The organism is Ruegeria sp. CE6, assembly GCF_056537485.1.
The window spans coordinates 901477-959147 of the sequence record NZ_JBQFRR010000001.1 but is presented as its reverse complement, the minus strand read 5'-3'; the positions used below and the strand labels follow the sequence as shown (position 1 = coordinate 959147).

Here is a 57671-nt window from a genome sequence, read left to right as displayed (position 1 = left end):
GTTGGACTGACGAGAAACTGAACCCAATCTAGGGCAGAGAAAAGCAATCATGCAGTTTTCAGCGCAGGAAGATATCGATGTCCCAATCGAGACGGTCTTCAACATGGTCTCGGATTTTGAACGCTTCGAACGCAAAGCCTTGCGGCGCGGGGTCGATGTGCGTCGGGTCACGGGGTCGGTTGTGCCGCAGGCCGGAATAACCTGGGAGACCGAATTCAAGATACGTGGCAAGCCACGTCATATCATTATCGAGATGACTGAATGCGACCGCCCGTCCTTGATGCGGTTCCAGTCCAGCAGCAAGGGAATGAACGGCGACACGGTGATCGAGCTTTTGGCGCTTTCCCAACGTCGGACACGGCTGCGCGTTGAAACATCGCTGGGTGCGAAAACGCTGCCCGCCCGCCTATTGCTTCAATCCCTGAAGTTAGGGCAATCCCGATTCAGGCGGCAGTTCCAGACCCGTCTCAGCGAATTCGCGCGCGATATGGAGGAACGACACCTCCATGGTGTCTGACAACCGAGAAGTAGATGAGCACTTTAACGAGACCGATCATACGCGACGCTGTCGAAGCCGATGCGGATGGCTTGTCCGGTGTGCTAACAGCGCTTGTAGCGGCTGGAAAGCGGACCAAGCCCGCCGACAGCGCCTTTGCACTGACGCATTACATCTGCGACCCTGAGCGGATTCAGTGTAGCCTTGCCGTTGCGCCGGACGGACAGATACTGGGTTTCCAGTCGTTGAAGCTTGCCAACCGAAACAACCCGTATGGCGTTGCGGTCGGGTGGGGCATCATTGGGACGCATATCAAACCGTCCGCTGCGCGATGTGGTATCGGTCGGGCGCTGTTCAAACGTTCTCTTCAAGCCGCTCGGCAGCAGGGATTGCCCGCTATCGATGCTACGATCGGGGCCAATAATTCCGACGGCCTTGGCTATTATGAGGCGATGGGATTCAGAGAGTACCGGCAGATGGATGGCGCGATATGCAAGGTCTTTCGCATGGGGACCGGAGTGACCAACCCGTAGTCCGCCGCACTTTCAGTATGTCGCACCGAAGGACTCTAATTACTGTTCTAGGGTGCAAGCGTAGCTGCCCCGCCTATCCAGGCCGTTCCTTTGAAGGGGCGAGCCGATTGCCTGCACTAACCACGAGGTTGCGCAGCCGGATAAACGCCGAGGACCTCTACGTTGGTGGTAAAATGCTCAAGCTCATCCATCGCCAGTTGCACATTTCGATCGCCTGGATGACCCACGATATCGGCATAGAACTGGGTCGCGGTGAAGGACCCGTCGACCATATAGCTTTCCAGCTTGGTCATGTTGATTCCGTTGGTTGCAAATCCGCCCATCGCTTTGTACAGCGCCGCCGGGATGTTACGCACCTGAAAGACAAAACTTGTGATCATGCCGTGATCACCACGGCGCGATTCGTCGGCCTCACGAGACATCACCAGAAAACGGGTCGTGTTGTCGCCCTGATCTTCAATGTGACGGGCCAAAACGTTGAGGCCGTAAATCTCACCTGCCAGCTCACTGGCTAACGCTGCGGAGTGTTTGTCGCCGATCTCGGCGACCTCGCGTGCGGCACGAGCATTATCCGGGCTGACCCTGCCACGAATTCCGTGTTGCTTCAGGAAACCTGCGCATTGTGGTAGCAAGACGAGGTGGGAATGCGCCTCAGTGATATCCTCCAGAGTCGCGCCCGGTACGCCCAACAGGTTGATGTGCACGCGCACAAATGCTTCGTCGATGATGTGCAGCCCGCTATGCGGAAGCAGGCGGTGAATATCGGCCACACGACCATAGGTGGTATTTTCCACCGGTAGCATGGCCAGATCAGCCTCACCTGAGCGCACTGATTCGATCACATCTTCGAAAGTGCGGCAGGGCAGGGCGTCCATATCCGGTCGCGCGTTCCGGCAGGCTTCGTGACTGTATGCGCCGGGTTCTCCCTGAAATGCTATGCGATTGGTCATTTGGTCGTTTCCGTGCAACAAGTTCTTGAATTGGGCGTTTAGTCGCGGTGTCTATACCTTGCGTCTTCTCAGGGGAAGCCTTAGACACCCCGCAGACAGCTGAAATGGACACGCGATCAAAATGTTCGACACGATGACAGTTACCAAAGCCGCAGCCGGCTTGTTTGGCACCTTCCTGGTGTTGCTTCTGGCAAAATGGGGGGCGGATGTCCTCTATAGCTCTGACAGCCATCTTGCCGAAGCTGCTTACATTATCGAAACCGAAAGCTCGGGCGAAAGCGCGGACGGCGAAGAAGTAGTCTTTGAAGATATGTTGGCTGCAGCCGATCCGGAAAAAGGCGCGCGCGTATTCCGCAAGTGCACCGCTTGCCACAAACTGGAAGACGGCGCCAATGGTACAGGTCCTTACCTTTACGGTGTCGTAGATCGCCCGGTTGCCTCAGCAAAAGGCTTCACCGGTTATTCGGCCTCGATGCAGGCGCATGGTGGCAACTGGACACCCGAAGCCCTGGACGCGTTCCTGGAACGCCCAAGCGCCTATATCTCGGGCACTTCGATGAGCTTTGCTGGCCTGAAAAAACCACAAGAACGCGCCGATCTGATTGCGTATCTGCAGACCATCGGCAACTGATCTGTTGATCAGATTTGCAGGATTTAAAGCCGCTGCCTTGCGCAGCGGCTTTATTTTTTGTCTGAGAAGAACTTCACAAAGCGTTCACGCATTCTAAACTTGCAACTGACAGTGCTGGACCTTTAGCTGGCGGGCACGACAATGAAGATGACAGAAATTCAGAGGACGAGCCTGATGAAACCCCTTCTGCCCCAGATGCGCTTTACCGGAATTCACGCTTGGGCTGCGGCTTTTGGGATTTCGGCGACACTGGTTCTGGGCAGCAGCGATCCTGCCCGTGCCAATGAAGAGGGCGTCACGCGTAGCCACGGGTATTCCTATTTCGGAAATCTGGATTATCCGGCCGACTATCCGTACTTGAACTACGTCAACCCAGACGCACCAAAGGGCGGAGAGCTGTCTTTATCGGGCTCAGGTACGTTTGATTCCCTGAACCCTTATTCGCGCAAGGGGCGGGCAGGCGCTTTGACTACGCTTCAATATGACCCGCTGATCGAAAGTACCGCGGACAGTGTCGGGCAGTATTATGGGGTTGTTGCGGAAAGTATGGAATATGACGAAGGGCGCAATTATGTGATCTTCAATCTGCGCCCCGAAGCTATGTTCTGGGATGGCACCCCGGTGACTGCCGAAGACGTCGTCTATAGTCATCGTTTGTTCATTGAGCAGGGTTTGCCGTCTTATGCGCAAGCCGTCGGGCGCATGGTTACAGGGGCTGAAGCTCTGGATGACCACACTGTAAAATTTACTTTTAGTCCGGATGTCACCCGGCGCGGGTTGATCGAAACCGTCGGGTCGACCCCGGTATTTTCAAAAGCCTGGTTCGAGGCCGATGAAAGCCGTCGTCTGGACGAACCGCGGCTGGAGGTCGCCGTTGGTTCAGGTCCTTACAAACTGGACAGCTATGACATCAACCGTCGTATAGTCTACAAGCGTCGCGACGATTATTGGGGCAAGGATCTGCCGATCAACATAGGCCGCAACAATTACGACACTATCCGGATCGAGTATTTCGCGGATCAAACCGCCGCCTTCGAAGGGTTCAAGGCGGGCGAATACACGATGCGTATCGAAAGTGACCCCAAGCTCTGGGCCTCTAGTTACGATTTCCCGAAACTCAGCGAAGGGTTTGTCGTGCAGGACGAGATCGTGGATGGTAGCCCACCGACGCCGTCGGGTTTCGTTTTCAATCTGGGCAAGCCTCAATTTGCCGACAAGAATGTGCGTAAAGCGCTGGCGCTGGCGTTCAATTTCGAATGGGCAAATGAATCGCTGATGTTCGGTCTGAACGCACCGCGCAGTTCATTTGTGCAGGGGACACATCTTGAAGCGACAGGCGTGCCGGAGGGTGCCGAACTGGCGTTTCTGGAAACGCTGGGTGACGTGGTTCCGGCCGAGGTGTTCAGCGAGCCTGCGCTTGTCGTCCACGAATCCAATCCAGCTCGGTTGAACGACCGTCGCAATTTGCGGCAAGCCTCGAAACTGCTGGACGAGGCTGGTTGGCCCGTCGGCGACGGCAATCTGCGCCGCAATGCCGATGGGCAGACGCTGAAGGTCAATATTCCGTATGCGTCGAGCATTCCAACCTCGACCGCCACCATGATCGAGACCTATGTGCAGAACCTGCAGTCGATCGGTGTGGATGCTTCGGCAGAGAAGGTAGATCCTTCTCAATTCACCCTGCGGCGGCGTGAGCGTGATTATGATATGGTATATTCGAACCGCTACGGCTCGTTCCTGTCGACCGGCGGGGGTCTCAGTCAGATGTACGGATCGGAGGAAGCCGCGTTCAGCTTGTTCAACCCTGCCGGTCTTGCCAGCCCGCTTGTTGACGCTGTGATCGAAGCGTCATTCGACACGACAAATCAGGCGGAACAGGATGCTGCGCTGATGGCGTTGGATCGTGTCTTGCGTTATGAGTTCTTCGTCATTCCCGATGGGTATGTGGCGGATTACTGGACGGCTTATTACGACATGTACGAATACCCTGAAAACCTGCCTCCATTCTCGCTTGGGTATCTCGATCTGTGGTGGATCAACCCCGAGAAAGAGGCTGACCTGAAAGCCAAAGGCGCGCTGCGATAACATGGGCGCCTATATCCTAAGACGCCTGTTGCTGGTCATTCCGACCCTTCTGGGCATCATGATCGTCAACTTCACGCTGGTGCAGTTCGTGCCCGGTGGTCCCATTGAACAGATCATCGCGCAGATCGAAGGGCAGGGCGACGTCTTTGCTGGGTTCGCTGGTGGTGGCGATGCCGGAGCCGGGGCCGAGCCCGCAGGTGGTGCCTTTGATGACAAATACGTCGGTGCGCGTGGCCTTCCGCCCGAATTCATCGCTGAACTGGAAAAAGAGTTTGGCTTCGACAAACCGCCACTGGAACGCTTTCTAGGCATGATGGGCAACTACCTGACGCTGGATTTTGGCGAGAGCTATTTCCGCTCGATCAGTGTGATTGATCTGGTGCTGGAAAAGATGCCGGTGTCTATTTCGCTGGGTCTGTGGTCGACGCTGATCGCCTATCTGGTCTCGATCCCGCTAGGTATCCGCAAGGCGATCAAAGACGGGTCGAACTTTGATACTTGGACCAGCGGTGCGATCATCGTGGCCTATGCTATCCCCGGTTTCCTGTTTGCCATTCTGCTGCTGGTGTTGTTCGCCGGTGGCTCTTACTGGCAGATTTTCCCGCTACGGGGTTTGACTTCGGACAACTGGGACAGCCTCAGCCTGTTTGGAAAGATTACTGACTATTTCTGGCACATCGCTTTGCCGATAATCGCGCTGACCATCTCGGCCTTTGCGACGCTGACGCTGCTGACCAAGAACTCGTTTCTGGATGAGATCAAGAAGCAGTACGTGATGACCGCTCGCGCCAAGGGTTTGAGTGAAAGCAAGGTGCTATATGGTCATGTCTTCCGCAACGCGATGCTGATCGTGATTGCAGGTTTCCCTGCTGTATTCATTGGTGTGTTCTTCGGTGGATCGATCATCATCGAGACCATTTTCTCGCTCGATGGTCTTGGGCGTCTGGGCTTTGAGGCCGCAGTGGCGCGCGACTATCCGGTGATTTTTGGTACGCTTTTCATATTTGGCCTGATGGGGCTGGTCGTCGGCATTATCAGCGATCTGATGTATGTGCTCGTTGACCCGCGTATCGATTTCGAAAAGCGGGAGGGGTAAATGGCACTCTCCCCTCTCAATCAGCGCCGTTGGCGCAACTTCCGGCGCAATGGCAGGGCGTTCTGGTCGCTGATCATCTTCTCGGTGTTGTTCGGCCTATCGCTGTTTGCCGAGTTCATCGCCAACGACAAACCGATCCTGGTAAAGTACCGGGGTGAAATCTACACGCCAGTCTTCAACTTTTACGCCGAGACTGAGTTCGGCGGTGATTTCCAGACCGAGGCGATCTATCGCGACCCCGAGGTCATGTGCCTGATCGATAGCGGCGGATTGGATCAGTGCTTCGACGACCCCGAAGGTATTATCGACGAAATCAAGGCGGGCACGTTCGAAGCGGATGGGTTTGAGCGAGGCTGGGCCATCTGGCCTCCAATCCCGTATTCCTTCAACACCAGCGTGGACCGCCCGGGCGCTGCACCGCTGCCGCCTAATGGCCAGAATCTGCTCGGCACTGACGACACCAAGCGAGATGTGTTAGCTCGTGTCATCTATGGCTTCCGCCTGTCGATCCTGTTCACTTTACTCGTCACCGGTGTGGCCAGTTTGATCGGCATTTTTGCTGGGGCCATTCAGGGGTTCTTTGGCGGTTGGCTGGATCTGATCTTCCAACGTATTATCGAGATCTGGTCGGCGACACCCTCGCTTTATGTCATTATCATCATGTTCGCGATTCTTGGGCGAAGTTTCTGGCTCTTGGTGATTCTGATGATCCTGTTCAGTTGGACCGGACTGGTGGGCGTCGTGCGCGCTGAATTCCTGCGGGCACGAAATTTGGAGTATGTCCGTGCCGCGCGGGCGCTGGGCGTGGGTAACATGACGATCATGTTTCGCCACATGCTGCCTAATGCGATGGTCGCCACGCTGACCTTCATGCCGTTCATCGTGACTGGAACCATCGGTGGGCTGGCTTCGCTGGACTTCCTTGGCTTCGGTTTGCCGTCTTCAGCCCCGTCGCTTGGAGAGTTGACTTTGCAGGCGAAACAGAACCTTCAGGCACCGTGGCTGGCCTTCACTGCCTTCTTCACCTTTGCCATCATGCTGTCGCTGTTGGTCTTCATTTTTGAAGGCGTCCGCGATGCGTTTGATCCCAGAAAGACCTTCTCATGAGCCTTTTGGATGTGAACAACCTCAAGGTCTCGTTCCGGCAGGACGGGCAGGTGAGTGCGGCAGTCAAAGGCGTGTCCTTTACCGTCGACCGGGGTGAAACGGTGGCTTTGGTGGGCGAATCCGGCTCGGGCAAATCCGTGACGGCGTTGAGCACTGTGTCGCTGCTGGGTGATAGCGCAATTGTCGAAGGCTCAGTCACCTATGGCGGTCAAGAGATGATTGGCGCGTCCGAAGACAGGTTGATGGACGTGCGCGGCAACGACATTAGTTTCATCTTTCAGGAGCCGATGACCTCGCTCAATCCATTGCACACGATCCAGAAACAGATGGCGGAATCGCTGGCTCTGCATCAGGGCGTTACCGGCGATGAGGCGCGGGAACGGATTGTAGAACTGCTGACCAAGGTCGGCATCCGAGACCCCGAGGAGCGGCTGGACAGCTATCCGCACCAGTTGTCCGGCGGGCAGCGTCAACGCGTGATGATCGCGATGGCGTTGGCGAACAAGCCGGACATTTTAATCGCGGATGAGCCGACAACGGCGCTGGACGTCACCATCCAGGCGCAGATTCTGGAGTTGCTGGCCGAACTGCAAAAGTCCGAGAACATGGGGATGTTGTTCATCACCCATGACCTTGGCATCGTCCGCCGCATCGCCGACCGGGTTTGCGTGATGAAGGACGGTGAAATTGTCGAAGCCGGAGTGACAACGGAGATTTTCGACAACCCGCAACACCCCTATACTCGCAAGCTTCTGGAGGCCGAGCCGTCCGGGCACCCCGACCCGGTGGCCCCGGATGCCGAAGAGGTAGCCCGCACCGATCACCTGAAAGTCTGGTTCCCGATCCAGCGCGGTTTCCTGAAACGGACCGTAGGCTATGTGAAGGCCGTCAACGACGCGACCCTCAGCGTCCGTGCCGGGGAAACGCTTGGGATCGTGGGGGAGAGCGGCTCGGGCAAGACGACGCTGGCGCTGGCGATCATGCGTCTGATCGCGTCCGAGGGCGGGATCACTTTCCGCGACCAGAATGTGCGCCGCTGGTCAACGCGCGAGTTGCGGCGGTTGCGCAAGGACATGCAGATCGTATTTCAGGATCCGTTCGGCAGCCTCAGCCCGCGGATGACCTGCATGCAGATCATCGCCGAGGGGCTGGCCATCCATAAGGTCGATCCTCATCGCGCCCCGCGCGATCTGGTGGCCGAAGTGATGAACGAGGTCGGATTGGACCCCTCTGCGATGGACCGCTATCCGCATGAGTTTTCCGGCGGGCAACGCCAGCGGATCGCCATCGCCCGCGCCATGGTGTTGCGGCCCAAGCTGCTGGTTCTGGACGAGCCTACAAGTGCGCTGGACATGACCGTGCAGGTGCAGATCGTTGACCTGCTGCGTGAGCTGCAAAGGAAATACGGGCTGGCCTATCTGTTCATCAGTCACGATCTGAAGGTCGTGCGCGCGATGTCCCACAACGTGATCGTCATGCGAAACGGCGATGTCGTCGAGATGGGCGCTGCCGAAGATTTGTTCGAACACGCCCAGACCGATTACACGCGCGAACTGATCGCGGCAGCGGGCTGATACGCAGCCCGCGCCTTTGATGTCAGGCTATTTCCTTGTTTTTGGCTGACGCGGGAACGGGGCCGCGTAGCTCTTCATAGTGATCGAATTGTAGTTTGACCCAACCGGTCCCGCGGGTAGCACTGGCAAGTGTGCGGTGCAGTTCATCCTCGGCCACGGCGGGGAGTGTCGCATTGAATATTTCCCAGCCTGAGGCGTTGGGGTTGCCTTCAAACCCAAGAACCTGCCCCTGCAGCGAGCTGATCGTCGGGACAAGATCGCCGACGAAGGTTGAGGGCAGATGGATTTCGGCGTTCAGGATAGGTTGCAGGACGACGGGTTTCGCCTCGGGTAGCGCTTCGCGCACGGCATTCTTGCCAGCAGTGCGGAAAGCATAATCGGAACTGTCCACGTTATGGTGTTTGCCGTCGCTGAGTGTCACCTTGACGTCCACAACTGGGAAGCCTTCAGGCCCTTCGATCAATGCGTCTTTGGCCCCGTGTTCAACCGAAGGAATGTAATTCCGGGGTACGGCCCCACCTTTCACCACTTCCTCGAACTGGAACCCCGAGCCGCGCGGCAGCGGAGCGATGGATATGACCACATCGGCAAACTGCCCCGCACCGCCGGATTGCTTGCGGTGGCGATGGCGATGATCGACCTTTGTGCGGATGGTCTCGCGATAGGCGGTTCCGGCGGCTTCGGCCTCAATCTCGATGCCAAAATCCTCGGCGAGTTTGGCGGTCACGCGGCGCATGTGCTGCGGGCCTTGTGAGCCCAGAATAGAATGACCGCTCAACTCGTCTTGCTCCAGGTGCAGGCCGGGGTCGATCTCAACCAGCCGGGTCAACGCATTCGACAGGCGCACGTCGTCTCGCTCATGCGCAGGTGATACGACCTGACGATGCGCGGCAGGATGGGATGAGGCCCATTCCGGCAATGGCGTTGCCGCCGCGCTGTCATAGATGAAGCCAGGATTAAGGTGGTCGGATTTGACAGCAAGGCCAATATGTCCGGCTTCAAGCGCGCTGATCTGGGTCTTGGCGTCCAAGGTTGTCAGATTTCCAACAGTTTCGCCACCAAGGGGTTCATGAGCTTTCACGCCGTCGCCCAGACCGCGCAATACGGTGATCTTGCCGATATGCTTCTTCACATCCGCAAAGCCAGCAATGGCGCGGGCGTTTTCTTCGGCCTCATCCCGGTCAGCTGCAATGTTGAATTCCGGCGCTTCATGGCGCAGTGCTTTCATCAAACGGGTCAGACCGTTGCCATGGCTCGCGGCACCTAGGCAGGCCGGGATAAGCTGATGGTTCTGCAAGACCTGTGCGGCCAGCTCGTAGACCTCGTCGCTTGGGGGCTGTTTGTCCTCAATCAGTTGCTCCAGCAGATTGTCATCGAAATCCGATAGGGTCTCCAACAACTCAGTGCGTGCTTCCTGTTCGCGGTCTTCCGCTGATTGCGGTAGCTCGATCAGGGCCGAGGGCTGCCCCTCCTGATACTTCCAGGCGCGCTCTGAGATCAGATCGACTGCGCCGATAATGGTGTCTCCGTCCCGGATCGGCACCTGCCGCAGAGCGATGTGGTGGGTGCAATAGGTCTGCAGTGCAGCAACGATGTCGCGGATGCGACCGTTGGGGCTGTCCATGCGGTTGATGAATAAAAAACAGGGAATGCCGGCCTCTTCGACCAACCTTAGATACGGGGCACACAGAACGGCGGCATCGGGGTCAGGTGGGACAACCACAACTGCTGCGTCCGAGATCGCCATGGCCGGGCCGACATAGGCCAGCGCATCGCCGCCTCCGTCTACGTCCACCGCGCACCACGGTTCGTTTAAATAAGAAAAACCGTGCAGATGCACGGTTCCGGCAACATCGAATGTGGTGGGCCGCCCGTCGAGGCGGCTGATCGCTTCGACCAAGGTGGATTTGCCCGATTGGCTGGGGCCGAGGACGGTGAAAACGCGCATGAGTGCTGTCCCTCTTTCAGGTTGCAGTATGGCTGCACGAAAAGGGCTGTCGAACGCATGCGCGTCGGCAAGAACTGTCTGCGTTTGCCTGCCTCAGGCTGTGAAGAGGTGGGTCTCTCCACCCCTTGAGTGTGGAGAAAACCGAAGGCATGCGTCAAGCCCCCGTGCCGGTTTGTAAGGGAAGGTCGCGAAAAACGACCTGCCGAAGAGTGTTCAGATCGCGGAACTATGCCCAGCCTTACTCAGATCATACGTGTCAAAGCTGCGCGCGATCATGCGGGTCAGCGCACGTGCTTCGGGCGGTATGAACAATCCGTTTTCATCCACGCGTAGCAACCCGTCGAAGGCCGCGTTTGCCGTTGCGTACATTTGCTGCAGTTCCGCAGTTGAAATGTCATAATCGCGCAGAATCTCGGCCGAGTTGATCTGAAAATCGCACATCAATGCTTCGATCAGACGAGACCGTAGAACATCCTGATCTTTGAACAAATGCCCGCGCGACGTCGAGAACCGCCCTTCGCGTATGGCCTTCGTATGAGCCGAGGTTGCCGGTGCGTTTTGCGCATATCCTTGCGGGAAGCGTGAGATCGAGCTTGCACCCAAGCCAATCAGAATAGGAGCTTGATCGTCTGTATAGCCCTGGAAATTCCGTTTCAATCGACCAGCGCGCAGCGCATGGGTCAGCCCATCGTCCTGCGTCGCGAAGTGGTCAATCCCGATCTCGGCATAATTGTCCCATAGGAACAGTCGCCGGGCGGTTTCAAAAAGTTCCAGTCGCTGTTCCGGTGTGGGCAGGGCATCTGATGGAATCAACTGCTGGCGCTTGGCCATCCACGGCACATGCGCGTAGCCATAGAGTGCGACCCGGTCAGGGTTCAGCGACAACAGCTTTTGCACACTTTCGGTCATGCGCGCCTTGGTCTGGTGGGGCAGGCCATAAAGGATGTCCGCATTCAGGCTGGATATACCACGCGCGCGGATCATCTCGGCAGCTTCGCGGGTGGTGTCATAGCTTTGAATGCGACCGATGGTTTTCTGGATTTCGTCGTCAAAATCCTGAACGCCGATCGATGCGCGATTCATCCCGGCTTCGGCCAGTGCATCCAGCCGGGCTTCGTCGATCTCATTCGGATCGATCTCGACGGAAAACTCGGCGTCTGGGCCTAAAGGCACAATCTCAAGGATTCGCGCGGCCAGATCCCGCATCAAGTCTGCATTCAACAGCGTCGGCGTACCGCCGCCCCAGTGTAGCCGCGACAGTTTAACACCCTCTGGCAGGCGTGCCGCCAGCAGGTCCAGCTCGGCCTTTAGCACGTCGACATAGGCAATGACCGGGTTATCAGTCTGGGTGCCTTGTGTCCGGCAGGCGCAAAACCAGCACAGCCGACGGCAGAAGGGTACGTGGATGTAAAGCGAGATTGAACTGCCCGGAGCAATCCCGGAAATCCAGTCGCTAAACAGATCGGCCCCAACGTCATTGCTGAAGTGGGGTGCGGTGGGATAGCTTGTGTAACGCGGTACTTTCGCGTCAAAAAGTCCAAGCCGTGCCAGTTGAGGTTTCAGTGTCATAAAGATATGACTATAGCTGGAGGGCCCAGGGTACTTTGACCGAAATCAAATGGAAGCGCGAATGACACTCAAGGCCCAATTCGACCACACCAATTGCGCAGAATGCCCGATCCGGCATCGTGCGGTGTGCGCGCATTGCGAAAAGGACGAGCTGGAAGAGCTTGAGAACATCAAGTACTACCGCAGCTTTGAGGCGGGGCAGACGATCATCTGGTCCGGCGATCCGATGAATTTTGTCGGCTCGGTCGTGTCGGGAATCGCGTCTTTGACACAGACGATGGAGGATGGGCGCAGGCAAATGGTCGGCCTGCTGCTGCCTAGTGATTTCGTGGGTCGCCCTGGACGAGACAACGCGCCTTATGACGTGGTTGCAACCACCGATCTGATGATGTGCTGTTTCCGCAAAAAGCCGTTCGAAGACATGATGATCACAACGCCGCACATCTCGCAGCGTCTGCTGGAAATGACGCTGGACGAATTGGATGCGGCCCGTGAGTGGATGCTGGTGCTTGGGCGCAAGACGGCGCGGGAAAAGATTGCCAGCCTGCTTTCGATCATCGCGCGCCGGGACGCATCGATTCATCAAGCCGGAATGGTAGCTCCGATTGTCTTTGACCTGCCACTGACGCGCGAGGCGATGGCCGACTATCTTGGGCTGACCCTGGAAACTGTCAGCCGGCAGATTTCCGCCTTGAAGAAAGATCAGGTCATTACTCTGGAAGGTAAACGCCATGTAACAATCCCCGATATGGGGCGCCTAATGGAAGAGGCGGGCGACGATACCGATGGCGGGTTTCTGGTCTGATGCCTCAGCCCGCCGCCCTCGAACAATTGGGAGTCCCTTATGGAATTTAGCGGTTTACTCGCCATGCTGTTCATCGGCGCAATAGCTGGCTGGCTGTCGGGAAAAATCATGGAAGGGCGTGGGTTCGGCCTGATCGGGAATATTATAGTCGGGATTGTCGGTGCGTTTCTGGCGGGCACGATCTTTCCCGCCCTGGGCTTTGCGGTTGGCGGAGGGCTCATCTCTTCGATCTTCTTTGCCACTATCGGCGCGGTGATCCTGCTGTTCCTGATCGGCCTGATCCGCAAGAAATAAAGCCGCACCAGAGACGGGCGGCTTTTGCGTTTGTTGGCGTCGTCAGTGAGCCAGAAACACGGGGATTTCTGATTGCTCCAGCATATTGCGGGTCGCACCGCCCAAAATGGCCTCGCGAAAGCGCGAATGGCCATAGGCCCCCATAACGATCATATCGGCCTCGGTATCGGCAGCGTGGCGATTGAGGATGTCTGAGACGCGCGTCATGGTCTTGCTGAGCACGTCGATTTCGCACTTCACCCCATGTCGCGCCAGCATCTGAGATAGCAGACCGCCCGGGTCCGATCGATCCGGCCCATGACGCGGTGGATCAATCACAACAATCCGTGTGAGTTCGGCCTGCTTCAAGAATGGCAACGCGCGACGGATGGCGCGCATCGCTTCGACGCTTTCGTTCCAGCCCACCATGACGGTTTTTGGGGCCGAAATCGGTTTGTTATCATCGGGCACCAATAGCACCGGCGAATGGCCTTCGAACATGGCGGCCTCGACGATGGGTTCAGCTTCTGCGTCGCGGTCTTTTCCATAAGGTCGCGGCAATACCACGAGATCCGAAAAGCGCGCGCGACGTGCGACATGTCGCCCGAGATCAGCGATCTGAGCTACCCCGTTTTCAGCGGACCAGCGCACGCCCGACTTACCCAGATAATCCTGAGCGTAGGCGAGTATCTCGTCCGCCTCGGCATTGGCGCGGCTCAGGGTCTCCTGCAGGATCAAAGCGTTTGCACCGGCATAATAATAACCGGTCTGACTGCGATCGACGCCAAGACACAACGCTTCGACATGGGCGTCCTGCCCTTCTGCCAATGCCACCATTTGTGCCAGTGCGTTCTGAGAAAGCTTGGTTTCCGTCATGACCGTAAGAAGAGATTTAAATGCCATGTCGACCTCATGTTTCCGGCGCTGTCCGTTGCCAGCGCGTGTCTGTTTCTGCAAAATACCTCTCACAGAAAACAGGGGCTTGTCTTGATGCAGATCAAAGCGTCAAAGGCGACCTCGCTGCATTACAGCATGCAGTCAAAAAGGTTTCGCGTGACACGAAGAATCGCGCGAGGCATGGCAAAGGGACGCAATATGTCAAATTACATCAAGCTGATCGTGCTTGGGCTGGTGGTGTTGTTCGCAGCCATCGGCTCTAATTATGCACGGGATTTGGCGTATCAGGTGCACGCAATTCTGGTGATGTTGATCGCCGGCGGTCTGTTCATCTGGACGCTTAGAAACACGGAAGAGCCAGATATCCTCGTCGACCGCTCTGGTGAGTATATGGATGATGTGATCCGCTACGGCGTGATCGCAACCGCATTCTGGGGGGTGGTCGGGTTCCTGGCGGGGACTTTTATTGCATTCCAGCTAGCTTTTCCGGCGCTAAACTTCGAATGGGCGCAGGGCTATCTTAATTTCGGGCGTCTGCGGCCGCTGCATACATCGGCGGTGATCTTCGCCTTTGGCGGTAACGCGTTGATCGCAACTTCGTTCTATGTCGTACAGCGCACCAGCGCTGCGCGACTTTGGGGTGGAAACCTGGCATGGTTCGTGTTCTGGGGCTATCAGCTGTTCATCGTGCTTGCGGCAACCGGTTATATACTTGGTGGAACGCAGTCGAAAGAATATGCCGAACCTGAATGGTACGTTGACCTGTGGCTGACCGTTGTCTGGGTTGCCTATCTGGCTGTTTATCTGGGCACGATCATCAAGCGGAAAGAGCCGCACATCTACGTGGCAAACTGGTTCTATCTGGCCTTTATCGTGACTGTCGCCATGCTGCACCTGGTCAACAACATGACCATCCCGGTCAGCATCTGGGGATCGAAATCGGTCATCGTCTGGTCTGGTGTTCAGGATGCCATGATCCAGTGGTGGTATGGCCACAACGCCGTGGGCTTCTTCCTGACTGCCGGTTTCCTGGGTATGATGTACTACTTCATCCCGAAACAGGCTGAGCGTCCAGTATTCAGCTACAAGCTGTCGATCATCCACTTCTGGGCGCTGATCTTCCTGTATATCTGGGCCGGCCCGCACCACCTGCACTATACCGCGCTGCCTGATTGGGCCTCGACCCTTGGCATGGTATTCTCGGTGATCCTATGGATGCCTTCGTGGGGTGGTATGATCAACGGTCTGATGACCCTGTCGGGTGCATGGGACAAACTACGCACTGACCCAGTGATCCGGATGATGGTGATTTCGGTCGGCTTTTACGGCATGTCCACGTTCGAGGGTCCGATGATGTCGATCCGCGCTGTGAACAGCCTCAGCCACTATACCGACTGGACTATCGGTCACGTACATTCGGGCGCGCTGGGCTGGAACGGTATGATCACCTTTGGTGCTCTTTACTTCCTAGTCCCTGTTCTGTGGAAGCGTGAGCGTCTGTACTCGCTGCAGCTGGTCAGCTGGCACTTTTGGCTCGCCACCATTGGCATCGTTCTCTACGCGGCGTCGATGTGGGTCACCGGTATCATGGAAGGCCTGATGTGGCGTGAAGTGGATGCCAATGGCTTCTTGGTGAATTCGTTCGCTGACACCGTTGCCGCGAAGTTCCCGATGTATGTGGTGCGTGCGCTGGGTGGCGTGATGTTCGTCGCTGGCTCGCTGATCATGTGCTACAACCTGTGGATGACTGTACGGAAAGCACCGGCCAAAGAGGCTAGCCTGACCGTCGCGGTCCCGGCTGAATAAGGAGGGCCGGAGCAATGGCAATTCTCGACAAACACAAGATCCTCGAGACCAACGCGACCCTCCTGCTGATCTTCAGCTTTCTGGTCGTGACCATTGGTGGCATCGTACAGATCGCGCCCCTGTTCTATCTTGAGAACACCATCGAGAAGGTGGAGGGTATGCGCCCTTACACCCCTCTCGAACTGGCGGGGCGTGAGGTTTATCTGCGCGAAGGCTGCTATGTTTGCCACAGCCAGATGATCCGCCCGATGCGGGATGAGGTTGAACGTTATGGCCACTACTCGCTGGCGGCTGAATCCATGTATGATCATCCGTTCCAATGGGGGTCCAAACGCACCGGGCCGGATATTGCCCGCGTCGGTGGCCGGTATTCGGATCAATGGCAGGTGGACCACCTGCGCGATCCACAATCGGTGGTGCCGGAATCGGTGATGCCGAAATACGGCTTCCTTGAGGATCGTAAGCTAGACGGCAAGTATATCGGTGACATCATGGCGGCAAATGCCGTGGTCGGCACCCCGTATACCGACGAGATGCTTGAACAGGCGCAGGCCGATTTTCGGGCGCAGGCCGATCCGGACAGCGATTATGATGGATTGTTGGAACGCTATGGCGACAAGGTCAATGTGCGTAACTTTGACGGTCAGCCCGAGCTGACTGAAATGGATGCGTTGGTTGCTTACCTCCAGATGCTGGGCACGCTGGTCGATTTCTCGACCTTCACCCCGGACGCAAGCCGTTAAAGGAGGGTGTGATGGAACTATACACAATTCTAAGGCAGTTCGCGGATAGCTGGATGTTGCTGCTCCTGTTCTCGTTTTTTATTGGCATCATCATCTGGGTTTTCCGCCCTGGTGCCAGCAAGGAATACAAGGACACCGCCAACATCCCGTTCCGGCACGCTGATGCCCCAGCGCCCCGTCGGGGCGACGACAAACCCGCCACATCCAAGGAGGCGCGGCAATGAGTAAGACACCTGAAAAACAGCCGGGCGATCCTAACACCACGGGTCACAGCTGGGACGGAATCGAGGAATTCGATAATCCGATGCCACGCTGGTGGCTTTGGACCTTTTACGCGACCATCATTTGGGGCGTGATCTACACGATCATGTACCCCGCATGGCCCTTGGTTCAATCGGCAACCGCCGGTGTGCTGGGTTGGTCCTCGCGCGAGCTGGTGCAGCAGGAAATGGTCGCGTTCGAAGAAGCGAATGCGCCGTGGAATGCCAAGTTGGTGGAAACACCGCTGGAAGAAATCTCGGCCGACGCGGAGCTGCAACAATACGCAGTTAACTCTGGTGGCGCTGTGTTCCGAACCTGGTGCGCGCAGTGCCACGGATCGGGCGCGCAGGGTGCGCCGGGTTTCCCGAACCTGCTGGATGACGCCTGGCTGTGGGGCGGCTCGCTTGAGGATATCGAGTACACCATCGCCTATGGCATCCGGAACGAGGAAAGCGACGACGCGCGCTATTCCGAGATGCCGGCCTTTGGTGAGATCCTCGAAAAGGATGAGATCACTCAAGTGGTTCAATACGTCATGTCCCTGACTAACGCCCAGACCGATGACGCGGCGGCGCAGGCAGGCAAGGTTGTGTTCGAAGACAATTGCGCGGCTTGCCACGGTGATGACGGCAAAGGCGACGTTTCCCAGGGCGCGCCGAATCTGACCGATGCGATCTGGCTCTATGGTGGCAGCGAAGAGGCACTGACCGAGACGGTCACCTACAGCCGCTTCGGCGTCATGCCCCCGTGGGAAAACCGTCTGACCGACGCGCAGATCCGCGCTGTCACGGCCTATGTCCACCAGTTGGGTGGCGGTCAGTAAGGGTTAACAGAACACCTCCGGGCGGTCTCCCGCCCGAAGGTCTAGGCACCGGCTGTTCCATCTGTTCGCGCGTTTCCAGAACAGCCGGTGCCGATTTTCAAACAATAGGGCTGCAATCTCTGCCGGTCCAGATACGGCATTCAAACCAGTATCAAAGATCGTTCAGATTTACATCGCGCGGGTTTTCTCTCCATCAATGATGTTCGGGCAGCCAGCGCCGCTTGCGACGGCCCGGCTTTGGCGCATCGTAGATGTGAGGCGTATTGATGCGTGTCGCGTTCAAAAAAGATCTGGCGAATACGGTCAGCATGGTTTCCCTCCTGTGCAGAGTTGTTTCTGAGCTTTAAGATTGACCTTTCGCACGCCGAATGCGACTCAATTACCATTTCAACGTGTAAGCAGGGTTTACATATGGACTGGCTATCACTGCCGCCGTTGGCCTCTCTCAGGGCCTTTGCAGCCTTCGCTGAGAATCGAAGTGTTGTCGAGGCCGGTGCTGCGCTCAATGTTAGCCACGCTGCAATCAGCCAGCAGCTTCGCGCGCTCGAGAAACATCTGGGCGCGGCTCTGCTGGACCGAACGGGCAAAGCGCTGACACTTACCGCGGAAGGTGAGCATCTGGCCCGTGCCCTGCAGCTTGGATTTGGTGCGATCGAGGCTGCTGTGGGTGATCTGGCTCGCTCGGCTCAGGACCGCCCGGTTCATGTGTCGCTGACGTCTTCCTTCGCTGCATCTTGGCTGATGCCGCGACTGCCGAGTTTCCGCGCGACGCATCCCGACGTAAACCTGATTCTCGATCCAACCTTTGAGGTGGTCGAGCTGCAACCGGGTGGCGTGGATGTAGCGATCCGTTATGGCGCCGGCGGTTGGCCGGGGGTGGAGTGTGAAATGTTGTTGCAGACGCCGATGGTCATCGTCGCCTCACCCACACTATTGGGTAACAAAACCGATTGGTCCCCGGCAGAACTTGCGCAGTTGCCGTGGCTTGAGGAAATTGGCACGACTGAGGGGACAAAATGGCTGACTGAGCGAGGTGTCGGACCCGAACGCGGCGCGGGGCGTACACAGCTTCCCGGTAACCTGCTGCTGGATGGTTTGCGGTCTGGGCAAGGGGTCACCGTCACTGTGCGACAATTCGTCGAAGCGGACATCAATGCGGGCCGCGTCGTCGAACTCTTCGCCGAGCCGGATACGCGCGGGTATCATATAGTTACGCAAAAACAAGCTCTTAGGCGATCCGTGAAAATCTTCATCAACTGGCTGAGGCGCGAAGCGCGAAGCCAGCAGTAATTCACGCGTCTAAAGGTGTCTGCTCGATGCGCGTTTTGACCCATGTCAAAGTCCCTTGCCTCGTGATCTGGAAGAACACACACTCAGAATAGCCAGTTGCGGAGCCAGCCTGTGAGCGATTCCAATCCCACCCCCAGTCTCTACGCTGCCAGAGAGCCGATTTTCCCGAGACGTGTGTCCGGCCCGTTTCGCAATTTGAAATGGATCATCATGGCGGTGACGCTGGGCATTTACTATGTGACGCCTTGGATCAGGTGGGATCGCGGTCCAAGCCTTCCGGATCAGGCCGTTCTTCTGGATCTGGCGAACCGCCGCTTCTATTTCTTCTGGATCGAGATTTGGCCGCACGAGTTCTATTTTGTCGCTGGGCTGCTGATCATGGCAGGATTGGGTCTGTTCCTGTTCACCTCGGCGCTTGGGCGGGTCTGGTGCGGATATGCCTGCCCGCAGACGGTTTGGACGGACCTGTATATCCTTGTCGAGCGCTGGATCGAGGGCGACCGTAATGCGCGCCTGCGTCTGCACAGGCAGAAAAAGCTGGATTTCCGCAAGGCGCGGCTGCGCCTGACCAAGTGGGTCGCTTGGTTCTTCATCGGGCTCGCAACTGGTGGCGCCTGGGTTTTCTATTTTGCGGATGCACCAACTCTGGCGCGTGATCTGGTCACCGGAAACGCGCATCCAGTGGCCTATACGACGATGCTGATTCTGACCGGCACCACGTTTTTCTTCGGTGGCTTTGCACGCGAACAAATCTGCATCTATGCCTGCCCATGGCCGCGCATACAGGCCGCGATGATGGACGAGGATACCCTGGTCGTCGGATATCGCGAATGGCGGGGTGAACCACGCGGCAAAGGCAAACGTACGGCTGACAGCGAGCTGGGCGATTGCATCGATTGTATGGCTTGCGTCAATGTCTGTCCGGTAGGGATCGACATTCGAGACGGTCAGCAGCTGGAATGCATTACCTGTGCGCTTTGCATCGACGCCTGCGATGACATGATGGCCAAGATAGGCAAGCCCCGTGGTCTGATCGATTATATGGCGCTGAGTGATGAGGCCCGCGAACGCGAAGGTCAGCCACCCAAAAACGTTTGGAAACACATCCTGCGTCCGCGCACGATCCTGTACACGGCGCTATGGTCACTGGTCGGATTTGCACTGCTCTTTGCGCTGTTTATTCGTTCGGATATCGATTTGACGGTTGCGCCGGTGCGGAATCCGACTTTCGTTACCCTTTCAGATGGCACGATCCGTAACACCTATGATGTACGCCTGCGCAACAAACATGGCGAGGATCGGCCATTCAAACTGACGATTGCGGGCGATTCATCGCTGCAGATTGAAATCGAAGGTGTTGAAGGCGAGACTGTTAATGTCACTGCAGATACGGCACAATTGACCCGCGTCTATATCACCGCTCCGCAGGGTACTGCCCCTGCGGCGGCTGACAGCACCTCGGTTCGCATCTGGGTCGAAGATCTGAAAAGTGGTGAGCGAGCCTACAAGGATACCAGTTTCAACGGACGAGGAAGCTGAGAATGGCAGAACGTCAATTCACAGGCAAACACGCATTGGCGGTATTTGTCGCGGCCTTTGGCGTGATCATCGCGGTGAACCTTGTCTTGGCTTATAGTGCAATCAAGACCTTTCCGGGGCTTGAGGTGAAGAACTCCTATGTAGCCAGCCAGGAGTTCAATGAACGTTTGAAGGAACAGCAGGCCCTGGGTTGGAACATCAAGGCCGAGCTGACCGGAGGGCTGCTGGTGCTATACATAACCGATCAGACCGGTTCCCCTGTTGAAGTGGCAGATCTGCAGGCCGTGGTGGGGCGCGCCACCCATGTGAAGGAAGACTTCTCGCCGGACTTTACTTTTGATGGCATCGCCTATGCCGCTCCGGCTGCCCTGGGCGAAGGGAACTGGAACATTCGCCTTGTGGCCAAAGCAAAAGATGGTGCCGAGTTCGCGCAACGTGTGCCCCTGTATGTGAAAGGTTAGAGATGGTTGCGCAAGCCACCCCATCTCGGGCAGCCTGTCCTGGCTGCATCGCAGCCCCGGCAGAAGCGGCGCGGCCAATCCCAGAGGATGTGCAGATCGCGCTGTCGCTGCCGGGCATCCACTGCTCGGCCTGCATCTCTACGGTCGAGCGTGAGTTGAATGCCCATCCCGGCGTTGAAGACGCGCGGGTCAATCTCACGCTGAAACGCGCGATGATCAAGGCGGCACCGGATACGCGCGCCGCCGATCTGATCCCGGTGCTGGAGCGCGCTGGCTTTGAAGCCCACGAACTGGATCCGGGTGCGCTTTCGGCTACGCAAACCGATAAGGCCGGGCGCGATCTGCTGATGCGGCTGGCAGTGGCGGGTTTTGCTTCGATGAACGTGATGCTGTTATCGGTGTCGGTCTGGTCCGGCGCCACCGATGCGACGCGCGACATGTTCCACTGGATATCTGCGGCGATTGCGCTGCCTGCAATTGCGTTCTCGGCCCAGCCTTTCTTTTCCAACGCCTGGAGCGCGCTGCGCGTACGCCGGTTGAATATGGATGTGCCGATTGTTTTGGCGATACTGCTAGCTCTGGTCACGTCGCTTTGGGAAACTGCACTCAGCGGTGAACATGCTTATTTCGACGCGGCTTTGACCCTGACATTCTTCCTGCTAGCGGGCAGGTATTTGGACTATCGCACCCGTGCCGCGGCACGTTCGGCTGCCGAAGAACTAACCGCGCTGGAGGTCCCGCGCGCCATCCGGCTAGTGGATGGGACCGAAGCGGAAGTGGCGGTGGCGAGCCTTAACGTGGGTGATCTGATTCTGGTTCGCCCCGGAGGGCGTATGCCAGTGGATGGCGAAATCATCTCGGGCCAGTCCGAGTTGGACCGGTCGCTGCTGACCGGGGAAACCCTCCCGGTCTTTGCCGAGGCCGGGCTGAACGTCAGTGCAGGTGAGGTTAACCTGACCGGCCCTCTGACCATCCGTGCGACGGCAGTCGGGGAAGATACCTCGCTGCACCGTATGGCGGATCTGGTAGCCATCGCTGAATCGGGCCGGTCACGGTATACCTCGCTGGCAGACAAGGCGGCCAAGCTTTATGCGCCGGGGGTGCATATACTCTCCGCGCTCAGCTTCTTAGGATGGTATATTTATTCGGGCGATATCCGGACGGCGCTGAATATCGCTGCGGCGGTTTTGATCATCACATGTCCCTGCGCGCTGGGCTTGGCAGTGCCGGCGGTAACCACTGCAGCATCAGGCCGATTGTTCCGCAGTGGCATGCTGATCAAACACGCGACCGCGTTAGAACGGCTGGCCGAAGTGGATACGGTGGTGTTCGACAAGACCGGAACCCTCACATCCGGTGCGCCTGAGTTGACCAACCTTGGTGATCATTCGCGTAGCGATTTGCAAGTGGCTCTGGCATTAGCCGAAGCGTCTTCGCACCCCTTGTCGCTTGCCCTTGCAAAGGCTGCGCGTGAGGCCGGGATCAAGCCTGCCAAGTTGCACGATGTTGTTGAGGTGCCGGGATATGGCACTGAGGGCGTTTACCGTGATCAGCAGGTCCGGCTGGGTCGAGCGGCCTGGGTCGGCGGCGAATATGGTGAGCAGACCGCAGCCTGGCTCGCAATCGGATCGCGGACGCCATCGCGCTTTACTTTTACCGACAGTCTGCGCGCAGGCGCTGCCGAGGCGGTCGCGGCTTTCCGTGCGGCAGGCAAAGACGTCATCCTGATTTCGGGCGATACGCAAGGCGCGGTTCAGGCCTTGGCGGGCAAGCTTGGCATTGAGAACTGGATCGCCCAGGCCTTGCCTCAAGACAAAGCCGCCAAGGTGCAGGAGCTGAGTGATCAAGGTCGGCACGTTCTGATGGTCGGCGATGGGCTGAACGATACGGCGGCATTGGCGGCGGCGCATGTCTCGATTTCTCCGGCCAGCGCCTTGGATGCCGCGCGGGTGGCGTCGGATATCGTGCTACTGGGCAATGATCTGTCCCCGATCGCTGAGGCTTGCGATACAGCCGTCAGGGCGACGCGTCGGATTCGCGAGAATTTCCGGATCGCCACTGTCTATAACATCATCGCGGTCCCGCTGGCCGTTGCCGGGTTGGCGACACCCCTTATTGCGGCATTGGCGATGTCGACCTCGTCGATTACTGTTTCGCTGAACGCCTTGCGGCTGAGGTAACTCTGATGGAAGTGCTTGCCTATCTGATCCCGATTTCCCTGCTTTTGGGCGGGGTTGGCTTGGTTGCGTTTATCTACACGGTCCGCTCGAACCAGTATGAGGATCCGGAAGGCGATGCGCGCCGTATCCTAAGCGACGAATGGGATGACAAGCCCAAGCCCTGACAGAGGCGTCAACAGCCCTTGAAATTGCCGCAATGCCCGGCTATGTCCGGCCCATCCGCTAGAAGAGAGATTGTAGCCTCATGGCAACCTTAAACCCGATCCAGTTCATTCAGCAGGTCCGCGCCGAAGTCGCAAAGGTCGTCTGGCCGACCCGTCGTGAGGTTCTGTTGACCACGGTCATGGTGTTCATCATGGCTGCGCTGACGGCTGTGTTCTTTGCGCTGGTTGATCTGGGCATTCGCGGCGGTCTGCAACTGGTACTCGGCGCGTTTAGCTAAGCCGGTTTGGGCAAGCTGAAACGCGACTGCCCCCTTGCACAGCTTGCGATGTCAGAGTAGGTGACATGACTATTCGGAATGGGCGTGCGGCGAATCGGGCTGCGCGCCGCTTTTTATTCCGGGTGACGCAATAGGATTTCAACGAAGGGCGCGATGCGTCGCAGCCCAAAGGCAAACAAGGACGACAGGTTCATGGCGAAACGGTGGTATTCGGTCAGCGTTCTTTCGAATTTCGAAAAGAAGATCGCAGAGCAGATCCGCACGTCGGTGGCTGAGCAGGGCCTTGAAGACGATATCGACGAGGTTCTGGTGCCCACCGAAGAGGTGATCGAAGTGCGCCGGGGCAAGAAGGTCACCACCGAACGCCGCTTTATGCCGGGTTACGTGCTGGTACACATGGAAATGTCGGATCAGGGCTATCACCTGATCAACTCGATCAATCGCGTTACCGGCTTCCTGGGCCCCCAAGGCCGCCCGATGCCGATGCGCGACGCCGAGGTGAACCAGATACTCAACCGCGTTCAGGAAGGTGAAGAAGCGCCCAAGCTGATGATCAGCTTCGAGGTCGGCGAGAAGGTCAAGGTCAACGACGGCCCGTTCGAGGATTTCGACGGCATGGTCGAAGGTGTGGACGACGAGAACCAGAAACTGAAAGTTTCGGTTTCGATCTTTGGCCGCGAAACACCGGTTGAGCTGGACTTTACGCAGGTCACCAAGCAGAGCTGATTGGTTTCCATCGTACCATCGTTTGGGGTGCCTTATGGGCACCCTTTTTACGTTTGGGGCGTGCTCATCTGCCAGACAGTTTGATCCTCACCAAAACCTTTAAGTGATACAGTTCCGACCGGTTCGCAGAGTTCCGGGAGAAATGCTGCGGCTGTATCCGAAAGGACATGGTCGCAATCCAAGTCTGTGGCCGCCGCTACAAGTCTAGCCGCCAAATTGACGTCTGGACCGATGGCCGTGAAATCCAGCCGGTCCCCACCACCTACATTTCCATAGTGGAAGCGACCATGATGGATCGCAGTCCGTACGCCTAGCTTGTGCTGGAAATCGGCCTCGGCCAGCGACGCCACACCCTCGCGCACCGCTGCGATGGCGGCCTGAATCTGCACCTTTGGCGGAAGATCCGTGCTGGTAGGGAAGATGGCAAAAAAGCCGTCGCCCATGAACTTCAGAATCTCTCCGCCGTGGTCCATGACCGACGGGACAAGGCAATCAAACGTGTCATTCAGCAGCCGGACCAGCGTATCGCCGGAAACCGAATTCGAAAGGCGGGTAAATCCCTTGAGATCCGCAAACAGGATAACGGCCTCGATTTTGCTGCCATCACCGCGATGTACTTTACCGTCCAGAATGTGGGCGCCACTGTTGCGGCCGACATAGGTCGACAGCAGGTAGGTCGCGTCGAGCCGCAGCATATAGGTCTCGGTCAGGCGGGCGAGCGGACCGCGAACCCGGTTCAGGATCGCCAGATCACTCTCTGAAAACCCACCGGGCGTGGCACTTGACCAAGTGCAGACATGGGTATCGCCGTTGAGATAGATCAGCGGTTGCGCCAGATAATCGGTGAAGCCCTGCTTGCGCAATTCTCCGACAATGATGTAATCCTCGGGGCAGTTGGGGTCTTCCAGGTGGCGGCGGATGGGTTGCTGACGCTCGATCACACGCGGCAGGGGGTTATCGGTGTAGATCGCCTCGGTGAACAATTGAGACGGCGCGTCGACCCGGTCGACTCCAGCGCCCGCTTTCCACAGGAAACGTCGACCCATCAGATTGGGATGCAGCGTCCAGATGAACAAACCGAACCGGTCGATGGCGACACCGGCATCCAGCAGACGGGTGCAGATACCTTCGATGATATCGACCGCATTTCCAGCTGGGCGGGCACCGTCAACCATCCACTCGATCAAAGCGTCGATCTTGTCCTGTTTTGGGATAGGTTCCGATGGTGTGGGCAATATAGACCCTCGCGATAGAACGCCGCGATGCAAGCAAGCACCGCGGCGTTATTTATTTCAGCCTCACTGAGGTTGAAACTGTTATGAGCGACGGTTTATTGCGCCTGAACCATGGCCGCACGCAACAGTTGCGGGCGGTCGGTCTGGGATGGCAGGAAGACGGCCTGCGAACCGGCATCCAACGCCGAAAGGCTCGCATCGTACCACTGCATCGCAAGATCGCGACGCTGTTGCACACCAAAGCCTTCGCGCAGGTGGTGGCCGATCAACTCTCCATAGGCAGGCTCACCCATCGCGACCAGCATCAATGCAGAACCGACTGCCGTGTCCATGTTGTCCTGACGGTAGCCCATCGACAGACAAACCTTGCTTGTCGCTGCAAGATCAGCGGGGCTGAGGCCCGAGTCCAGCGCAAGCTTGCGTACCTGGGTTTCAGCTTCTGCCTTCGAGCTGATCGACAGCGCATCGACTTGCGGTGCCAACATTTCACCGTACGAGTCGCATTGTGCGCTCACCTGATCCGGCGTCAGCCCCTGGATATCCGCCATCAGATCTTCGCCACGCGCCATTGCATAGCTGCGAGCAAGGCAGAACTGTTCGCTGAGGGCAAAATCGGCATCCGTCATATTTGACAGCGTCGTGTAGCCCCCGTTTGTCGAGGTCTGCAGCATCACCCCGCTACACCGATTGGCCAGCGATGGGCCGCCGGTCCCGCCGGAAAACAGGCTTGGCAGGCTGGCAGAGGCGGTTTCAGTTGTATTGGCCTCGGGCTCTGGTTCCTGAGCTTGAGGAACCACAACCGGAATCGTGGTTGCTGGGGCTTGTGCTGGTGCCTGAGGGGCAGCAGCCAGGGCAGAGCCGGTTTGTATCTGCCGACGGTATTCCATCAAAAGCGGTTGGCCTGCGAGTTGGGTTGTCGTCTGACCGCCGCTTGTCGCCCAGTAATAGGCCTGCATCAGGAAGTCGCGCTGATAGGGCTGGAAGTCATAGCCATTCACGGGGTAGCCCATCGAGACCTGATAGCGTTCGATCGCAGACCGTGTGCCACGACCGACTTGACCATCAACGCGACCCGCATTGTAGCCGAAATAGTTGAGCGCGGTCTGGGTTTGCGCCCCTTGTGTGGTCGACGGAATTCCGGGGCGATAGGTGCGTGTTGTTGTTGACCTCGTCCGGGCCTGCTGTTTTCTCTGCTGATCCCGGCCGATAGCGTAGCCGATGACGCCACCAACCACAGCACCGCCCAGTATCTCGCCAGCATCGGCCCGTGCGGTCTGAGGAGAAGACGCCGCAAATGACAGCGCGATGCCAACTGTTATTAGTAAACGAATGATCATAATTAACCTCCACCAAAAATACTAATTTCGTCGAGTATAGCACAGCTGCGAGTATTGAGGTGAGGGGGGTGGCGGAAACCCGACCATCCCGCAACCACCGCGCGGATTCTGCATTGATATTAATTTCTTAAGAGTTGTCAGTCGCACCTTGTTAGTAACGATCTGTACGCCGTGAGCGTATGAGACCCACTTGGGGGCTTGATTCGATGTGTGAGAGCAGGGCAGGCCACTTGCCAACCCCGCCGTTCCGCTGTAAGTGCCGCCCCTATCGTCTTCGGGCGAGATTCTCTCGTGGGAGGTTGCTGGGATCGCGATCCCGGATCGGACCACGCAACATAGTCTGGGTGAAACGCGTTTCACCTAAGTTGAAAGGAAAACCAAATGGCCAAGAAGCTTGCTGGTACAATGAAGCTGCAGGTTCCTGCAGGTCAGGCGAACCCGTCGCCGCCAGTTGGTCCGGCGCTGGGTCAGCGCGGCATCAACATCATGGAATTCTGCAAGGCGTTCAACGCCAAGACCGCAGACATGGAGCCCGGCGCTCCGTGCCCGACCGTGATCACCTACTATCAGGACAAGTCCTTCACCATGGACATCAAGACGCCGCCCGCGTCTTACTACCTGAAAAAAGCGGCTGGTCTGAAGCCCGTTGGCAAGCGTAACCGTCCTCGTGGTGCGGAAAACCCAGGTCGTGAGACCGTGGCAACCGTGACCTCGAAGCAGGTTCGTGAAATCGCCGAAGCCAAAATGAAAGATCTGAACGCCAACGACGTCGAAGGCGCAATGCAGATCATCCTGGGCTCGGCCCGCTCTATGGGCATCGAGGTGAAGTAAGATGGCAAAACTCGGTAAACGTACCCGCGCTGCGCGCGAAGCTGTCGCTGGCAAGGAAAACCTGTCGGTCGAAGAAGCTGTTTCCCTGGTCAAAGGCAACGCGACCTCGAAATTCGACGAGACCATCGAGATCGCTCTGAACCTTGGCGTTGACACTCGTCACGCAGACCAGATGGTTCGCGGTGTTGTTGGCCTGCCGAACGGTACCGGCAAAGCGATGCGCGTTGCTGTATTTGCTCGTGGCCCCAAGGCAGACGAAGCGAAAGAAGCGGGCGCAGATATCGTTGGCGCGGAAGACCTGATGGAAACCATTCAGGGCGGCACCATCGAATTTGATCGCTGCATTGCAACCCCGGACATGATGCCGATCGTCGGTCGTCTGGGTAAAGTGCTCGGCCCCCGCAACCTGATGCCGAACCCCAAAGTTGGCACCGTGACCATGGACGTGAAAGCGGCTGTGGAAGCAGCAAAAGGTGGTGAAGTTCAGTTCAAGGCGGAAAAAGGCGGCGTTGTGCACGCCGGTGTTGGCAAAGCGTCCTTCGACGAAGCCAAGCTGGTCGAAAACGTCCGTGCCTTCATCTCGGCTGTTGCGAAGGCCAAACCGTCGGGTGCCAAAGGCACCTATATGAAGAAAATCGCGCTGAGCTCGACCATGGGCCCGGGTGTGACTCTGGACGTGGCGGCTGCTGCGGGCGAATAAGCCTTAGCGTTTAGCTGTGAGAACTTGATCCCGGGTAGTGAGAACTGCCCGGGATTTTTATTGCGTGCCACATGAGAAACAGGCTGTAGCTGTGTGATAGCGTGGTTGCTTGCACATCAATTGAAATCTTGAAGTTTTGCCAATTTCAAACCCGGTTACAGCTACGCTGACTAAAAAGCAGCGATACGCACAAACATAGATTCAATGCCTCAGCAGCGGTGGCTAAAGAAGCGATTGAACTAGGGGGTGCGGTCTGACACAGTTCCCCCATTGTCGTGTAGTAGCTGTTAGAGAATACCCATCAATGAACCAAAATATTCGTCAGAAATCACTTCCAGAAGATCGACGCGCCTTTTGGGACCAGTTTTATGCGAAATCGGCAGGGTCATGGGAGCTTACCTTGCCGTCGCAATTCGCAGCGTTTGTGGCAAATGAGATTGATCGGCAGTCACATGTCATTGACGTAGGGTGTGGGAATGCCCGTGACAGTTTTTTCTTTTCACGACACGGGTTCAAAGTGACCGGCATTGATGCGTCTGAGGCAGCGATTGCGTCAGCGCAAAAGCATGCACAAAAGCAGGGCGGCGACGATCTTGAATTTGTTCAGACCAATCTCGAAGATGGATTGATTGAGCGTGTGTTGTCCGAGCGACGATCTGAAATCGTTTGCGTTTATGCTCGGTTCTTTTTGCATGCGATCACAGATGATGAAGAAGATGCTCTGATCCGGGCGCTGCGGAGCGGGTGCAGGCCTGGCGATGTCGTAGCGTTCGAATATCGAACGTTGGCGGACCGAGCCACAACGAAAATTGCGGCGCCGCATTTCCGGCGATACGTAAGTGCGACGGATCTGGATTCAAAAATGGAAGCCTCAGAATTCCGAAAGTGTTATGGCGTCGAAGGCAGTGGTTTCGCAAAATATAAAACAGAAGATGCGATCGTCGCCCGCGCGATCTATGAAAAAACACCATGACCGAAGCAGAATTGATCAAGGAGCTCGCGTCGCTTCGCGAGCATGTTTTTACGCATGCTGCGGCCCAAACGGCACTACCACGACCTCGCAAAACGCGCCTTGCGGTTGAGGCGCTAAAGGATCCCATAATGCGCTTGGAGAACCAGTCGCTCTATGATGATTGGGAAGAGACATTTCTTCTTTTGTGCTGCCACAGAAGATTAAAGCCTGCCCGGACGCACGGTAGGCTGAAGCATATGGAAATTCGCTATGCAGAACAGGGTATGGAGGCGCGCTTTGCCTCGTTTTTTGAGCGCGTGAAGCAGACGCTACACCCCGATTACATTACACCACATGGCTATAACAGAACATTCGGAGAAAAGGCTGGCGATGATATCTTTTCAAAACTTGACGCCGAGCTTGAACCCGTAATTCGTTTAGGGAAGCCGATCATTCTATACGCTGGCGCGTTGTTGGGTCTCGTTCGAGAGGGTGGATTGATTGGTCACGACGACGATGTCGATTTTGCAGTGCATCTGGGTGAGTCTACGCTTGAAGGCGTCGCTGAAAAATGGATTGATTATCAGCGAGAGTTGCTCGCCAATGAGTGCCTGGATACCAATTCGTTAAAGCGTAATATACCAATCTTCAAAGTTAAAAATAATTTGGGTATTGATATAGATCTATTTCCGGCGTGGACGGAAAACGGGCGCTTTAGCGTGTACCCGTACTCACTCAACGACTTGCCGGAAAGCGCGATTTTCCCGCTAAAATCACTTAATGGTGGGGAAATCATGCTGCCGCAGGACGCGCCAGCATTGCTGGCTCAGAGTTACGGTGAAAACTGGCGAATACCGGACCCGCTTTTTCATTTCCGTTGGCGGACTGCGCGCCGCAAGTTTGCACCTATGCTTCGGCACGACTTTACCGGCGGTTGAAAGCGCCCCGCCACCGTGCCCTCAAGCAGCGACCGCATTTGCACGATAGCGGTTAGTCGGCAGAATGCTTGGCTAGCTCTGCGCACAGATATTGAGCGATGTCTTAGCAGGCGTGTAGCTATGGTGCGCGCAGCGAAATCCGCAAGCCTTAGTGTCGGCTCGTTTTCTGGAAACCGAGATGCCTCAGAACAGTTTCAACTATGTCGCAGCCCCTGCGCGGGCGGTGCAAGTCGCCTAAATTTACCTCTTGGAAACCCGGCCTATCTGTCCTAAGTAGACCTGCGGAATAAAGCGTGCGATTCGTCGTGCGCTTTATTTTGTTTCGTCCAAGACGGTGGGTGGGTTCATCTGGCCCCTTAATTCCCTGCCTGAGACGGGTAAGACCAAAGAATTCTGAGGGTCACGATCCTCGGGCGCATTTTGGCCAATCCCGTAACAACGGACCTGAACGCCGGAGCGAAAGCTGCGGCAAATATGAGCCGGGGTGAGATATCGCCCCTAACTTGGAGAGAACTGTGGATAGAGCCCAGAAAGAGAAAGTGGTCGAGGAACTCGGCCAAATCTTCGAAAGCTCTGGCGTCGTAGTGGTTTCGCACTACGCCGGTCTGACAGTTGCCGAGATGCAGGACCTTCGCGCACGTGCTCGTGACGCGGGTGGTGCCGTGCGTGTTGCCAAGAACAGGCTCGCCAAAATCGCCCTTGAGGGTAAGCCGTGTGAAAGCATGGCCGACCTGCTGACAGGGATGACCGTTCTGACCTATTCCGAGGACCCCGTGGCAGCTGCCAAGGTGGCCGAGGACTTCGCCAAGGATAACAAGAATTTTGAGATCCTCGGCGGTGCAATGGGCGAGAACGCTCTGGACCGCAAAGGCGTCGAAACAGTTTCGAAAATGCCGTCTCGTGAAGAGCTTATTGCTTCGATCGTTGGCTGCATTGGCGCACCTGCTTCGAACATCGCCGGCGCGATTGGCGCACCTGCAAGCAACATCGCAAGCATCCTTTCCACCATCGAAGAGAAGGCGGAAGCTGCGTAAGCGGTTGGCACTGAATGATCTGCGTAGGGGAACCACCCTGACGTTGGAACACACACTGTAAAACGGAAAGAGCTAATACAATGGCTGATCTGAAAGCACTCGCAGAAAGCATCGTGGGTCTGACCCTGCTGGAAGCACAAGAACTGAAAACCATCCTCAAAGACGAATACGGCATCGAGCCCGCAGCTGGCGGCGCCGTAATGGTTGCAGCTGGTGGCGACGCCGGTGGCGCAGCTGAGGAAGAAAAAACCGAATTCGACGTCGTTCTGAAGAACGCCGGCGCTTCGAAAATCAACGTGATCAAAGAAGTTCGCGGCATCACCGGTCTGGGCCTGAAAGAAGCCAAAGAGCTGGTCGAAGCTGGCGGCAAGATCAAAGAAGGCGTGTCGAAAGACGAAGCCGAGGAAGTCAAAGGCAAGCTGGAAGCAGCTGGCGCCGAAGTCGAGCTGGCCTAAGCCAACCGACAGGTGCATCGCTGATGCGCCGCAAAATTTGGCTGGGTCCGGAGAAATCCGGGTCCAGCCGAACCTGTCTTAGAAAGGGCCTCATTGTCTAGGGCGTTTTCTAAGACACGGTTTTCGGATCGGGAGGCCACCTTCGGGACGGTGGTCACGAATTGATCCGGACGTGTCGTCTCGATTGTGCAAGATGCCGGGGCCCGACGGTGTCTTTGCCCGCTGAGAACATCGAAAGGTGACATCTGACATGGCTCAAACGTTCCTTGGCCAGAAACGTCTTCGTAAATATTACGGCAAAATCCGCGAAGTTTTGGAAATGCCGAACCTCATTGAGGTACAGAAATCTTCTTATGATCTTTTCCTGCGCTCCGGCGATGCAGAACAGCCTACAGACGGCGAAGGCATCAAAGGCGTGTTCCAGTCGGTTTTCCCGATCAAGGATTTCAACGAAACCTCCGTGCTGGAGTTCGTGAAATACGATCTGGAAAAACCCAAATACGACGTCGAAGAGTGTATGCAGCGCGACATGACCTACAGCGCGCCGCTCAAGGTCACTCTGCGTCTGATCGTGTTTGATGTCGATGAGGACACCGGCGCGAAATCGGTCAAAGACATCAAAGAACAGGACGTGTTCATGGGCGATATGCCCCTGATGACACCGAACGGCACCTTCATCGTGAACGGTACCGAGCGTGTGATCGTCAGCCAGATGCACCGTTCGCCCGGTGTGTTCTTTGATCACGACAAGGGCAAGACCCATTCATCGGGCAAGCTGCTGTTTGCCTGCCGCATCATCCCGTATCGCGGCAGCTGGCTGGACTTTGAGTTCGACGCCAAGGACATCGTGTTCGCCCGTATCGACCGTCGTCGCAAACTGCCTGTGACAACCCTGCTTTATGCGCTGGGTCTGGATCAGGAAGCGATCATGGATGCGTATTACAACACCGTGTCCTACAAGCTGGACAAGAAGAAAGGCTGGGTTACGCCCTTCTTCCCCGAGCGTGTGCGCGGTACCCGTCCGACATATGATCTGATCGACGCGAAATCGGGCGAAGTGATTGCCGAAGCGGGCAAGAAAGTCACCCCTCGCGCGGTCAAGAAGCTGATCGACGAAGGTGCTGTTACCGACCTGCTGGTGCCCTTCGACAACATCGTCGGCAAGTATGTCGCCAAGGACATCATCAACGAAGAAAACGGTGCGATCTATGTCGAAGCCGGTGATGAGCTGACCCTGGAGTATGATAAAGACGGCGACCTGATCGGTGGTACTGTCAAGGACCTGATGGATGCGGGTATCACCGACATCCCGGTTCTGGACATCGACAACGTCAACGTTGGCCCCTACATGCGCAACACCATGGCTCAGGACAAGAACCTGAACCGTGAAAGCGCGCTGATGGACATCTACCGCGTCATGCGTCCGGGCGAGCCTCCCACCGTCGAGGCTGCGTCGGCTCTGTTCGACACCTTGTTCTTCGACAGCGAGCGCTATGACCTGTCCGCCGTTGGTCGTGTGAAGATGAACATGCGTCTGGCTCTGGACGCGCCGGACACCCTGCGCACGCTGCGCCGCGAAGACATCGTGGCCTGCATCAAGGCGCTGGTGGAACTGCGTGACGGCAAAGGCGACGTGGACGATATCGACCACCTCGGCAACCGTCGTGTGCGTTCGGTCGGCGAACTGATGGAAAATCAGTACCGCGTTGGCCTGCTGCGCATGGAGCGCGCGATCAAAGAGCGTATGTCGTCTGTCGAGATCGACACCGTCATGCCGCAGGACCTGATCAACGCGAAACCAGCTGCGGCTGCTGTTCGTGAATTCTTTGGCTCATCGCAGCTGTCGCAGTTCATGGACCAGACCAACCCGCTTTCGGAAGTCACCCACAAACGCCGTCTCTCGGCGCTTGGCCCGGGCGGTCTGACGCGTGAGCGTGCGGGCTTTGAGGTGCGCGACGTGCACCCGACCCACTATGGCCGGATGTGCCCGATTGAAACGCCAGAAGGTCCGAACATCGGTCTGATCAACTCGCTGGCCACCTTTGCCCGCGTGAACAAGTATGGCTTCATCGAAACACCCTACCGCGTCGTCAAAGACGCCGAGGTGACCGATGAGGTACACTACATGTCCGCGACCGAGGAAATGCGTCACACCGTGGCGCAGGCGAACGCGACCTTGGATGCCGATGGCAAGTTCATCAACGACCTGGTTTCGACCCGTCAGGCCGGTGACTACACCCTCGCCCCGCGCGAGAATGTGGACCTGATCGACGTGTCGCCGAAACAGCTGGTCTCGGTTGCTGCATCGCTGATCCCGTTCCTTGAAAATGACGACGCTAACCGCGCTCTGATGGGCTCGAACATGCAACGTCAGGCGGTTCCGCTGCTGCGGGCCGAGGCGCCGCTGGTCGGTACCGGCATCGAGGAAAAGGTTGCGATCGACTCGGGTGCTGCGATTCAAGCGAAACGCGCCGGTATCATCGACCAGGTCGATGCCCAGCGTATCGTTATCCGCGCCACCGAAGACCTGGAATTGGGCGACGCTGGCGTTGACATCTATCGTCTGCGCAAGTTCCAGCGTTCGAACCAGAACACCTGCATCAACCAGCGTCCGCTGATCAAGGTGGGTGACACCGTCCAGAAGGGCGAGGTCATTGCCGACGGTCCGTCGACCGATATGGGCGAACTGGCGCTTGGTAAGAACGTGGTCGTCGCGTTCATGCCGTGGAACGGTTACAACTACGAAGACTCGATCCTGATCTCAGAACGTATCGCGCGTGATGACGTCTTTACCTCGGTCCATATCGAGGAGTTTGAAGTCGCCGCCCGTGACACCAAGCTGGGTCCGGAAGAAATCACCCGCGACATCCCCAACGTTGGTGAAGAAGCGCTGCGCAACCTCGATGAGGCTGGCATCGTTTACATCGGTGCGGATGTTGAGCCGGGCGATATTCTGGTCGGCAAGATCACTCCGAAGGGCGAAAGCCCGATGACCCCGGAAGAAAAGCTGCTGCGCGCCATCTTTGGTGAGAAAGCATCTGACGTGCGCGACACCTCGCTGCGCGTGAAGCCGGGCGATTACGGTACGGTTGTTGAGGTCCGCGTCTTCAACCGTCACGGCGTCGAGAAAGACGAGCGTGCGCTGCAGATCGAGCGTGAGGAAGTCGAACGTCTGGCCCGTGACCGGGACGACGAGCTGGCAATCCTTGACCGCAACATCTATGCGCGTCTGCAGGGCCTGATCCTGGGTAAAACCGCTGTCAAAGGCCCGAAAGGCGTCAAGGCAGGGTCGGTGATCACCGAGGATCTGCTGGAAACCCTGACCCGCGGTCAGTGGTGGCAGTTGGCGCTGGAAGGCGAGCAGGATGCACAGATCGTTGAAGCTCTGAACGAGCAATACGAAGTGCAAAAGCGTGCTCTGGATGCCCGTTTCGAGGACAAGGTCGAGAAAGTCCGTCGTGGCGACGACCTGCCGCCGGGTGTGATGAAGATGGTCAAAGTCTTCATCGCCGTGAAGCGTAAGCTGCAGCCGGGCGACAAGATGGCCGGTCGTCACGGGAACAAAGGTGTTATCTCCAAGGTTGTTCCGATGGAAGACATGCCGTTCCTGGCCGATGGTACTCCGGTTGACTTCTGTCTGAACCCGCTGGGTGTGCCTTCGCGTATGAACGTCGGTCAGATCCTTGAAACCCACATGGGTTGGGCCGCACGCGGTCTGGGTCTGAACATCGATGAGGCTCTGGGTGAGTACCGCCGTTCCGGCGATCTGACCCCGGTGCGCGAAGCGATGAAGCTGGCTTATGGCGAGGATGTCTACGAAGAAGGCATCACCGGTCTGGACGAGGATGGCCTGATCGAGGCTGCGGGCAACGTGACCCGTGGTGTTCCGATCGCTACTCCGGTCTTCGACGGTGCCAAAGAAGCAGACGTCAACGACGCGCTGGTGCGTGCGGGCTTCTCGGAAAGCGGTCAGTCGGTTCTGTTCGACGGTCGCACCGGTGAGCAATTCGCGCGCCCGGTCACCGTGGGCATCAAGTACCTGCTGAAATTGCACCACCTGGTGGACGACAAGATCCACGCGCGTTCGACCGGGCCGTACAGCCTGGTTACCCAGCAGCCGCTGGGTGGTAAGGCGCAGTTCGGTGGTCAGCGCTTTGGTGAGATGGAGGTCTGGGCTCTGGAAGCTTACGGCGCCGCCTACACCCTGCAGGAGATGCTCACCGTGAAATCGGATGACGTCGCCGGTCGGACCAAGGTCTATGAGTCGATCGTCAAGGGCGAGGATAACTTTGAAGCGGGCGTACCGGAATCGTTCAACGTTCTGGTTAAAGAAGTCCGTGGCCTCGGCCTGAATATGGAACTCCTGGATGCGGAGGTTGAGGAGTAAGGGCCTCGGCCCTTCCTCCCGTCCCCCCTTCCGCAAAATTTGAGGTATCAAAATGAACCAGGAAATCACCAACAACCCGTTCAACCCGCTGACACCGCCGAAAGTCTTTGACGAGATCAAGGTTTCGCTGGCCAGCCCTGAACGGATCCTGTCTTGGTCCTATGGTGAGATCAAGAAACCCGAAACCATCAACTACCGGACGTTCAAGCCCGAGCGTGACGGTCTGTTCTGCGCGCGTATCTTTGGCCCGATCAAAGATTACGAATGTCTATGCGGCAAATATAAGCGGATGAAATATCGCGGCGTTGTCTGCGAGAAATGCGGTGTGGAAGTCACCCTGCAGAAAGTCCGCCGCGAGCGTATGGGCCACATCGAACTGGCCGCGCCCGTCGCACACATCTGGTTCCTGAAATCGCTGCCGTCCCGCATCGGTCTGATGCTGGACATGACGCTGCGCGATCTGGAACGCGTTCTGTACTTTGAAAACTACGTCGTCATCGAGCCCGGTCTGACCGACCTGACCTACGGCCAGATGCTGACCGAAGAAGAGTACATGGATGCGCAGGATGCCTATGGCATGGATGCGTTCACCGCGAATATCGGTGCCGAAGCCATCCGTGAGATGCTGGCCCAGATCGATCTGGAAGCCGAAGCCGAGCAGCTGCGCGCTGATCTGGCCGAAGCAACCGGCGAGTTGAAGCCCAAAAAGATCATCAAGCGTCTGAAGGTTGTCGAATCCTTCCTCGAGTCGGGCAACCGGCCTGAGTGGATGGTCATGACCGTGATCCCGGTCATTCCGCCGGAACTGCGTCCGCTGGTTCCGCTGGATGGTGGCCGGTTCGCGACCTCGGATCTGAACGATCTGTATCGCCGCGTCATCAACCGGAACAACCGTCTGAAGCGTCTGATCGAGCTGCGCGCGCCTGACATCATCGTCCGCAACGAAAAGCGGATGCTGCAGGAATCCGTTGACGCTCTGTTCGACAACGGCCGTCGTGGTCGCGTAATCACCGGCGCCAACAAGCGCCCGCTGAAATCGCTGTCGGACATGCTGAAAGGTAAGCAGGGTCGCTTCCGTCAGAACCTTCTGGGTAAGCGCGTCGACTTCTCGGGCCGTTCGGTCATCGTGACCGGTCCGGAACTCAAACTGCACCAGTGTGGTCTGCCAAAGAAGATGGCGCTGGAGCTGTTCAAGCCGTTCATCTACTCGCGCCTTGAAGCCAAGGGTCTTTCTTCGACCGTGAAACAGGCGAAGAAACTGGTCGAGAAAGAGCGTCCCGAAGTGTGGGATATTCTCGACGAGGTGATCCGCGAACACCCTGTCATGCTGAACCGTGCGCCAACGCTGCACCGTCTTGGTATTCAGGCGTTCGAGCCGGTTCTGATCGAAGGTAAAGCCATCCAGCTGCACCCGCTGGTCTGTTCGGCCTTTAACGCCGACTTCGACGGGGACCAGATGGCTGTTCACGTCCCGCTGAGCCTTGAGGCGCAGCTGGAAGCGCGCGTTCTGATGATGTCGACGAACAACGTTCTGTCGCCTGCAAACGGCGCGCCGATCATCGTTCCGTCGCAGGATATGATCCTGGGTCTGTACTATGTGACCCTCGAACGCGAAGGCATGCCGGGCGAAGGCAAGGTCTTCGGTTCGATCGAAGAAGTTCAGCACGCGTTGGACGCGGGTGAGGTGCATCTGCACTCGAAAATCACCGCGCGGATCACGCAGATCGACGACGAAGGCAACGAAGTTCAGAAGCGCTATGAAACCACTCCGGGCCGACTGCGTCTGGGTGCATTGCTGCCGATGAACAACAAAGCCCCGTTCGAGCTGGTCAACCGCCTGCTGCGGAAGAAAGAAGTGCAGCAGGTGATCGACACCGTCTACCGTTACTGCGGTCAGAAAGAGTCGGTTATCTTCTGTGACCAGATCATGTCGATGGGCTTCAAAGAAGCGTTCAAGGCGGGCATCTCGTTCGGCAAGGACGACATGGTCATCCCGGATGACAAGTGGGGCATCGTTGATGACACCCGCGGTCAGGTGAAGGACTTTGAACAGCAGTACATGGACGGCCTGATCACTCAGGGCGAAAAGTACAACAAAGTTGTTGATGCCTGGTCGAAGTGTAACGACCGCGTCACCGAAGCGATGATGAGCACCATCTCTGACGTTGCCAAGGCCGAAGACGGGTCAGATCAAGAGCCGAACTCGGTCTACATGATGGCCCACTCCGGTGCGCGTGGCTCGGTCACTCAGATGAAACAGCTGGGCGGTATGCGTGGCCTGATGGCCAAGCCGAACGGTGACATCATCGAGACGCCGATTATCTCGAACTTTAAAGAAGGTCTGACCGTTCTCGAGTACTTCAACTCGACCCACGGTGCCCGTAAGGGTCTGTCGGATACCGCTCTGAAGACGGCGAACTCGGGTTACCTGACCCGTCGTCTGGTAGACGTGGCGCAAGACTGTATCGTTCGTGAGATCGATTGTGGCACCGAGCGTGCGATTACTGCCGAAGCCGCCGTAAACGACGGTGAGGTTGTCGCCTCGCTGGCCGAACGTGTGCTGGGCCGTGTCGCGGCTGATGATGTTCTGCGTCCGGGAACGGACGAAGTGATCGTGGCAGCTGGTCAGCTGATCGACGAACGTATGGCCGACACCATTGACGAAGCCGGTGTTCAGTCCATGCGCATCCGCTCGCCTCTGACCTGTGAGTCCGAAGAAGGCGTCTGTGCAACCTGCTACGGTCGTGACCTTGCACGCGGTACAATGGTGAACACAGGTGAAGCTGTCGGCATCATCGCCGCGCAGTCGATCGGTGAACCCGGTACACAGCTGACCATGCGTACATTCCACATCGGTGGTGTTGCGCAAGGTGGTCAGCAGTCGTTCCAGGAAGCCAGCCAAGAAGGTGTCGTATCGTTCGAGAACCCGCAGATACTGGTCAATGCGGCAGGCGAAAGCCTTGTCATGGGCCGGAACATGAAGCTGGTGATCAAGGACGAGCATGGCGAAGAGCGTGCCAGCCACAAGCTGGGCTATGGCTCCAAGCTGTTTGTCAAGGACGGCACCAAGGTTGCTCGTGGCGACAAGCTCTTCGAATGGGATCCCTACACCCTGCCGATCATCGCCGAGAAAGCCGGTACCGCGAAATATGTCGACCTTGTTTCGGGCCTTGCGGTCCGGGATGAGACCGACGATGCAACCGGCATGACCCAGAAGATCGTGATCGACTGGCGCGCGGCCCCCAAAGGCAGCGACCTCAAGCCCGAGATCATTCTGGTCGGTGAAGATGGCGAGCCGGTCCGCAACGATGCGGGCAACCCGGTTCACTATCCGATGTCGGTGGATGCGATCCTGTCCGTCGAAGATGGTCAGACCATCGAAGCCGGTGACGTTGTTGCGCGTATCCCGCGTGAAGGCGCTAAGACCAAGGACATCACCGGTGGTCTGCCACGTGTGGCCGAACTGTTCGAAGCCCGTCGTCCGAAAGATCACGCGATCATCGCAGAAGCCGATGGTTACGTGCGCTTTGGCCGCGACTACAAGAACAAGCGCCGCATCAGCATCGAACCGGCTGACGAGTCCATGGAGACCATCGAATACATGGTACCCAAGGGCAAGCACATCCCGGTCGCCGAAGGGGACTTCATCCAGAAGGGTGAATACCTGATGGACGGTAACCCGGCTCCGCATGACATCCTGTCGATTATGGGTGTCGAAGCGCTGGCGGATTACATGATCGACGAAGTGCAGGACGTTTATCGTCTGCAGGGCGTTAAGATCAACGACAAGCACATCGAGGTCATCGTGCGCCAGATGCTGCAGAAGTGGGAGATCCTGGATTCAGGTGACACCACCCTGCTAAAAGGCGAACATGTCGACAAGCAGGAGTTCGACGCAGCCAACGAGAAGACCATCTCGCGTGGCGGTCGTCCGGCTCAGGGTGAGCCGATCCTTCTGGGGATCACCAAAGCTTCGCTGCAGACGCGTTCGTTCATCTCGGCGGCGTCGTTCCAGGAAACCACCCGCGTGCTGACCGAAGCCTCGGTTCAGGGCAAGAAAGACAAGCTGGTTGGCCTGAAAGAGAACGTCATCGTTGGTCGTCTGATCCCCGCCGGTACCGGTGGGGCCACTCAGGCCGTCCGCCACATCGCGCAATCGCGTGACAACGTGGTCATTGAAGCCCGCCGGGAAGAGGCCGAAGCGGCCGCTGCTCTGGCCGCTCCGACCTTCGACGACGATATGGTTGGGGATGAGCTGGACGTTCTGGTGGAAACACCGGAAAGCCGCGAATAGGCACCTTCAATAACTAAGAAAGGCCCCGCGATTTCGCGGGGCCTTTCTTGTTGTGAGCGCTCCGAGGCGAACTCTCACAAAGATAGTTACTAATGTGGCCCGGTTTGTGGCATGCTTTCGTCAACAGAGGAGGGGGCCGCAATGACAACCCGTCAAACGCATGGGCGAAAGCGCCTGTATGATAGTATTTTGGACACCGTCGGAGACACGCCAAGCATACGAATAAACAGGATCGCGCCCTCAAACGTGACGGTTTACGTAAAATTCGAAGCGTTTAACCCGGCCAGTTCTGTCAAAGATCGCCTTGCCCTCAACATCATCGAAGCGGCAGAACGCGACGGTAGCTTAAAACCCGGTCAGACAGTAGTTGAGGCGACCTCGGGGAATACCGGTATCGGGCTGGCGATGGTCTGCGCGGCCAAAGGCTATCCCTTGGTTGTGACGATGGCCGACAGTTTCTCGGTCGAGCGGCGCAAGCTGATGCGGTTTTTGGGGGCAAAAGTTGTCCTGACACCGCGCGCGCAAAAGGGGTTCGGCATGTATACAAAAGCTAAGGAACTGGCCGAGCAGAACGGCTGGTTCCTGGCCAGCCAGTTTGAAACCGCAGCCAATGCCGATATTCACGAAAATACCACCGCGAGGGAAATCTTGGGTGACTTTGATGGGCAGAATCTCGACTATTGGGTTACGGGCTATGGCACTGGCGGGACGGTCTCGGGCGTGGCCCGGGTGCTGAGGAAAGTGCGCCCTGAGACCAAGATCATCCTGACCGAGCCTGCCAATGCAGCCATTGTGTCGTCGGGGTATGTAAACACCCGCAACGAAATACACCAGCCGACCGAGAGCCACCCGAACTTCGAACCGCATCCGATCCAAGGCTGGACGCCTGATTTCATTCCGTGGGTTCTGCAGGAGGCCATTGATAACTCCTACTACGATGAGTTGATTCCCGTTCCCGGTAGCGACGGTATTGCATGGTCGCGCCGTTTGGCCGCGGAAGAGGGGATTTTTACCGGTATTTCTGGTGGCTCGACCTTTGCGGTCGCGATGAAACTGGCCGAGACTGCTCCGGAAGGTTCCGTTATGTTGGTAATGTTGCCAGATACGGGCGAGCGTTACCTTTCGACGCCATTGTTTGATGGCGTAGAAGAGGAGATGACGGATGATGAGATCGAGATCTCGAAATCTACGCCTTCCGCCCAGATGACAGATTGAAACGACTGAAAAGTCGACAGTTTGTGTAGCTCGTCGGAACTATTACTGTAGGATTGTCAGGCGCAAATTGAATTCGTGATCAATTGAACAGTGAATACGACAATATATTGAAGACCGGGTGTTGATTAAATGAGTCCTAACGTTAAAGGCGCGCTGCTGATGATGGGCAGTATGGCGGCCTTTACCGTCAATGATGCGTTGGTGAAAGTGGTGGGGCAAGATCTGCCTCTGTTCCAACTTGTGGCCATGCGCGGAGTTTTGGCGACAGTTCTTGTGTTGATAATGGCCCGTTATCTTGGGGCGCTCCACCTGAATTTTCCCCTCCATGACAAATGGCTTATCGCATTACGTTGCCTGGCAGAGTTGGCGGCGACCATCTTCTTTTTGACGGCTCTGATGCACATGCCGCTTGCCAACGTTACGGCAGTTCTACAGGCGTTGCCGCTGACCGTGACTTTGGGTGCTGCCTTATTCTTCGGTGAAGTAATTGGATGGAGACGTATTGCTGCAATTGCGCTTGGGTTCGTCGGTATGTTGTTGATCGTTCGGCCCGGTCCTGAAGGGTTCAGCATCTATGCGATTTACGCATTGATTGCGGTTGCTTCCGTTACAGTTCGCGATTTGATCACTCGCCGAATGTCAGCCGAAGTACCTTCTATGGTGGTAACACTGGCGACATCCCTCACTATCACATTGGCAGCGATCATCGTCTCCACGTTTGAAGGATGGGTGCCGGTCTCGACCGCATCTGGAGCGATGATCGCCAGCGCTGCGGTCTTTGTTCTGATAGGCTATCTATTCAGTGTCATGGTGATGCGCGTGGGCGAGGTCGGTTTTGTTGCGCCATTTCGCTATTCCAGCCTGCTTTGGGCACTGGGACTGGGGTGGGCTGTGTTTGGTGACTGGCCGGACGCGATCACAATGCTGGGTGGTGCATTGGTAGTTGCGGCAGGGATGTTCACTCTGTTTCGCGAACGGTCGCGTCAGGCGGAGAAGTGAGGCAAACGTACGAAACCGGGGTTTAGCGCGAAACGCGTGGCAAAATCGGTCTCGATTTCGGGCGTGATCGGCGCAAGCTGCGCCTTTTGCTTTTCAGCGCGCGGCGAGTCGTTGGAGTTGTTCAATGTCCTGATCCACATCGGGCGATCAGGATAACTGACCACTGGCATGAAACGCCCGATCCGGTTGTGGGTAAAACTTATGATCGTGTGGGCGCACCCGCCCGCGATAAGCATGCCCAAGCCCACCCCAAGCAGAGATTTGTAGACTTGTGCCGCCCGAACGCCATTCGGCCCAAAGCTGGCCTGGTATCCGTTGTTGAAATCGAGGCCTATGGCCTGATTTTTTCCAATCAGCCCGGCAACATCATCGGCGGACTCGCGCAGTCTTTCGATGAAATCAATCGAAATGCTGTCGTCGTCATCATGGCGAAATTGAAGACAGGGCCGGTCCGGGTTTGAACGCGCTTCCTGAAGGATTCGTTTCATGACCTGCCGGTGTTTATGGCTTGGTTCGACGGGTCTTTGGACAATTCGTACCTGCTTGATGTCAGCGGTGAGGTCCTTAATCCGGTCGAGCGCCTTTCGCGGCAGACAGTCCCCAACAACGACCAGAAGCTGATAGTCCCCATCTGTCTGCGTGCGAAAGCTGGGCAACGTCACAGATTCGAACAAGCGGAACCGCTCTTCCAGACGAGCAGGGTTGTAGAGATGGGCGCGCCGATCTGCGACCGTGTCATGTTCGATCTGGAAATCGCCCAGAGCAGGGAATGAAAATCGGCACAGGCCAAAGACTTGCATGGGGCATCCAATGGTTTGCAGGGCATGTTCACTATGCATCCGGTGCCGGAGTGCTGCAATGCGTCGGCGCAGTGGGAATCTCCATTAGTTCCTGATAGACGGCCGGAGCTCTTATGTACAACACGCCTTTCCCGCTGGGCTGTTGACACTCGGGCCGACTCCCCTTAATACGCGCGACATCTCGGTACCGGGGGCCGCCCCATAACCGATTTCAGTAATGAACTGGTCAAGGCCCGGACACTTTTATCGTTCGCGCCCTCTGATAACAAACCGCGACGTTCACCTCGGAATGGGAACGCTCGCGGGTTTTGCGCTTGTGGACGCATGAGTGCAGCGAATTTAACCGCACGCAACGCGCGTGCATGTCATGTGTGTTGCAAAACGGGGAAGAAACCGGAATGCCAACTATTCAACAGCTGATCCGCAAACCGCGGCAGCCCAAAGTAAAACGCTCGAAGTCCATGCACCTGGAGCAGTGCCCGCAGAAGCGCGGCGTTTGCACCCGCGTGTACACCACCACACCTAAGAAGCCGAACTCGGCTATGCGTAAGGTTGCCAAAGTGCGCCTGACCAACGGGTTCGAGGTCATCTCGTACATCCCGGGTGAAAGCCACAACCTGCAGGAACACTCGGTTGTTCTGATCCGTGGCGGCCGTGTAAAAGACCTTCCCGGTGTGCGTTACCACATCCTGCGCGGTGTTCTGGATACTCAGGGCGTCAAAGATCGTAAGCAACGTCGTTCGAAATACGGCGCGAAGCGTCCCAAGTAAGAAGGAGAGGCTGATATGTCACGTCGTCACGCCGCCGAAAAACGCGAAGTCCTGCCTGACGCCAAATTTGGCGACAAGGTACTGACCAAATTCATGAACAACCTGATGATCGACGGCAAGAAGTCGGTCGCAGAGCGCATCGTTTACAACGCGTTTGACCGCGTTGAGAACAAGGTAAAGCGCGCTCCTGTCGAAGTGTTCCACGAAGCGCTCGACAACATCAAGCCGTCGGTCGAAGTTCGCTCGCGCCGCGTTGGTGGTGCAACCTATCAGGTTCCGGTCGAAGTGCGCCCTGAGCGCCGCGAAGCACTGGCCATCCGCTGGCTGATCACTGCTGCGCGCGGCCGCAACGAAAACACCATGGAAGAGCGCCTTGCAGGCGAGCTGCTGGACGCCGTTCAGTCCCGCGGTACTGCCGTCAAGAAACGCGAAGACACCCACAAGATGGCCGAGGCGAACAAAGCCTTCAGCCATTATCGTTGGTAATCCGAGAGGCTTAGACCAATGGCACGCGAATATCCGCTCGAACTGTACCGTAACTTCGGTATCATGGCGCACATCGACGCAGGTAAGACCACCTGCTCGGAGCGTATCCTGTATTACACTGGTAAATCCCACAACATCGGTGAGGTGCACGATGGTGCAGCCACCATGGACTGGATGGAGCAGGAGCAGGAACGCGGCATCACCATCACTTCGGCTGCGACCACCACTTTCTGGGAACGCACCGAGGACGGTCAGACCGCAGAAACTCCTAAGCACCGCCTGAACATCATCGACACCCCCGGCCACGTTGACTTCACCATCGAAGTTGAGCGTTCGCTGGCGGTTCTCGACGGTGCTGTCTGCGTTCTGGACGCAAACGCCGGTGTTGAGCCCCAGACCGAAACCGTGTGGCGTCAGGCTGACCGCTACAAGGTTCCGCGTATGGTTTTCGTCAACAAAATGGACAAGATCGGCGCTGACTTCTTCAACTGCGTCAACATGATCGAAGACCGCACCGGCGCACGCGCTGTTCCGGTTGGTATTCCGATCGGTGCCGAGTCCGAGCTGGAAGGTCTGATCGACCTGGTCACCATGGAAGAGTGGCTGTGGCAGGGCGAAGATCTGGGCGCAAGCTGGATCAAAGCTCCTATCCGCGACAGCCTGAAAGACATGGCTGACGAATGGCGCGGCAAGATGATCGAAGCGGCCGTCGAAATGGACGACGACGCGATGATGGAATACTTGGAAGGCAATGAGCCCGACGTTCCGACCCTGCGCGCTCTGCTGCGCAAAGGTACTCTGGAAATCGCGTTCGTTCCGGTTCTGGGTGGTTCGGCGTTCAAGAACAAAGGCGTTCAGCCGCTGCTCAACGCTGTGATCGACTATCTGCCCAGCCCGCTGGACGTTGTCGATTACATGGGCTTCAAACCCGGCGACGAGGAAGAAGTTCGTGACATCGCCCGTCGTGCAGACGACGACATGGCCTTCTCGGGTCTGGCGTTCAAAATCATGAACGACCCCTTCGTTGGCTCTCTGACCTTCACCCGGATCTACTCGGGCACCATGAACAAGGGTGACTCGATCCTGAACTCGACCAAAGGTAAGAAAGAGCGCATCGGTCGTATGATGATGATGCACTCGAACAACCGGGAAGAGATCGAAGAAGCGTTTGCAGGCGACATCATCGCGCTGGCGGGTCTGAAAGACACCACCACCGGCGACACTCTGTGTGACGCGAAGGATCCGGTGGTTCTGGAAACCATGACCTTCCCCGACCCGGTGATCGAAATCGCGGTCGAGCCCAAAACCAAGGGCGACCAAGAGAAGATGTCCCAGGGTCTGGCCCGTCTGGCCGCCGAAGACCCGTCCTTCCGCGTGGAAACCGACCTGGAGTCGGGTCAGACCATCATGAAGGGCATGGGCGAACTTCACCTGGACATCCTGGTTGACCGTCTGAAGCGCGAGTTCAAGGTTGAAGCGAACATCGGTGCACCTCAGGTGGCCTATCGCGAAACCATCTCGATGCCGGTCGAGCACACCTACACCCACAAGAAACAGTCGGGTGGTTCGGGTCAGTTCGCGGAAGTCAAGCTGGAGATCCAGCCGACCGAAGCAGGCGAAGGCTATTCGTTCGAAAGCCGCATCGTTGGTGGTGCCGTTCCGAAGGAATACATCCCCGGTGTTGAAAAAGGCATCAACTCGGTCATGGATAGCGGCCCGCTGGCCGGCTTCCCCGTGATCGACTTCAAGGTTGCCCTGCTGGACGGTAAGTTCCACGACGTTGACTCGAGCGTTCTGGCGTTCGAAATCGCATCGCGGATGTGTATGCGCGAAGGCATGCGCAAAGCTGGCGCGAAACTGCTGGAACCGATCATGAAGGTCGAAGTGATCACCCCGGAAGAATATACCGGCGGTATCATCGGCGACCTGACCTCGCGTCGTGGCCAGGTGTCTGGTCAGGAACCGCGCGGCAACGCAATCGCGATCGACGCGTTTGTTCCGCTGGCCAACATGTTCGGCTACATCAACACTCTGCGTTCGATGTCGTCGGGCCGTGCCCAGTTCACCATGCAGTTCGATCACTACGATCCGGTCCCGCAGAACATCTCGGACGAGATTCAGGCGAAATACGCATAAGCGAAGATTTGAGGGAGCGCGGCTAACGTGCTCCCTTCATTACCGAAAAAGGAGGCCATCATGGCAAAGGAAAAGTTTGAGCGTAATAAGCCGCACGTCAACATCGGCACGATTGGCCACGTTGACCACGGCAAGACCACGCTGACCGCAGCAATCACCAAGTATTTCGGTGACTTCAAAGCGTATGACCAGATTGACGGCGCGCCTGAAGAAAAAGCACGTGGCATCACCATCTCGACCGCCCACGTGGAGTACGAGACCGACAACCGCCACTATGCGCATGTCGACTGCCCCGGCCACGCCGACTATGTCAAGAACATGATCACCGGTGCCGCTCAGATGGACGGCGCGATCCTGGTTGTGAACGCAGCTGACGGCCCAATGCCGCAGACCCGCGAGCACATCCTGCTGGGCCGCCAGGTTGGCATCCCGAAGATGGTCGTGTTCATGAACAAAGTTGACCAGGTTGACGACGAAGAGCTGCTGGAACTGGTTGAGATGGAAGTTCGCGAACTGCTGTCCAGCTACGAATACCCCGGCGACGATATTCCGATCATCGCAGGTTCGGCTCTGGCCGCGATGGAAGGCAACAACCCGGAAATCGGCGAAGAGAAGATCAAGGAACTGATGGCGGCTGTTGATGACTACATCGACACCCCTGAGCGTGAAGTCGACAAGCCGTTCCTGATGCCGGTCGAAGACGTGTTCTCGATCTCGGGCCGTGGTACCGTTGTGACCGGCCGTGTCGAGCGTGGCGTGATCAATGTTGGCGACGAGATCGAAATCGTCGGCATCCGTGACACTCAGAAAACCACCTGTACCGGTGTTGAAATGTTCCGCAAGCTGCTGGATCGCGGTGAAGCGGGCGACAACATCGGCGCCCTTCTGCGCGGTATCGACCGTGACGGCGTTGAGCGTGGCCAGGTTCTGTGTAAGCCGGGTTCGGTTACACCGCACACCAAGTTCGAAGCCGAAGCCTACATCCTGACCAAGGAAGAAGGCGGTCGTCACACCCCGTTCTTTGCGAACTACCGTCCGCAGTTCTACTTCCGTACAACTGACGTGACCGGCACCGTGACCCTGGCGGCTGGCACCGAGATGGTTATGCCCGGTGACAACGTCGGCTTCACCGTCGAGCTGATCGCCCCGATCGCGATGGAAGATGGCCTGCGTTTCGCCATCCGCGAAGGCGGCCGCACCGTCGGCGCCGGCGTCGTCTCGAAAATCATCGAGTAATTCGCGTAAGCGAATATACAAAGAAAGGGCGTCCCTCGGGGCGCCCTTTTTCGTTTTTGCCTAAGCCAACAGTAATGCTAACTTCTTTCGTATTGAGACATTGCAATTAGAAAGAGGTCATAAGATGCACTTTTGGGCGCGTTCAGTTTGTCTTGTCGCAGCGGTTGCTTTCTCATCTACCTCTGCGTCCTCACAACAGATTGCGGATCGGATCTATTTGGGCGGGCCAATTGTAACGATGAACGATACGGCTCCGTCCGCCGAAGCTGTCGCAGTCAAAGACGGGCGCATTCTTGCGGTTGGGTCGCTATCTGACTTGTCGGCGCATCAGGGTGAGGAAACCGAAACTTATGATCTGGAAGGGCGCGCGATGCTTCCGGGTTTCGTTGATAGCCACGGACATGTCGTCATGGGCGGCTTGCAGGCCCTGTCCGCTAACCTTCTTGCGCCACCGGACGGGGATGTCATTGATATCGCCAGTCTGCAATCCACGCTGACTGACTGGGCCGAGGAGAATGCGCAAGCCGTTGAGCAGGTCAAAATGATCATCGGCTTTGGTTACGACAATGCTCAGTTAAAGGAACTCCGTCACCCAACACGACAAGAGCTGGACATTGTGTCTGAGGACTTGCCGGTCGTCATTATTCATCAGTCTGGGCATATAGGTGTCGCAAACTCGAAAGCTTTGGAATTGGCTGGTATAACGGCGGCTTCCGAAGCACCTCCGGGCGGGGTGATCCAACGCGATGAGGCCGGAGAGCCAAACGGTGTTCTGGAGGAGTACGCGTTCTTTTCTGTTCTCGTTCCCTTGCTGGGAAATCTGGGTGAAGAGGGTCTGGCAGCATTTGCCCGAGCTGGAACCGACCTTTGGGCAAAGTTTGGATATACGACCGGGCAGGAAGGCCGATCATCAGGTCAGATTGTCGAGGTTCTCAGGAAAGTCGCTGCGGAAGAAGCTCTTCCAATCGATGTAGTAGCCTTCCCGGATGTTCTTGAGTCGAAAGAGTTTATTGGTGCGAACACTTCGAAAAGCTACGAAAACAGGGTTCGGGTCGGGGGCTGTAAACTTACAATTGATGGCTCGCCGCAAGGTTTCACCGCTTTAAGGGATCGACCCTATTATGATCCGGTTGGGAACTATGCTGCCGGCTACGCAGGATACGCAGCCATCACGATGGAGCAACTCCAGGACGCGGTGAATTGGTGTTACGACAACGATTTCCAAATCCTCGTGCATTCCAACGGTGAAGGGGCATCTGACATGCTGATTGCTGCACTAGAAGAGGCACAGATCAAGTATGGCGATCCCGGCAACCGCCCCGTTCTGATTCACGGTCAGTTCCTTCGAGAGGATCAGGTCGCAAGCCTTAAGCGCCTTGGTGTGTTTCCGTCGCTCTTTCCGATGCATACGTTCTATTGGGGCGATTGGCACCGGGATCATACTGTCGGGCCGGTCAACGCCGATAACATCTCACCCACAGGATGGTTGCGTGAACGTGACATGATGTTCGGCACGCATCACGATGCGCCAGTGGCCTTTCCAGATAGCATGCGTGTACTTGCAGCGACAGTCACGCGCCGTACGCGCTCTGGAGATATCTTGGGACCGCATCAGCGGGTAGATGTCATGACCGCATTGAAGGCAATGACGATCTGGCCTGCATGGCAGCACTTCGAGGAAGAAGAGAAAGGGTCTATCGAAGTTGGAAAAGTCGCGGACTTTGTGATTTTGTCGGACGATCCTACTGCCGTCGATCCGGAATCGCTGGCGGAGCTCGAAGTGCGTGTAACCATCAAAGGCGACAAGGTGGTCTATGAAGCTGATGGCGATGTCAGAGAGGGAAATCTGCAATTCTCGCCATTTTCAAATGACCCTGTGATTGCACACCTTTTCATGCACGCGGTCTATCAAGGCATGAAGGTCGAAGCCCCGTGGCTTGTTAAGAACTAGCCTGTGGGTTTTGGGAACTGAGACGTCACCGAATTGGTTTTATCCGGCGACAGCGTTGGCTTCACCGTTAAGCTGATCGCGCCGATCGCGATGGAAAACGGCCTGCGCTTCGCCATCCGCGAAGGCGGCCGCACCGTCGGCGCTGGCGTCGTGTCGAAAATCATTGAGTAATCGGTAGGCCGGGCTTCAACTCGGTACATGGGTGAGATTAAGAAGGCCGTCCCAAAAGGGGCGGCCTTTTTCATATCTTTCAGCGGACACTGATTATGTCTTGCGCCCGTGTCACCAACGTCTAGTTTTCTAGCATAATTGGAGAATGAAGGAATTTGGTAAATTGATGGAAGTCGATGACTATACTCGAAAATTCTGGGAGATATTCCAGCCAGGTTACCCTGAGAGAATAGTTGAAATTGCTGAAAACAAACGCCGTTTCGCCTACTATACTAGTGCAGACACGGCTCTGAAGGTTATCCGCAACAAGGAGCTCTGGTTCCGCAATGCGACCGTTATGAACGATTTTTCGGAAATCTCGTATGGCATTGATCTAATACATAAAGTCTTTTCGGGCGAGGCTGGAGAGCGTTTCAGGGAAGCCGTTGAGGACATATTTGAAGGGACGATCAGTCTTGTTTATGAACGTCTGCAAGGTTGGATGCACGATTGGGAACTGGAAACATACATCGCATGCATTTCCGAGCACAGTGAGGACGAAGATAAGAGCGGGCGGCTGTCGATGTGGCGTGCCTATGGTGATACCGCACTTGTTGTAAATAATGCTCCAATGATGGCGTTTACTGACAAGTTGGCGGTCTACTCTGCGCCAGTGATGTATCTATCTGAAGATGCATATCGGGCTCGGCTGGATCAGATTACGGACGCCATATTAATAAACCGCAAATATTTGCAGTCATTGGGGCAAGATACAGTCGTCACTTACATTCACCACATGTTGTTTCATACTGCCATCGTCACAAAGCACCCGGGGTTTTCTGAAGAGCGGGAATGGCGTCTCTTCTACCGGCCAAATGAAGAACGCAGTGCCGCTATGGAAAGGCGTGTCGAGGTGCTGGGAGGTGTTCCGCAGATTGTCTACGTCCTGCCTTTGAAACATGATCCAGAAGTTGGCTTGTTTGGTGCTGACGTGCCAAGTTTGTTGGATCGGGTCATTATTGGGCCCACAGAGTACCCCTATGTAAGTGCTCAGGCATTTCGGCAAGTGTTGGAAGAGGCGAACGTGACTGAGTATCGAGAAAAGGTGGTTTCGTCGGATATTCCTTTGCGCACGGACTAGGACAGCACACAGATGAATGCGCAAGTAGGTTTCACTTACCCCCTTGCCAAACCCCACCAACCCCACTAATACGCGCGAGTTCTCAATAAGAACATCAAGGCGGGGTGATTCCCGCCTTTTGGGTTCGATGAGGGTTGGCGATGCGCGTCTGTCCTCCTCTCAACCTCAACGCCTGATAAAAGGCTGTATCTATGCAAAGCCAAAACATCCGTATTCGGCTGAAGGCATTTGACTATCGCGTTCTGGATGCCAGCACGCAAGAGATCGTCAACACTGCCAAGCGGACCGGCGCGAACGTGCGCGGCCCGATCCCACTGCCGAACAAGATTGAGAAGTTCACGGTTCTCCGTGGCCCTCACGTTGACAAGAAATCCCGCGACCAGTTCGAGATCCGTACGCACAAGCGTCTCTTGGACATCGTTGATCCGACCCCCCAGACCGTTGACGCGCTGATGAAGCTCGACCTCGCTGCTGGTGTGGACGTCGAGATCAAGCTGCAGTCGTAAGATCGGAGGGTATAGATTATGCGCTCTGGTATTATCGCAAAAAAAGTTGGCATGACCCGCCTGTTCATGGAAGACGGCAAGCAGATCCCTGTGACCGTTCTTCACCTGGACAACCTGCAGGTCGTTGCACAGCGCACCGCTGACAAAGACGGCTACACTGCCGTTCAGCTGGGCGCCGGTGCTGCCAAAGCAAAACGCACCTCGAAGGCCATGCGCGGTCACTATGCCGCTGCCAAGGTCGAGCCCAAGCGTAAGCTGGCCGAGTTCCGCGTCTCCGAAGATGGCCTGATCGATGTGGGCGCCGAGATTTCGGCAGAACACTTCCTGGAAGGTCAGAAAGTTGACGTTTCGGGCACCTCGATTGGTAAAGGCTTTGCTGGTGCGATGAAGCGTTGGAACTTTGGTGGTCTGCGCGCCTCGCACGGTGTGTCGATCAGCCACCGTTCACACGGTTCGACCGGTCAGTGTCAGGACCCGGGCAAGGTGTTCAAAGGCAAGAAGATGGCCGGTCACATGGGTGCTGCCCGTGTTACCACCCAGAACCTGGAAGTCGTCAAAACCGACGCCGACCGTAACCTGGTCTTCATCAAAGGTGCCGTTCCCGGACCAAAATCGGGCTGGGTCACTGTCAAGGACGCCGTCAAGAAGAAAGCACCGGAAGGCCTGCCTTTCCCGGCTGCTGTGAAATCGGCTGCAACCGAAGCACCTGCGGAAGAAGCTCCCGCGGAAGGTGGTGAAGCATGAAACTTGATGTAATCAAACTGGACGGCGGCAAGGCCGGCAACATCGAGCTGGATGCAGACCTGTTCGGCCTCGAGCCGCGCGCGGACATCCTGCACCGTGTGGTCCGTTGGCAGCGCAACAACGCGCAAGCTGGCACCCACAAGGTCAAGACCCGCTCGGAAACCAGCTACTCGACCAAGAAGATCTATCGCCAGAAGGGCACCGGTGGCGCACGCCATGGTGACCGTAACGCGCCGATCTTCCGTGGTGGTGGTATCTACAAAGGCCCCGTCGTGCGTTCGCACGGTCATGACCTGCCGAAGAAGTTCCGCAAGCTTGGCCTGCGCCACGCTCTGTCGGCGAAAGCCAAGGCCGGTGAACTGGTCGTGATCGAAAACGCCGAAGCCGAAGGCAAGACCGCCGCTCTGGCCAAACAGGTTGCAAACCTGGGCTGGAAACGTGCTCTGGTCATCGACGGCGCGACCGTGAACGAAGGGTTCCTGAAAGCGTCCAAGAACATCGAAGGCCTGGATATCCTGCCGTCGATGGGCGCAAACGTCTATGACATCCTCAAGCGTGACACCCTGGTGCTCACCAAAGCGGCTGTCGAAGCACTGGAGGCTCGCCTGAAATGAGCGCGAAGGCAGAACACTACGACGTGATCCGCAAGCCGATCATCACTGAAAAGTCGACCATGGCGTCCGAAAACGGCGCAGTTGTCTTTGAAGTGGCGATCGATAGCAACAAGCCGCAGATCAAAGAGGCCGTTGAGGCGCTATTTGGTGTAAAGGTCAAAGCGGTGAACACCACTGTGACCAAAGGCAAGGTCAAGCGGTTCCGCGGCCAGCTGGGCCGTCGGAAAGACGTCAAAAAAGCATATGTGACCCTGGAAGAGGGTAACACAATCGACGTGAGCACCGGTCTTTGATCCGACGCTTACTGCGACTATTCACGGCCCCGGCGGTTCAACCCGCCGGGGCCGATTTCGTTTCAGACCCTGAAACTGCGCGTGCGCAGGTGTTGGAGAAGATGCGGGCTTTCAGCGTCGAGCACTATTTTCAGATCGCCGATGAAAAGCTGGGGCTTTTGTCGGTTTTCGACGATCTGAAATACGACCGGGCGGATGTGGACATGATCTCTCCGGCGATGCGCAATCATGTGGTCGATAAGCTTGGTCCGCTGGGGTTTCGCCAGACCTCGGGTACGGTGTTGGAACACGTCGAGGCCGAGATGCGTGTGCACATCCCCAAGTTCCACGCCCTCGGTGCGTCGCCCTTCGACATCACGCGCTATACTGAGAAACGCCCGCAGGATTACTGTCTCCTTACGCCCACACAGGTGGCCTGCCAGTACGTGGATCACTACGTGCTGGACGAAGCGGTGCAGCGGATCGAGACGTTAATTACGAAGCACCCGATCAACCTGCTCAAACTGGCGGATTATCTGGAAGGCAAACCCAAGCACCGCGCATTTCGCGAGGTTTTGGGTCATATCAAACTCAAGCAACGTATCGCGGTAGAGTCTGAGCCGCTCTGCAGAAGGCGGTCGTTGGGGTAAGAGTTGCGTTGACTCATCAGAAACGCGTCAGAAGCACGTGCAACCCTGGAAGAGAGACCACACATCGATATATCCGGCGGTCCGTGATTGGACGCGTCTTTGGGGAGAGGTAAGTGGCGTGCTCATGGGGGTTGTTCTTACGCGGCGACACAAAAATTTGAGCACTAAACTCTCATATTTTGCACAATTCGCTTGCTATGTCGCGCGGGTAATCTATCCGGCTTCCAACAAGCAAAAGACATGGCAGGCGCATGACCGAAACCTCTCTCTCGACCCGGGAAAACCCGGATAGAACTGCCGCGCGGGATTGGGTTTCGACGCTTGCCAAATACCGCGAACCTAATCAATGGCGCAGTTCCTTTGAGCTGGGTGTCAGCATTATCCCATTCTTTGTGCTTTGGGCGCTGTCCTGGATGGCATTATCCATCAGCTACTGGCTGGCATTTGCCATTGCGGTACTGAATGCGGCCTTCCTGCTGCGCCTGTTTGCGATCCAACACGATTGCGGGCACGGGGCGTTCTTCAAGAACCGGACAGTCAGCGACTGGGTTGGACGGGTGATCGGGGTGCTGACCCTTACACCCTATGATGTCTGGCGCCGCACTCATTCTTACCATCACAACAGTTCGGGTAACTTGGACAAGCGGGGAATGGGGGATATCCACACGCTGACAGTGGCTGAGTACCAATCCAAGTCTCCCATGAACCGGTTCTGGTATCGCGTTTACCGCAATCCGGTCACACTGTTCGTACTTGGTCCCGGCTATTTGTTCCTGCTCCAAAACCGTCTGCCCTTGGGTTTAACTGGTAGCGCTCGGTTCTGGGTCAGCGCGATGGGCACCAATATAGCTATTCTGACCGCACTTTTTGCTGTCTACTACTATGGCGGCTTGATGCCGGTCCTACTGATTTTTCTGCCCTCAACCCTGATTGCGGCAACTGCAGGAGTATGGCTGTTTTATGTTCAGCACCAATTCGAAGAAACGCATTGGGAATCGGACAAGGATTGGCAGTTGCACGAGGCGGCCCTGCACGGAAGCTCGCATTATGTTCTGCCGCCGGTGCTACAGTGGTTCAGTGCCAATATCGGCATCCACCACGTGCACCATCTGTACAGCCGCATTCCGTTCTACCGCCTGACCGAAGTGCTGCGCGATCACGACGAGTTGGCAAACAGCAACAGGATGACCATTCGTGAGAGCATTGCCAACGCGCGGTTGCACCTGTGGGACGAAAAACACCGCCGCCTGTTGTCCTTCGCCGAAGTTCGCGCATTGTATCAGTGAGTGGCAAGTTACCTGAGTTCTTCCGGCCGAATAAGTAATACCCACTGATCGCGCGACTTGCGAAATTGAAACCTAGGGCAAATGTTGCGGTGACTTTTTCTTTGGTTTCCATAAGAATCTTGGGCCGCACCCTATAGACACCCATCCCCAACACTGCTACACGCTCCCAATCTTGCGGCCTCGGATTCGTTCCGGGGCCTCTGATATTTGTAACCGGGGACCTTCGGGGCCCTATACCCTTGGCACCTACGGGGGCCTATCACATAGCGGGGAAATCCCTGCACTTGCTAAACGGAAGACAGAAAGCATGGCACTCAAGTCGTACAAGCCGACGACGCCGGGCCAGCGCGGGCTGGTGCTGATCGACCGTTCGGAGCTTTGGAAAGGACGTCCGGTCAAGTCTCTCACTGAGGGTTTGACCAAATCGGGCGGCCGGAACAACACCGGACGGATCACTTCACGCCGCCGCGGCGGTGGCGCAAAGCGTCTCTACCGGATCGTTGACTTCAAACGGAACAAATTTGATGTCGCGGCAACCGTCGAGCGGATCGAATATGACCCGAACCGGACCGCATTCATCGCACTGGTAAAATACGAAGACGGCGAGCAGGCATATATCCTGGCTCCGCAGCGTCTGGCTGTTGGTGACAAAGTCGTGGCATCCGCCAAGGCCGACATCAAGCCGGGCAACGCAATGCCCTTCTCGGGCATGCCCATTGGTACCATCGTCCACAACATCGAGATGAAGCCTGGTAAAGGCGGTCAGATCGCACGTGCGGCCGGTACTTACGCTCAGTTCGTTGGCCGCGATGGCGGCTACGCTCAGATCCGTCTGAGCTCGGGCGAGCTGCGCATGGTCCGTCAGGAATGCATGGCCACCGTTGGTGCCGTGTCCAACCCCGACAACAGCAACCAAAACCTCGGTAAAGCCGGTCGTATGCGCCACAAGGGCGTTCGTCCGTCGGTTCGTGGTGTTGCAATGAACCCGATCGACCACCCGCACGGTGGTGGTGAAGGTCGTACCTCGGGTGGCCGTACGCCGGTTACTCCGTGGGGTAAGGACACCAAGGGTAAGCGTACCCGCAACAAGAACAAAGCGTCCCAGAAGCTGATCATCCGCTCGCGGCACGCCAAGAAGAAGGGACGTTAATCTATGTCTCGCTCTGTTTGGAAGGGTCCTTTCGTCGATGCTTACGTGCTGAAAAAAGCCGAAGCAGCGCGCGAGTCGGGCCGCAACGAAGTCATCAAGATTTGGTCGCGTCGTTCCACCATTCTGCCCCAGTTCGTGGGTCTGACCTTTGGTGTGTACAACGGCCATAAGCATATCCCCGTCAACGTCTCGGAAGACATGATCGGTCAGAAGTTCGGTGAATACTCGCCGACTCGTACCTATTACGGTCACGCCGCTGACAAAAAAGCGAAGCGGAAGTAAGTCATGGGCAAGGAAAAGAACCCCCGCCGCGTGGCTGAAAACGAAGCAATGGCGAAAACGCGCATGCTCCGTACTAGCCCGCAGAAACTGAACCTGGTTGCGCAGATGATCCGCGGCAAGAAAGTTGAGAAGGCTCTGACCGACCTGACTTTCTCGAACAAGCGTGTCGCGCAGGACGTCAAGAAGTGCCTGCAGTCTGCAATCGCCAACGCCGAGAACAACCACAACCTGGATGTCGACGAACTGATCGTCGCCGAAGCCTGGGTTGGCAAGAACCTGGTCATGAAGCGCGGTCGTCCGCGTGCCCGTGGCCGTTTCGGCAAGATCATGAAGCCGTTCTCGGAGATCACCATCAAGGTGCGTCAAGTTGAGGAGCAAGCCTAATGGGACATAAAGTCAATCCGATCGGCATGCGCCTTCAGGTCAACCGCACCTGGGACAGCCGCTGGTACGCCGACACCAAGGACTACGGTGATCTTCTGCTGGAAGACCTCAAGATCCGTGAGTTCATCAACAAAGAGTGCAAGCAGGCCGGTGTTGCCCGTGTGATCATCGAACGTCCGCACAAGAAGTGCCGCGTCACGATCCACACGGCTCGTCCCGGTGTCATCATCGGCAAGAAAGGTGCAGACATCGAAGTTCTGCGCAAAAAGCTTGCTCGTATGACCGACAGCGAACTGCACCTGAACATCGTCGAAGTGCGCAAGCCCGAGCTTGACGCGCAGCTGGTTGCCGAGTCCATTGCTCAGCAGCTGGAGCGCCGCGTCTCGTTCCGCCGCGCGATGAAGCGCTCGGTTCAGAACGCCATGCGCATGGGCGCCCTGGGTATCCGGGTGAACGTCGCTGGTCGTCTGGGCGGCGCCGAAATCGCACGGACCGAGTGGT

The 57671-nt window shown here is 56.9% G+C and carries 54 protein-coding genes and 1 pseudogene (2 of these 55 only partly in view); 48 read left to right on the top strand and 7 right to left on the bottom strand.

Annotated elements, in window-relative coordinates:
* The 3 genes in view from nudC to ACR0DK_RS04740 are tightly spaced (at most 39 nt apart) and all read left to right on the top strand, a layout consistent with a single transcriptional unit that may run on beyond the window.
* On the top strand, nt 1-10 hold the final stretch of the coding sequence (gene nudC, locus ACR0DK_RS04750) for an NAD(+) diphosphatase (protein WP_170425765.1). The gene continues 974 nt to the left of window position 1, outside the view; only the last 10 of its 984 coding nucleotides appear in the window; its start codon lies beyond the left edge, outside the window; it ends in the stop codon at nt 8-10.
* Nucleotides 11-49: 39 nt separating this feature from the next.
* Nucleotides 50-517, top strand: coding sequence for an SRPBCC family protein (locus ACR0DK_RS04745; RefSeq protein WP_170406543.1), 468 nt, complete (start codon nt 50-52; stop codon nt 515-517).
* Between the two features lie 14 nt (nt 518-531).
* Nucleotides 532-1029, top strand: coding sequence for a GNAT family N-acetyltransferase (locus ACR0DK_RS04740; RefSeq protein WP_170425763.1), 498 nt, complete (start codon nt 532-534; stop codon nt 1027-1029).
* A gap of 116 nt (nt 1030-1145) precedes the next feature.
* Here the strand turns inward: ACR0DK_RS04740 and ACR0DK_RS04735 are convergent, their stop codons facing one another.
* Entirely contained in the window at nt 1146-1979 is an 834-nt protein-coding gene (locus ACR0DK_RS04735; protein ID WP_170398663.1) for a prephenate dehydratase, read from the bottom strand.
* Between the two features lie 121 nt (nt 1980-2100).
* Here ACR0DK_RS04735 and ACR0DK_RS04730 point away from each other — a divergent pair, with 121 nt between their 5' ends.
* The 5 genes from ACR0DK_RS04730 to ACR0DK_RS04710 all read left to right on the top strand — a co-directional run bounded on the left by ACR0DK_RS04730 (nt 2101) and on the right by ACR0DK_RS04710 (nt 8472).
* Nucleotides 2101-2610 (top strand): c-type cytochrome, encoded by a 510-nt coding sequence (locus tag ACR0DK_RS04730; protein ID WP_170398660.1) that lies wholly within the window; start codon nt 2101-2103, stop codon nt 2608-2610.
* A gap of 174 nt (nt 2611-2784) precedes the next feature.
* Nucleotides 2785-4695: an extracellular solute-binding protein gene (locus ACR0DK_RS04725; RefSeq protein ID WP_170732480.1), complete on the top strand. Its 1911-nt coding sequence runs from the start codon at nt 2785-2787 to the stop codon at nt 4693-4695.
* 1 nt (nt 4696) lies between these two features.
* Nucleotides 4697-5791 (top strand): microcin C ABC transporter permease YejB, encoded by a 1095-nt coding sequence (locus tag ACR0DK_RS04720; protein ID WP_480734954.1) that lies wholly within the window; start codon nt 4697-4699, stop codon nt 5789-5791.
* Complete coding sequence (locus ACR0DK_RS04715) at nt 5792-6898, top strand: ABC transporter permease (RefSeq protein ID WP_170398652.1); 1107 nt, start codon at nt 5792-5794, stop codon at nt 6896-6898.
* Nucleotides 6895-8472: an ABC transporter ATP-binding protein gene (locus ACR0DK_RS04710; RefSeq protein ID WP_170663193.1), complete on the top strand. Its 1578-nt coding sequence runs from the start codon at nt 6895-6897 to the stop codon at nt 8470-8472. Before ACR0DK_RS04715 ends, ACR0DK_RS04710 begins: the two co-directional genes overlap by 4 nt.
* A 22-nt stretch (nt 8473-8494) precedes the next feature.
* Here the strand turns inward: ACR0DK_RS04710 and ACR0DK_RS04705 are convergent, their stop codons facing one another.
* Nucleotides 8495-10420 carry an elongation factor G gene (locus ACR0DK_RS04705; protein ID WP_480734951.1) on the bottom strand — a complete coding sequence of 642 codons (1926 nt, stop codon included), beginning with the start codon at nt 10418-10420 and terminating at the stop codon, nt 8495-8497.
* Nucleotides 10421-10633: 213 nt separating this feature from the next.
* Nucleotides 10634-11989, bottom strand: a complete 1356-nt coding sequence (gene hemN, locus ACR0DK_RS04700; protein WP_170406528.1) for an oxygen-independent coproporphyrinogen III oxidase — start codon at nt 11987-11989, stop codon at nt 10634-10636.
* A 61-nt stretch (nt 11990-12050) separates the two neighbouring features.
* Between hemN and fnrL the strand changes: the two genes are divergently transcribed.
* Nucleotides 12051-12794: a transcriptional regulator FnrL gene (gene fnrL, locus ACR0DK_RS04695; RefSeq protein WP_170406526.1), complete on the top strand. Its 744-nt coding sequence runs from the start codon at nt 12051-12053 to the stop codon at nt 12792-12794.
* Between the two features lie 39 nt (nt 12795-12833).
* The gene (locus tag ACR0DK_RS04690; RefSeq protein ID WP_480734949.1) at nt 12834-13088 is read left to right on the top strand and encodes a GlsB/YeaQ/YmgE family stress response membrane protein; all 255 of its coding nucleotides are present in this window, start codon (nt 12834-12836) and stop codon (nt 13086-13088) included.
* 42 nt (nt 13089-13130) lie between these two features.
* Here ACR0DK_RS04690 and ACR0DK_RS04685 read toward each other — a convergent pair whose 3' ends face one another.
* On the bottom strand, nt 13131-13970 hold the full coding sequence (locus ACR0DK_RS04685) for a universal stress protein (RefSeq protein ID WP_170398633.1): 840 nt from the start codon (nt 13968-13970) through the stop codon (nt 13131-13133).
* Nucleotides 13971-14162: 192 nt separating this feature from the next.
* On the opposite strand from ACR0DK_RS04685, the gene ccoN reads away from it, so the two are divergent.
* The 11 genes from ccoN to nusG all read left to right on the top strand — a co-directional run bounded on the left by ccoN (nt 14163) and on the right by nusG (nt 24235).
* Nucleotides 14163-15770, top strand: a complete 1608-nt coding sequence (gene ccoN, locus ACR0DK_RS04680; protein WP_170398630.1) for a cytochrome-c oxidase, cbb3-type subunit I — start codon at nt 14163-14165, stop codon at nt 15768-15770.
* A gap of 14 nt (nt 15771-15784) precedes the next feature.
* A complete protein-coding gene (ccoO, locus tag ACR0DK_RS04675) occupies nt 15785-16513 on the top strand; it encodes a cytochrome-c oxidase, cbb3-type subunit II (RefSeq protein ID WP_170398627.1) in 729 nt (242 codons plus the stop codon).
* An 11-nt stretch (nt 16514-16524) separates the two neighbouring features.
* Nucleotides 16525-16737, top strand: a complete 213-nt coding sequence (locus ACR0DK_RS04670; RefSeq protein WP_170398624.1) for a cbb3-type cytochrome c oxidase subunit 3 — start codon at nt 16525-16527, stop codon at nt 16735-16737.
* Nucleotides 16734-17597, top strand: coding sequence for a cytochrome-c oxidase, cbb3-type subunit III (gene ccoP / locus ACR0DK_RS04665; protein ID WP_223117104.1), 864 nt, complete (start codon nt 16734-16736; stop codon nt 17595-17597). Before ACR0DK_RS04670 ends, ccoP begins: the two co-directional genes overlap by 4 nt.
* A 411-nt stretch (nt 17598-18008) precedes the next feature.
* Nucleotides 18009-18887, top strand: a complete 879-nt coding sequence (locus ACR0DK_RS04660; RefSeq protein ID WP_480734945.1) for a LysR family transcriptional regulator — start codon at nt 18009-18011, stop codon at nt 18885-18887.
* 111 nt (nt 18888-18998) lie between these two features.
* Nucleotides 18999-20426 (top strand): cytochrome c oxidase accessory protein CcoG, encoded by a 1428-nt coding sequence (ccoG, locus tag ACR0DK_RS04655; RefSeq protein WP_223117102.1) that lies wholly within the window; start codon nt 18999-19001, stop codon nt 20424-20426.
* 2 nt (nt 20427-20428) lie between these two features.
* Nucleotides 20429-20887 carry a FixH family protein gene (locus ACR0DK_RS04650; protein WP_223117101.1) on the top strand — a complete coding sequence of 153 codons (459 nt, stop codon included), beginning with the start codon at nt 20429-20431 and terminating at the stop codon, nt 20885-20887.
* A gap of 2 nt (nt 20888-20889) precedes the next feature.
* Complete coding sequence (locus ACR0DK_RS04645) at nt 20890-23067, top strand: heavy metal translocating P-type ATPase (protein ID WP_480734942.1); 2178 nt, start codon at nt 20890-20892, stop codon at nt 23065-23067.
* 5 nt (nt 23068-23072) lie between these two features.
* Entirely contained in the window at nt 23073-23231 is a 159-nt protein-coding gene (gene ccoS, locus ACR0DK_RS04640) for a cbb3-type cytochrome oxidase assembly protein CcoS (RefSeq protein WP_074737762.1), read from the top strand.
* A gap of 80 nt (nt 23232-23311) precedes the next feature.
* A complete protein-coding gene (secE, locus tag ACR0DK_RS04635; RefSeq protein WP_170398600.1) occupies nt 23312-23509 on the top strand; it encodes a preprotein translocase subunit SecE in 198 nt (65 codons plus the stop codon).
* Between the two features lie 192 nt (nt 23510-23701).
* A complete protein-coding gene (gene nusG, locus ACR0DK_RS04630; protein ID WP_152459924.1) occupies nt 23702-24235 on the top strand; it encodes a transcription termination/antitermination protein NusG in 534 nt (177 codons plus the stop codon).
* Nucleotides 24236-24282: 47 nt separating this feature from the next.
* Here the strand turns inward: nusG and ACR0DK_RS04625 are convergent, their stop codons facing one another.
* Together ACR0DK_RS04625 and ACR0DK_RS04620 are read right to left on the bottom strand one after the other, a co-directional pair.
* Nucleotides 24283-25470, bottom strand: a complete 1188-nt coding sequence (locus tag ACR0DK_RS04625; RefSeq protein ID WP_480734940.1) for an adenylate/guanylate cyclase domain-containing protein — start codon at nt 25468-25470, stop codon at nt 24283-24285.
* A 95-nt stretch (nt 25471-25565) separates the two neighbouring features.
* Nucleotides 25566-26807: a peptidoglycan-binding domain-containing protein gene (locus tag ACR0DK_RS04620; protein WP_170398593.1), complete on the bottom strand. Its 1242-nt coding sequence runs from the start codon at nt 26805-26807 to the stop codon at nt 25566-25568.
* Between the two features lie 381 nt (nt 26808-27188).
* Here ACR0DK_RS04620 and rplK point away from each other — a divergent pair, with 381 nt between their 5' ends.
* The 10 genes from rplK (at nt 27189) to ACR0DK_RS04570 (ending at nt 42612) form a co-directional block, all read left to right on the top strand.
* Nucleotides 27189-27638, top strand: a complete 450-nt coding sequence (gene rplK, locus ACR0DK_RS04615) for a 50S ribosomal protein L11 (protein ID WP_010440985.1) — start codon at nt 27189-27191, stop codon at nt 27636-27638.
* Nucleotide 27639: 1 nt separating this feature from the next.
* Nucleotides 27640-28338 (top strand): 50S ribosomal protein L1, encoded by a 699-nt coding sequence (rplA, locus tag ACR0DK_RS04610; protein WP_010440987.1) that lies wholly within the window; start codon nt 27640-27642, stop codon nt 28336-28338.
* 304 nt (nt 28339-28642) lie between these two features.
* Entirely contained in the window at nt 28643-29311 is a 669-nt protein-coding gene (locus tag ACR0DK_RS04605) for a class I SAM-dependent methyltransferase (protein WP_480734937.1), read from the top strand.
* Nucleotides 29308-30228: a hypothetical protein gene (locus tag ACR0DK_RS04600; RefSeq protein ID WP_170596849.1), complete on the top strand. Its 921-nt coding sequence runs from the start codon at nt 29308-29310 to the stop codon at nt 30226-30228. The genes ACR0DK_RS04605 and ACR0DK_RS04600 overlap by 4 nt, the downstream gene beginning before the upstream one ends.
* Before the next feature lie 515 nt (nt 30229-30743).
* Nucleotides 30744-31262, top strand: a complete 519-nt coding sequence (rplJ, locus tag ACR0DK_RS04595) for a 50S ribosomal protein L10 (protein ID WP_010441181.1) — start codon at nt 30744-30746, stop codon at nt 31260-31262.
* 80 nt (nt 31263-31342) lie between these two features.
* Nucleotides 31343-31717: a 50S ribosomal protein L7/L12 gene (rplL, locus tag ACR0DK_RS04590; RefSeq protein ID WP_010441182.1), complete on the top strand. Its 375-nt coding sequence runs from the start codon at nt 31343-31345 to the stop codon at nt 31715-31717.
* A 250-nt stretch (nt 31718-31967) separates the two neighbouring features.
* Nucleotides 31968-36104: a DNA-directed RNA polymerase subunit beta gene (rpoB, locus tag ACR0DK_RS04585; protein ID WP_170398571.1), complete on the top strand. Its 4137-nt coding sequence runs from the start codon at nt 31968-31970 to the stop codon at nt 36102-36104.
* Between the two features lie 52 nt (nt 36105-36156).
* A complete protein-coding gene (gene rpoC / locus ACR0DK_RS04580) occupies nt 36157-40398 on the top strand; it encodes a DNA-directed RNA polymerase subunit beta' (RefSeq protein WP_170636341.1) in 4242 nt (1413 codons plus the stop codon).
* Nucleotides 40399-40539: 141 nt separating this feature from the next.
* Nucleotides 40540-41613, top strand: a complete 1074-nt coding sequence (locus ACR0DK_RS04575) for a PLP-dependent cysteine synthase family protein (protein ID WP_480563099.1) — start codon at nt 40540-40542, stop codon at nt 41611-41613.
* A gap of 129 nt (nt 41614-41742) precedes the next feature.
* Nucleotides 41743-42612 (top strand): DMT family transporter, encoded by an 870-nt coding sequence (locus tag ACR0DK_RS04570; RefSeq protein WP_223117096.1) that lies wholly within the window; start codon nt 41743-41745, stop codon nt 42610-42612.
* Here ACR0DK_RS04570 and ACR0DK_RS04565 read toward each other — a convergent pair.
* On the bottom strand, nt 42597-43451 hold the full coding sequence (locus ACR0DK_RS04565) for a glycosyltransferase (RefSeq protein ID WP_255611895.1): 855 nt from the start codon (nt 43449-43451) through the stop codon (nt 42597-42599). The two genes, ACR0DK_RS04570 and ACR0DK_RS04565, sit on opposite strands and share 16 nt — an antisense overlap.
* A gap of 359 nt (nt 43452-43810) precedes the next feature.
* Between ACR0DK_RS04565 and rpsL the strand changes: the two genes are divergently transcribed.
* The 17 genes and pseudogenes from rpsL to rpsC all read left to right on the top strand — a co-directional run.
* Entirely contained in the window at nt 43811-44182 is a 372-nt protein-coding gene (gene rpsL, locus ACR0DK_RS04560) for a 30S ribosomal protein S12 (protein WP_005621086.1), read from the top strand.
* A 15-nt stretch (nt 44183-44197) separates the two neighbouring features.
* Nucleotides 44198-44668, top strand: coding sequence for a 30S ribosomal protein S7 (gene rpsG / locus ACR0DK_RS04555; protein ID WP_010441203.1), 471 nt, complete (start codon nt 44198-44200; stop codon nt 44666-44668).
* Between the two features lie 18 nt (nt 44669-44686).
* Nucleotides 44687-46804 (top strand): elongation factor G, encoded by a 2118-nt coding sequence (gene fusA / locus ACR0DK_RS04550; RefSeq protein WP_170328783.1) that lies wholly within the window; start codon nt 44687-44689, stop codon nt 46802-46804.
* 60 nt (nt 46805-46864) lie between these two features.
* Nucleotides 46865-48040, top strand: a complete 1176-nt coding sequence (gene tuf / locus ACR0DK_RS04545; RefSeq protein ID WP_010441214.1) for an elongation factor Tu — start codon at nt 46865-46867, stop codon at nt 48038-48040.
* A gap of 238 nt (nt 48041-48278) precedes the next feature.
* A complete protein-coding gene (locus tag ACR0DK_RS04540; RefSeq protein WP_480734932.1) occupies nt 48279-49991 on the top strand; it encodes an amidohydrolase in 1713 nt (570 codons plus the stop codon).
* A gap of 27 nt (nt 49992-50018) precedes the next feature.
* Nucleotides 50019-50162 (top strand): annotated as a pseudogene (locus tag ACR0DK_RS04535) (EF-Tu C-terminal domain-related protein); the annotation flags it as partial.
* A 145-nt stretch (nt 50163-50307) separates the two neighbouring features.
* Entirely contained in the window at nt 50308-51282 is a 975-nt protein-coding gene (locus ACR0DK_RS04530; RefSeq protein WP_480734930.1) for a DUF2971 domain-containing protein, read from the top strand.
* Between the two features lie 191 nt (nt 51283-51473).
* The gene (rpsJ, locus tag ACR0DK_RS04525; RefSeq protein WP_008756422.1) at nt 51474-51788 is read left to right on the top strand and encodes a 30S ribosomal protein S10; all 315 of its coding nucleotides are present in this window, start codon (nt 51474-51476) and stop codon (nt 51786-51788) included.
* An 18-nt stretch (nt 51789-51806) separates the two neighbouring features.
* On the top strand, nt 51807-52532 hold the full coding sequence (rplC, locus tag ACR0DK_RS04520) for a 50S ribosomal protein L3 (protein ID WP_008758167.1): 726 nt from the start codon (nt 51807-51809) through the stop codon (nt 52530-52532).
* The gene (gene rplD / locus ACR0DK_RS04515) at nt 52529-53146 is read left to right on the top strand and encodes a 50S ribosomal protein L4 (protein WP_010437039.1); all 618 of its coding nucleotides are present in this window, start codon (nt 52529-52531) and stop codon (nt 53144-53146) included. The genes rplC and rplD overlap by 4 nt, the downstream gene beginning before the upstream one ends.
* Complete coding sequence (locus tag ACR0DK_RS04510) at nt 53143-53439, top strand: 50S ribosomal protein L23 (protein WP_008757532.1); 297 nt, start codon at nt 53143-53145, stop codon at nt 53437-53439. The genes rplD and ACR0DK_RS04510 overlap by 4 nt, the downstream gene beginning before the upstream one ends.
* On the top strand, nt 53436-54068 hold the full coding sequence (locus tag ACR0DK_RS04505) for a hypothetical protein (RefSeq protein WP_480734928.1): 633 nt from the start codon (nt 53436-53438) through the stop codon (nt 54066-54068). Before ACR0DK_RS04510 ends, ACR0DK_RS04505 begins: the two co-directional genes overlap by 4 nt.
* 251 nt (nt 54069-54319) lie before the next feature.
* Nucleotides 54320-55354 (top strand): fatty acid desaturase, encoded by a 1035-nt coding sequence (locus ACR0DK_RS04500; RefSeq protein WP_170567438.1) that lies wholly within the window; start codon nt 54320-54322, stop codon nt 55352-55354.
* A gap of 307 nt (nt 55355-55661) precedes the next feature.
* The gene (gene rplB / locus ACR0DK_RS04495) at nt 55662-56504 is read left to right on the top strand and encodes a 50S ribosomal protein L2 (RefSeq protein WP_008757664.1); all 843 of its coding nucleotides are present in this window, start codon (nt 55662-55664) and stop codon (nt 56502-56504) included.
* A 3-nt stretch (nt 56505-56507) separates the two neighbouring features.
* A complete protein-coding gene (gene rpsS / locus ACR0DK_RS04490) occupies nt 56508-56786 on the top strand; it encodes a 30S ribosomal protein S19 (RefSeq protein ID WP_010437056.1) in 279 nt (92 codons plus the stop codon).
* 3 nt (nt 56787-56789) lie between these two features.
* Nucleotides 56790-57170: a 50S ribosomal protein L22 gene (gene rplV, locus ACR0DK_RS04485; RefSeq protein ID WP_039538267.1), complete on the top strand. Its 381-nt coding sequence runs from the start codon at nt 56790-56792 to the stop codon at nt 57168-57170.
* Nucleotides 57170-57671, top strand: the 5' portion of a protein-coding gene (rpsC, locus tag ACR0DK_RS04480) for a 30S ribosomal protein S3 (protein ID WP_008758042.1). Its footprint extends 209 nt past the window's final position; the window shows 502 of its 711 coding nt (coding positions 1-502); the start codon lies at nt 57170-57172; its stop codon lies beyond the right edge, outside the window. Before rplV ends, rpsC begins: the two co-directional genes overlap by 1 nt.

What these genes read in the sequence shown, in the direction of transcription:
- rpsJ (WP_008756422.1), top strand. Translation starts at nt 51,474, where the DNA reads ATGCAAAGCCAAAACATCCGTATTCGGCTGAAGGCATTTGACTATCGC.
- ACR0DK_RS04690 (WP_480734949.1), top strand. Translation starts at nt 12,834, where the DNA reads ATGGAATTTAGCGGTTTACTCGCCATGCTGTTCATCGGCGCAATAGCT.
- rplC (WP_008758167.1), top strand. Translation starts at nt 51,807, where the DNA reads ATGCGCTCTGGTATTATCGCAAAAAAAGTTGGCATGACCCGCCTGTTC.
- rplV (WP_039538267.1), top strand. Translation starts at nt 56,790, where the DNA reads ATGGGCAAGGAAAAGAACCCCCGCCGCGTGGCTGAAAACGAAGCAATG.
- ACR0DK_RS04730 (WP_170398660.1), top strand. Translation starts at nt 2,101, where the DNA reads ATGTTCGACACGATGACAGTTACCAAAGCCGCAGCCGGCTTGTTTGGC.
- rpsL (WP_005621086.1), top strand. Translation starts at nt 43,811, where the DNA reads ATGCCAACTATTCAACAGCTGATCCGCAAACCGCGGCAGCCCAAAGTA.
- ACR0DK_RS04740 (WP_170425763.1), top strand. Translation starts at nt 532, where the DNA reads ATGAGCACTTTAACGAGACCGATCATACGCGACGCTGTCGAAGCCGAT.
- ACR0DK_RS04565 (WP_255611895.1), bottom strand. Translation starts at nt 43,451, where the DNA reads ATGCATAGTGAACATGCCCTGCAAACCATTGGATGCCCCATGCAAGTC.
- hemN (WP_170406528.1), bottom strand. Translation starts at nt 11,989, where the DNA reads ATGACACTGAAACCTCAACTGGCACGGCTTGGACTTTTTGACGCGAAA.
- ACR0DK_RS04670 (WP_170398624.1), top strand. Translation starts at nt 16,525, where the DNA reads ATGGAACTATACACAATTCTAAGGCAGTTCGCGGATAGCTGGATGTTG.
- rpsS (WP_010437056.1), top strand. Translation starts at nt 56,508, where the DNA reads ATGTCTCGCTCTGTTTGGAAGGGTCCTTTCGTCGATGCTTACGTGCTG.
- ACR0DK_RS04620 (WP_170398593.1), bottom strand. Translation starts at nt 26,807, where the DNA reads ATGATCATTCGTTTACTAATAACAGTTGGCATCGCGCTGTCATTTGCG.
- ACR0DK_RS04600 (WP_170596849.1), top strand. Translation starts at nt 29,308, where the DNA reads ATGACCGAAGCAGAATTGATCAAGGAGCTCGCGTCGCTTCGCGAGCAT.
- rplD (WP_010437039.1), top strand. Translation starts at nt 52,529, where the DNA reads ATGAAACTTGATGTAATCAAACTGGACGGCGGCAAGGCCGGCAACATC.
- rplB (WP_008757664.1), top strand. Translation starts at nt 55,662, where the DNA reads ATGGCACTCAAGTCGTACAAGCCGACGACGCCGGGCCAGCGCGGGCTG.
- ACR0DK_RS04570 (WP_223117096.1), top strand. Translation starts at nt 41,743, where the DNA reads ATGAGTCCTAACGTTAAAGGCGCGCTGCTGATGATGGGCAGTATGGCG.
- ACR0DK_RS04685 (WP_170398633.1), bottom strand. Translation starts at nt 13,970, where the DNA reads ATGGCATTTAAATCTCTTCTTACGGTCATGACGGAAACCAAGCTTTCT.
- tuf (WP_010441214.1), top strand. Translation starts at nt 46,865, where the DNA reads ATGGCAAAGGAAAAGTTTGAGCGTAATAAGCCGCACGTCAACATCGGC.
- ACR0DK_RS04645 (WP_480734942.1), top strand. Translation starts at nt 20,890, where the DNA reads ATGGTTGCGCAAGCCACCCCATCTCGGGCAGCCTGTCCTGGCTGCATC.
- fusA (WP_170328783.1), top strand. Translation starts at nt 44,687, where the DNA reads ATGGCACGCGAATATCCGCTCGAACTGTACCGTAACTTCGGTATCATG.
- ccoO (WP_170398627.1), top strand. Translation starts at nt 15,785, where the DNA reads ATGGCAATTCTCGACAAACACAAGATCCTCGAGACCAACGCGACCCTC.
- ACR0DK_RS04735 (WP_170398663.1), bottom strand. Translation starts at nt 1,979, where the DNA reads ATGACCAATCGCATAGCATTTCAGGGAGAACCCGGCGCATACAGTCAC.
- ACR0DK_RS04650 (WP_223117101.1), top strand. Translation starts at nt 20,429, where the DNA reads ATGGCAGAACGTCAATTCACAGGCAAACACGCATTGGCGGTATTTGTC.
- ACR0DK_RS04715 (WP_170398652.1), top strand. Translation starts at nt 5,792, where the DNA reads ATGGCACTCTCCCCTCTCAATCAGCGCCGTTGGCGCAACTTCCGGCGC.
- rplA (WP_010440987.1), top strand. Translation starts at nt 27,640, where the DNA reads ATGGCAAAACTCGGTAAACGTACCCGCGCTGCGCGCGAAGCTGTCGCT.
- rplK (WP_010440985.1), top strand. Translation starts at nt 27,189, where the DNA reads ATGGCCAAGAAGCTTGCTGGTACAATGAAGCTGCAGGTTCCTGCAGGT.
- ACR0DK_RS04605 (WP_480734937.1), top strand. Translation starts at nt 28,643, where the DNA reads ATGAACCAAAATATTCGTCAGAAATCACTTCCAGAAGATCGACGCGCC.
- ccoS (WP_074737762.1), top strand. Translation starts at nt 23,073, where the DNA reads ATGGAAGTGCTTGCCTATCTGATCCCGATTTCCCTGCTTTTGGGCGGG.
- ACR0DK_RS04575 (WP_480563099.1), top strand. Translation starts at nt 40,540, where the DNA reads ATGACAACCCGTCAAACGCATGGGCGAAAGCGCCTGTATGATAGTATT.
- ACR0DK_RS04725 (WP_170732480.1), top strand. Translation starts at nt 2,785, where the DNA reads ATGAAACCCCTTCTGCCCCAGATGCGCTTTACCGGAATTCACGCTTGG.
- ACR0DK_RS04660 (WP_480734945.1), top strand. Translation starts at nt 18,009, where the DNA reads ATGGACTGGCTATCACTGCCGCCGTTGGCCTCTCTCAGGGCCTTTGCA.
- ACR0DK_RS04745 (WP_170406543.1), top strand. Translation starts at nt 50, where the DNA reads ATGCAGTTTTCAGCGCAGGAAGATATCGATGTCCCAATCGAGACGGTC.
- rpoB (WP_170398571.1), top strand. Translation starts at nt 31,968, where the DNA reads ATGGCTCAAACGTTCCTTGGCCAGAAACGTCTTCGTAAATATTACGGC.
- rpsG (WP_010441203.1), top strand. Translation starts at nt 44,198, where the DNA reads ATGTCACGTCGTCACGCCGCCGAAAAACGCGAAGTCCTGCCTGACGCC.
- ACR0DK_RS04510 (WP_008757532.1), top strand. Translation starts at nt 53,143, where the DNA reads ATGAGCGCGAAGGCAGAACACTACGACGTGATCCGCAAGCCGATCATC.
- rpoC (WP_170636341.1), top strand. Translation starts at nt 36,157, where the DNA reads ATGAACCAGGAAATCACCAACAACCCGTTCAACCCGCTGACACCGCCG.
- rplL (WP_010441182.1), top strand. Translation starts at nt 31,343, where the DNA reads ATGGCTGATCTGAAAGCACTCGCAGAAAGCATCGTGGGTCTGACCCTG.
- nusG (WP_152459924.1), top strand. Translation starts at nt 23,702, where the DNA reads ATGGCGAAACGGTGGTATTCGGTCAGCGTTCTTTCGAATTTCGAAAAG.
- secE (WP_170398600.1), top strand. Translation starts at nt 23,312, where the DNA reads ATGGCAACCTTAAACCCGATCCAGTTCATTCAGCAGGTCCGCGCCGAA.
- ACR0DK_RS04720 (WP_480734954.1), top strand. Translation starts at nt 4,697, where the DNA reads ATGGGCGCCTATATCCTAAGACGCCTGTTGCTGGTCATTCCGACCCTT.
- ACR0DK_RS04540 (WP_480734932.1), top strand. Translation starts at nt 48,279, where the DNA reads ATGAACGATACGGCTCCGTCCGCCGAAGCTGTCGCAGTCAAAGACGGG.
- ACR0DK_RS04500 (WP_170567438.1), top strand. Translation starts at nt 54,320, where the DNA reads ATGACCGAAACCTCTCTCTCGACCCGGGAAAACCCGGATAGAACTGCC.
- ccoP (WP_223117104.1), top strand. Translation starts at nt 16,734, where the DNA reads ATGAGTAAGACACCTGAAAAACAGCCGGGCGATCCTAACACCACGGGT.
- fnrL (WP_170406526.1), top strand. Translation starts at nt 12,051, where the DNA reads ATGACACTCAAGGCCCAATTCGACCACACCAATTGCGCAGAATGCCCG.
- ACR0DK_RS04530 (WP_480734930.1), top strand. Translation starts at nt 50,308, where the DNA reads ATGAAGGAATTTGGTAAATTGATGGAAGTCGATGACTATACTCGAAAA.
- ACR0DK_RS04710 (WP_170663193.1), top strand. Translation starts at nt 6,895, where the DNA reads ATGAGCCTTTTGGATGTGAACAACCTCAAGGTCTCGTTCCGGCAGGAC.
- ACR0DK_RS04705 (WP_480734951.1), bottom strand. Translation starts at nt 10,420, where the DNA reads ATGCGCGTTTTCACCGTCCTCGGCCCCAGCCAATCGGGCAAATCCACC.
- ccoN (WP_170398630.1), top strand. Translation starts at nt 14,163, where the DNA reads ATGTCAAATTACATCAAGCTGATCGTGCTTGGGCTGGTGGTGTTGTTC.